Here is a 55,926-nt window from a genome sequence, read left to right as displayed (position 1 = left end):
GGAACGCCCCGGCGGGCAGCCCCGACCCGTCGGGTGCGCCCGCGCCGGTCTCCAGCGACGTCACGTCGGCCGGCAGGTCGCCCACGGTCCAGTGGTGGTAGCCCATCGGCGTCGGCGCGTCCGGGTCGAAGCAGGTCACGACGAACGACCGGGTGCCCTCGGGGAAGCCGCTCCACTCGAGCGCGGGCGAGATGTTCCGGGCGTGCGCGGCGTGCGCGTCCGGCATGCGCTCTCCGTCGATCAGGTCGGTGCTCTTCAGCGCGAAGACGGCGGGCGCGGGCAGCAGCGTGTACGGGTCCGGCGGGTAGGGACGAGTGAAATCCATGGGGCTCACTCTGTCAGGTGACCCGCAGCAGGTGGCGGAACGCCGTGCGGGCCCGCGCCGGGCTGGGCTCGTCGCCGGTGATGAGGTCCGCGTAGGTGAGCGACTCCGAGACCCGCACCAGCAGGTAGGCCAGCTCCTCGGGCGTGATGGTGCCGCCGAAGGGTTCCTCGCCCAGGTCGCGGACCACGAGCCACTCGACGGTCGCGACGAAGCGGCGCTGGATCGGGCTGTCCGCCGTGGTGAGCAGGCGCAGGGAGCGGGCCGGCTCGCGGCGCAGGAACGCGCGGAAGTAGTCGGCCACGATGAGGTCGTGCGCGAACGTGGTCAACAGCGTCGCGAGCCGCTCGGCGCCCGTGAGGTGCTCGGCGGCGTGCTCCGCCTGCACCAGCGTGGGCACGGCGAGCGACCACAGCACCTCGGACAGCAGGGCGTCCCGGTTGCCGACCCAGCGGAACACCGACGTGCGGTCCACGCCGAGCTGCGTGGCCAGGGGGCCCATGTCGATGCGGTACCCCTCGATGAACGTGTCCCGCGCCAGGTCGAGCACGCGCTGCGCCTCGGGGTGCGTGGCCAGCCGGGCGGAGAGCCGGCTCGGCGCCGCCTGCAGCCCGACCGTCGCGATGCTCGACGTCGTGGTCGTCATCAGGTCATCCAACCGCTGGACCGGTGTCCCGTGCAACACCATGAAGAATGATGCATAAGGGACATCTTTCTCCGAGCACCACCCTATCCCCGGGCGTGGGGGCGTGCTACGGTCCCCATACAAACCGACCAGACGGTACGGAGGTATGCGTGGCTGACGACGACGTCGCCGAGGGGCTCGGGAGCGTGCCCGGGCGCAGGTTCGAGGGGCGTGTCGCGCTCGTCACCGGGGCGAGCCGGGGGATCGGGCTCGCGATCGCGCGCCGCATCGTGGCCGAGGGCGGCCGGGTGACCATCACCGGCCGCGACCCCGGGACGCTGGCGGAGGCGGTGGCCGGGCTCGGCGCGGACCGCGCCCTGGGCGTGGCGGGCAAGGCGGACGACGCCGGGCACCGCGCCGCGACGATCGCGCGAACGGTCGAGCACTTCGGGCGGTTGGACCACCTGGTCAACAACGCCGGGATCAACCCCGCCTACGGGCCGCTCGCGGGACTGGACGTGGGCGCGGCCCGCAAGATCCTGGACGTGAACGTCATCGCGGCGCTGGAGTGGACGCGCGAGGCGGTGAACAGTTCTCCCGCCCTGCGCTCCGTCGTCAACATGGCGTCCCTGGCGGGCACGACGTCGGCCGCGAACATCGGCTTCTACGGCGTCTCCAAGGCAGCCCTGATCAACCTGACGGTGCAGCTCGCCGACGAGCTCGCCCCGGCCACGCGGGTCAACGCGCTCGCGCCCGCCGTCGTGAAGACGCGGCTGGCGCGCGCGCTGTACGAGGGGCGCGAGGAGGAGGCGGCGCGCGCCTATCCGCTGCGGCGGCTCGGCGTGCCGGACGACGTCGCCGGGCCCGCCGCCTTCCTCCTGTCGGACGACGCCGCCTGGGTGACCGGCCAGACCCTCCTGGTCGACGGCGGGGCGAGCGTGCGGGCGGCCTGGTGAGCCGTGGCACGAGCGCGCCCGCGACGGTGAAGGATGTGGCCATGCGCACCACGAACGTCCACGACCAGGTATTGCGGGCCGCCCTCGACCTGTTCGCCTCGCAGGGTTACGCGACCACGAGCGTCCAGCAGATCGTCGCCGCCGCGGGCGTCACCAAGGGGGCGATGTACCACTACTTCGCCTCCAAGGACGACCTCCTGTTCGCGATCTACGAGCGGATGCTGTCGCTGCAGAAGGCGCGGCTCGACCAGCTCGTCGCGGCGGGCGACGCGCGGGGCGACGACGTGGAGCAGGTGCTGCGCGCCGTGTGCGAGGACGTGGTGACGACGTCGATCGAGCTGCTGGCCGAGGGCACCGTGTTCACCCGCAGCCAGCACATGCTCGCGCCGGAGCGGCAGGCGGAGGTCAAGCGGCGCCGTCGGGCGTACAACGACGACTTCCAGGCGCTGCTGGAGCGCGGGATCAAGGAGGGGGTGTTCCGCGACGACGTGCCCACCGCGGTGCTCATCGCCAACTTCTTCTCCGACGTGCACTACCTGCCCCAGTGGTACTCGCCCGCGGGTCCCGAGACCACCGCCGAGGTGGCGGAGCAGCTCACCGAGCTGTTCCTGCGCGGCATCAGAAGCACCGGACACGGCAGCAGGAAGGACTGAGACGTGAACCCACCCACGGCGATGAAGGCGTGGCGCGTGGTCTCCCACGGGGAGCCCGAGCAGGTGATGGAGCTGCACGACGTACCGGTGCCCGAGCCCGGACCGGGCGAGGTGCTGGTGCGGGTGCGGGCCGTCGCGGTGAACTTTCCCGACGTCCTGCTGGCGCGCGGCGAGTACCAGGAGCGGCCCGAGCTGCCGTTCGTGCCGGGCATCGAGCTGTGCGGCGACGTCGTGGCGCTCGGGCCCGGCGTGACCGAGGGGGAGCGGGTGCGGGTGGGCGACCGCGTCGTCGGCTCGAAGATCGGGGTGCTGGCGCAGTACGCGACGCTCCCGGCCCAGGCGGTGCACGCGGCGCCGTCGGCCCTGGACGACGCCCAGGCCGCCGCGCTGACGATCGCCTACCAGACGGCGTGGTTCGGGCTGCACCGGCGGGCCGGGCTGCGGGCCGGGGAGACGCTGCTGGTGCACGCCGCCGCCGGCGGCGTGGGCACGGCCGCGTGCCAGCTCGGCAGGGCGGCCGGCGCGCGTGTGGTCGGGGTGGTGGGCAGCGCCGGGAAGGTGGCCGCGGCCCGCGCCGCGGGCGCGGACGAGGTGTTCCTGCGCGACGACGACTGGGTCGGCGCGCTGCGTCGGCCGGGCGTGGACGTCGTGTTCGACCCGGTCGGCGGCGACTCCTTCGAGGCATCCACGCGCTGCCTGGCGTTCGAGGGGCGGATCGTGGTGGTCGGCTTCGCGAGCGGGCAGATGCCGAAGGTCCGGGCCGACATCGCCCTGGTGAAGAACTACGGCGTCCTCGGCCTGCACTGGGCGCTCTACCAGAAGCGGCGGCCCGACCTCGTGGACGCCGCGCACGCCGAGCTGACCCGGCTCGCCGCCGACGGCGTGCTGCGCCCCGCGCTGGGCGACGTGGTCGGGTTCGACCAGGCTCCCGCCGCGGTGGCGCGGCTCGCGGGCGGCGCGACGACGGGGCGGCTCGTGGTGCGCGTGGCCGACGACGCGGTGGTCGGCGACGAGGTGGCGGCATGACCGCCCCGGGCGCAGGCCCCACAGCCGCCGGGCTGCACGACCTGACCGGCCGGGTCGCCCTCGTGACGGGCGCGGCCCGCGGCATCGGCGAGGCGTACGTCCGGATCCTGCACGACGCCGGGGCCCACGTCGTGATCACCGACGTGCTGGACGCCGAGGGCCGGGCGCTGGCCGAGGAGCTGGGGGAGCGGGCCCGGTTCGCGCACCTGGACGTGACCGACGAGGACGCGTGGGAGCGGGTCGTCGGCGAGGTGACAGGCGCGCTCGGCGGCGTGGACGTGCTGGTCAACAACGCGGGCATCGCCAACGCGGCTCCGATCGAGCACTTCACGCTCGCCAAGTGGAACGCCGTGATGGCGGTCAACGCCACGGGCGTCTTCCTGGGCTGCCGCGCGGTGGTGCCCACCATGAAGGCGGCGGGGCGCGGCTCGATCATCAACATCTCCTCGGTGGAGGGGCTGCGCGGGAGCTGGAGCCTGCACGGCTACACCGCCTCCAAGTTCGCGGTGCGGGGCCTGACCAAGTCGCTCGCCGTGGAGCTGGGCAAGGACGGGATCCGGGTCAACTCGGTGCACCCCGGCCTGGTCCTGACCGAGATGAGCACGCGGATCGACCCGGACGCGCTCGTCATCCCGCTCGGCCGCCCGGGCGTTCCCGACGACCTGGCCGGGACCATCCTGTTCCTCGCGAGCGAGGCGTCGGCGTGGATCACCGGCCAGGAGATCGTGGTCGACGGCGGCATGACCAGCGGGATACCGCACCGGTAGACGGCCGGCCGGCTGGCGACGGGGCGCCCTGGGCCCACAACAAACCGGCCGGTCGGTTTCTCTTTCATCCATCCATCCGACACGACGAGGTGCCGATGACGACGACGAGCAAGGCAGCAGACAGCCCGCCCCGGCTGGAGGTCTCGGGGCTGACCGTGACGTTCGGCGGCCTGACCGCCGTGGACGACGTGTCCTTCACCGTGGCCGACGGCGAGACCGTCGCGCTCATCGGCCCCAACGGCGCCGGCAAGACCACGGTGTTCAACGCCGTGTGCGGCCTGGTGCGCGCCCGGCGGGGCCGGGTCCGGGTGGACGGCGCGCCCGCGCCGTCGTCCGCGACCGGGCTGCTGGGGGCCGGGGTCTCCCGGACCCTGCAGGGGCTGGGGCTGTTCGACCGCCTGACGGTGCTGGAGAACGTGCTCGTGCCGCTGACCGGCACCGGCCGGCGCGCCCGGGCCCTCGGGCGCGACACCGCCCGCGAGACCCTCGCCGCCCTCGGCCTGGACGACCTGGCCGCGGTGCCCGCCGGGACGCTGCCCTACCCGGAGCGCAAGCGCGTGGCGCTCGCCCGCGCCCTGGTGACCCGGCCGCGGCTGCTGCTCCTGGACGAGCCCGCCGGCGGGCTCGGCCCCGCGGACATCGACCGGCTCGCGGGGACCGTGCGCGACGTGTCCGGCGGCGGCTGCTCCGTGCTACTGGTCGAGCACCACGTCGACTTCGTGACGGACGTGGCCGACCGGGTGGTGGTGCTCGACTTCGGGCACGTCATCGCCGCCGGCGCGCCCGACGAGGTGCGCCGCGACCCCGCCGTCGAGGAGGCCTACCTCGGCGTCCCCGCCGGGACCGGCGCCCCGGAGGGATCCGCATGAGCACCCTGACGATCGAGCGCCTCGTCGTCGGCTACGGCGACGGCGCCCCCGTGCTGGACGGCCTCGACCTCGAGGTGCCCGACGGCGGCGTCGTCGCGCTGCTCGGGGCCAACGGCGCCGGCAAGACGACGCTGCTGCGCGCCCTGCTGGGCCTGGTCCCCGTCCGCGGCGGCCGGGTGCTGCTCGACGGCGCGGACCTGACCGGGCTGCCCACCGAGGACCGCGCGCGCCGCGGGCTCGCGCTCGTCCCCGAGGGACGCTCCGTGGTGGCCGAGCTGACCGTCGCGGAGAACCTGCGGCTCGGTGCCCTGTGTCGGGACGCGGGGCGGAGGCGTGCCGGTGCCGCGCGCGATGCCGCCGTCGGGCAGATGTACGAGCTGTTCGAACCCCTGGCACGACGTCGCGACGCCGCCGGCCACACCCTGTCCGGCGGCGAGCGGCAGATGCTCGCCCTCGCCCGGGCGCTCGTGGCCCGGCCCGCGGTGCTCCTGCTCGACGAGCCCTCCCTCGGGCTGGCGCCGCTGGTGGTCGCCCAGCTCCTCGGCGTGCTCCGCGACCAGGCCGCGGCCACGGGACTCACCGTGCTCCTGGCCGAGCAGAACGTCACCGGCGCGCTGTCGGTGGCCGACCGCGGCGTCGTCCTGTCCCTGGGGGAGGTGGTCGCCGACCGCCCGGCCGCCGCGCTGGCCGCCGACCCCGCCCTCCGCCACGCCTACCTGGGCTTCTAGCCGGCCAAGAGAGGAGACCTGCCGTGGAAAGACTCGTGTTCCTGCTGTCGACCGGACTGGCGCGCGGCGCCGTCCTCGCCCTGTTCGCCCTTTCGCTCGTGATCGTCTACCGGGCCGCCCGCGTCGTGAACTTCGCCCAGGCCGCCCTGGCGGTCGTGCCCGTGTACGTCGCCGTCGCGATCACGTCCGCCACCGGCTCGTACTGGCTGGGGCTCGCCGCCGCGCTCACCGTCGGCGCGCTGCTCGGCGCCGTCGTCGAGCGGTGGCTCATGCGCCTGGTGCCGCAGGACAACCCGCTGGCCGGCATCATCGTGGCGATCGGCCTGGTCATGGTGCTCCAGGCGGGGCTCGCTATCGCCGTCGGACCCGACCACCGGCCCGTGCACGCGCCGTTCTCCCAGCGGCCCCTCGCGATCGGCGGCGTGAACCTGCTCAGTCCCTACGACCTGTTCGTGCTCGTGGTCGCCGCCGTCGTCATGGGCGGCCTGGCCCTGCTGTTCAACCGCACCTCGCTGGGCCTCCAGCTGCGCGCCGCCGCCTTCGCCCCCGAGACCTCGCGCCTGCTCGGCGTCCGCGTGCCCCGCATGGTCACGCTCGGCTGGACGCTCTCGATCGCCACCGCGGCGCTCGCGGCCCTGCTGCTGGTGCCCACGGGGCTCGGCCTGGACCCGCACGCCGCCGACGTGCTGTTCGTGAACGCGTTCGCCGCCGCCGTCGTCGGCGGGCTCGACTCGCCCGTGGGGGCGCTGGTGGCCGGGCTGTCGGTCGGCGTGCTGGCGAGCCTGGTGACCGGGTACGCCTCGGCCGCCGCCGCGCCCCTGGCGGTGCTCGCGCTGCTCACGGTCGTGCTGCTCGTGCGGCCGCAGGGGCTCTTCGCCGTGCGGGAGGCCCGGGCCGCATGAGAACTTCCGGAACGAGACTCCTGCTGCGCGCCGGCCTGCTCACGCTCCTGGCCCTGGGCGCCACCTTCCTGCTCGACCCGTACCGCAACTACCAGCTAGCGACCGCGACCGGGGTCTTCGTCGCCGTCGCCGGCCTCACCCTGCTGGTCGGGCTCACCGGCCAGCTCTCCCTGGGGCACGGCGTGCTCATGGCCGCCGGCGGGTACGGGTACGCCCTGACCGCGACCGGGGTCGCCACCGCGATCGAGGGCACCGCCGTGTCCGACGGCGTCGGCGGCTGGCTCCTGCCCCTGCTCGCCGGCGTGGCCGGCGCCCTGATCACCTCGGGGCTGCTCGGCCTGCTGCTCGGGCTGGCCGCGGCCCGGCTGCGCGGCCCCTACCTCGCGGGCCTGACGCTCGCCCTGGTCATCGCGCTGCCCTCGGCCGCGAGCACCATCCCCGGCCTGGCGGGGGAGCAGGGCGTGCGCGCCCCGTTCGTCCCCGTGCCCGACGCGCTGGCGGCGCTCATCGCGACCGAGCAGTGGCACGCCTGGCTCGCGATCCTCGTCGCGGCCTGCGCCGTCACCCCGCTCGTCGCCCTGCGCGCCGGGCGCGCGGGCCTGCGCATGCGCGCGGTGCACGACGACGAGACGGCCGCTCGCCTGGCCGGCGTCGACCCCGGCCGGGTCAAGGCCGGGGCGTTCACGGTCAGCTCGCTCGCCGCAGGCCTGGGTGGCGTCGTCCTCGCGATCGTGACGCAGCAGGTCAGCCCCGGGGCGTACGGCCTCGGGTTCTCGCTGCTGCTCGTGGTCGCCGCCGTGATCGGCGGGCTCGGCTCGCTCGGCGGCGCCGCGATCGGGGCGGTGCTCGTGACGCTGCTGCCCTGGGTCGTCGACCAGGCCACGACCGCCCTGCCCGCCGACCTGGGCCACCGCCTGCAGGGCAACGTCGAGATCGCGCTGTTCGGCGTGGTCGTGATCGTCGTGACCGTGCTCTGGCCGGGCGGGCTCGCCCGGCTGCTGGGCCGGGCCCGCCCCGCTCGTACCTGACCGCAAAGTCCATTCCCAGCACGTCCTTCCCAACACAGTGAGGTGAACGGAAATGCGCACTGCTTCCTTGTCCAGCCCCACCAGCCCCCGCTCCGTGGGCGCGGCGGCCGTCCTCGGGCTCACCGCCGCGACGGCGCTGTCGGCCTGCTCCACCCCCGCGGCCGCCGACGTACCCGGCGTCACCGACGACACGGTGGTCATCGGCACCCACCAGCCGCTGACGGGTCCGGCCGCGGCCGGCTTCGCGTCGATCTCGGCGGCCACCGCCGCGTACTTCGACTACGTCAACGCGAACGGCGGCATCCACGGCCGCGAGATCGAGTACATCGTCAAGGACGACGGCTACAACCCCGCGAACACCCAGACCGTGGTGCGCGAGCTGGTCCAGGAGGACCAGGTCTTCGCCGTCGTCAACGGCCTGGGCACGCCCACGCACTCCAGCGTGCTCGACTACCTGGACCAGAACGACGTGCCCGACCTGTTCGTCGCCTCCGGCTCCCTGACGTGGGACCAGCCCGACGAGTACCCGAACACGTTCGGCTTCAACGCCGACTACGTGACCGAGGGCGCGGCGCTCGCCCAGTACGCGCTGGACACCGAGCCGGACGCTGTCGTCTGCGTGCTGGGCCAGGACGACGACTTCGGCGAGGGCATCCTGGCGGGCGTCGAGCTGGCCGTCGGCGAGGGGAAGGTGGCGAGCAGCCAGACCTACTCCACCGCCGACCAGGACGTGACCGCGCAGATCGGCGCCATGAAGGAGGCCGGCTGCACGCACAACGTGCTCGGCACCATCAACGGGTTCACCGCCCTGGCCGTGGGCACCGCCGCGCAGATGGACTGGTTCCCGAAGTGGCACGTCTCCTCCTCGGGCGCCGACCACCCGACGCTCGTGGAGTACCTCGGCGCGGACGTCGCGCCCGTGCTGGAGGGCCTCATCTCGGTGAACTACCTGCCCAACAGCCCGTCGTCCGAGTGGTACGAGCTGTTCTCGACCATCAACGACGAGTACAACGACGGCGCGCCCTACACGGGCAACACCACCTACGGCATGAGCGTGGGCTACCAGTTCGCCGAGGCGCTCGCGGCGGCGGGACCCGAGCCGACCCGGGAGTCGGTCGTGGCGGCGATCGAGTCCGGCGACCTGAAGGGGAACGGCATAGCGCCGCTGACGTACTCCGCGGAGGATCATCTTGCGCACCGCACCGTCCGCATCGCGGTGGTGACGGACGGCGTGCAGGACTTCACCGACGAGGCCTACACGGTGTCCGAGGCCGGGGCCACCCCGGTCGAGCCCACGCAGGTGCCGTTGGAGAACGAGGGCATACCGGTCACGGAGTGACCCGGAACCACCAGAACCACCGCACGAGAGGGGAACCATGACGCACGAACTTCCCGGCCTGGACGTCGCGGGCCTGGCCGCCTGGCTGGCCCGGGAGCACCCGGAGCTGACGGCGCCGGACGCCGGCCAGGGCCAGGGCTCGGGCCAGGGCCCGGGCCCCGGGCTCACGGCGACCCTCATCACGGGCGGCCGCAGCAACCTCACCTACCGGGTGGACGGCGCCGCCCGTCCGCTGGTGCTGCGCCGCCCGCCGCTGGGGCACGTGCTGTCCAGCGCGCACGACATGCGCCGCGAGCACCGCGTCATCACCGCGCTCGCGGGGACGATCCCGGTGCCGCCCACGGTGGCCGTGGTGGACGACACCGCCGCCGCCGAGGTCACGGGCACCGTGTTCTTCGTCATGGAGCACGTGGCCGGCGCCGTCCTGTCCCGGCCCGAGGACAACGCGGCCTTCACCCGCGCGGGCCTGGGCCGGCTCGCGACGGAGCTGGCCGAGGTGCTGGCGGACCTGCACGGCACCGACCCCGCGGCGGTGGGGCTGGCCGACTTCGGCCGGCCCGCCGGGTACCTCGGCCGGCAGCTGAAGACCTGGCGGCGGCAGTACGACGCCTCCCGGTCGCGGCCCCAGCCGCTCCTGGACACCCTCCAGGAGCGGCTGGCGGACGCGGTGCCCGACGACGGGGCGCGTTCCGGCATCGTGCACGGCGACTACCGGCTCGACAACGTGCTGGTGGCCGGGCCGCCCGACGCGCCGCACGTCGCGGCGGTGCTGGACTGGGAGATGGCCACGCTCGGCGACCCGCTCGTGGACCTCGGCATGCTCGGCATGTACTGGGACATCCACGACCTGACGCAGGAGGCGGGCGTCGTCGGCGTCGCCGGGGCGATCGTGCCCGGCGCGGGCTACCCGGACTTCGCCGAGGTCATCGACGCCTACGCCGCCCGCGCCGGGACCGCCGTGCCGGACCTGGCCTGGTACCGGGCGTTCGCCTGCTACAAGCTCGCGGTCATCCTCGAGGGCATCCACTACCGGTACACCGGCGGCCAGACCGTCGGCGCCGGGTTCGACACGATCGGCGCCCTCGTGGCGCCGCTGGCCGCCGAGGGGCTGGCCCGGCTCGGCGTCGCGACCGGCGTCGTCGCCCCGCCCCGGGGCGCCACCACGGAAGGAGGAGCCTGATGGACCTCGCACCCGACGCGACCACGCGGGAGATCACCGGCCGGGTCCGGGACTTCCTGACCGGCGACGTGCTGCCCGCCGAGCCCGTGCTCGCCGCGCAGCTCGCGGCCACCCCCGACGACTGGTCGTTCCGGCCCGTCGTGCGCGACCTCCAGGCCGCCGCGCGCGAGCGGGGCCTGTGGAACCTGTTCCTGCCGCCGGGCAGCCCGGCCGGCCCGGGCTCCGGCGGCCTGACCAACCTGCAGTACGCGCCCGTGGCGGAGCTGACCGGATACAGCCCCAAGCTCGCGCCCGTCGTCATGAACTGCGCCGCGCCCGACACCGGCAACATGGAGCTGCTCGCGCACTTCGCCACGCCCGCGCAGCGCGAACGCTGGCTCGACCCGCTGCTGGACGGCGCGCAGCGCTCGGCGTTCTGCATGACCGAGCCCGCCGTCGCGTCGTCGGACGCCACGAACATCGCCACGCGCATCGTGCGCGACGGCGACGAGTACGTGATCACGGGCCGCAAGTGGTTCGCCACCGGCGCGATGAACCCGGACTGCGGGCTGCTGGTGGTCATGGGCAAGACGGACCCGGACGCGCCCCGGCACCAGCAGCAGTCCATGGTCCTCGTGCCCCGCGACACCCCCGGCGTCACCGTGCTGCGCGGCCTGACCGTGCTGGGCTACGACGACCGCGACCACGGCGGCCACGCCGAGATCGTGTTCGACGACGTCCGCGTGCCCGCGTCCGCCCTGCTGGGCGGCGAGGGCGACGGGTTCGCCATGGCCCAGGCCCGCCTCGGCCCCGGCCGCATCCACCACTGCATGCGCGCCCTCGGCATGGCCGAGCGGGCCCTGGACCTGGTGCGCGAGCGCACGGCCGAGCGGGTCGCGTTCGGCGGGCCGCTCGCCGACCAGGGCGTCGTGCGCGAGTGGGCCGCCACCTCGCGCATCGAGATCGAGTCGCTGCGGCTGCTCGTGCTCAAGACCGCCTGGCTCATGGACACCGCCGGCAACAAGGCCGCCATGACCGAGATCCAGGCCATCAAGATCGCGGTACCCCGCGCCGTCGGGCAGATCCTGGACCGCGCCGTCCAGGTGTTCGGCGCCGCCGGGGTCTCCGGCGACCACCCCCTGGCCGAGCTGCTCGCCGGCGTGCGCACCCTGCGCCTGGCCGACGGGCCGGACGAGGTGCACCTCGCCGGGCTCGGCCGGGCCGAGCTCCGCCGGCGCGCGCCCTACCTGGCGCGCGTCGCCCCGCCCACCCGGTCCACCCCGTCGAACGTCGAAGGAGACCCGACATGACCCACGCGCCCACCCCAGCCGCGCCCACCCCGGCCGCCCCCGACCCCGCCGTCGACGGGCCCGGCTACGGCACCCTGTCCATCGCGAGCATGCTGGCCGAGACCGCCCGCCGGTTCCCCGACCGTCCCGCCCTGTACTTCCTGGGGCAGGCCACCACCTACGGCGACCTCTGGGACCAGACCCGCGCGTACGCCGGGGCGCTCGCGGCCCGGGGGATCGGGCCGGGCTCGCGCGTGGCGATGATCGTGCCGAACGTGCCCGACTTCGCGCGCGTCTACTACGCGACGCTCGCGCTCGGCGCCGTGGTGGTGCCGGTGCACCTGCTGTTCCGCACCGACGAGATCGAGTTCGTCCTGCGGGACGCCGGGGCCGACGTCGTGGTGGTCGCCGCCCCCATGCTGGCGGAGGCCGCGCCGGCGGCCGCCCGGGCCGGGGTGCCGCTGCTGACCGTGCTGCTGCCGCAGGACGCCGCCCGCGGGCTCGCCGAGCGGGGCACCCCGGTGGCGCGCCTGGAGGACGAGGCCGCCGCGGCCACCCCGATCGAGCGGCACGCGGGCGTCAACCCCCTGGCGGCGGCCACGATCCTGTACACGAGCGGCACCACGGGCACCCCGAAGGGCGCCGTCGGCTCGCACCTGGCCATGGTCGAGCAGGTGCACTGCTCGCTGATCGACTCGTTCGACCTGCGGCCCGACGACGTCGTGTACGGCGGCCTGCCGTTCTTCCACTCGTTCGGCCAGATGGCGGTGCTGAACATGGCGTTCCGGCGCGGCGCGTCCATCGTGCTGCTGCCGAGGTTCGACCCGGACGAGGCCCTGGAGCTGCTGGTGGCGCACGGCGCGACCGTGTTCACGGCGGTGCCGACCAACTTCGCGGGTTTGGTCGAGGCGGCCCGGCGGACGGCGGCGCGGCCCCCGCTGCGGTTCGCCGTCTCGGGCGGCGCGGCCCTGCCGGTGGCTCTGCTGGAGGCGTTCGAGGAGGCGTTCGGCGCGCAGGTGCACGAGGGCTACGGGCTGACCGAGACGTCGCCGTCGTGCACCTTCAACGTGACGTCGGAACCCATCCGGCCCGGCACCGTGGGGCGGCCCATGTGGGGCGTCGACGTGGCGGTGGCCGTGGCCGAGGTGGAGGACCGGGTCGAGCTGCTGCCCGTGCCGGCGGCGGGCTCGGCGGTGGGCTCGGCGTCGGGCTCGGCGTCGGGCTCGGCGACCGGGGAGCAGAGCGAGCTCGGCGAGATCGTGGTGCGCGGGCACAACCTGATGAAGGGGTACCTGGGCCGCCCGGACGCCTCGGCGGCCGCCGTCGTGGACGGCTGGTTCCGCACCGGCGACCTCGGCACCGTGGACGCGGACGGCATCGTGACGATCGTGGACCGCAAGAAGGACATGATCATCCGCAGCGGCTACAACGTGTATCCCACCGAGGTCGAGGCGGTGCTGGCCCGCTACCCGGGCGTCGCGCTGGCCGCGGTGTTCGGCGTGCCCGACGCCGCGCGCGGGCAGGAGGTGCACGCCGCCGTCGTGCCCGCCGACGGGGCCGACGTGGACCCGGACGCCGTCGTCGCGTACATGCGGGAGCACGTCGCGGCGTACAAGTACCCGCGCGTCGTGCACGTCTCGGCCGACCTGCCGCTCGGCCCGAGCGGCAAGGTGCTCAAGCGCGAGCTGACGGCCCGCCACACGCCGCCGGCTGCGGGGTCGGCGTCGGCCCCGACGTCGGCCCCGCTCCCGACGCGGGAGCCAGCTCCGACGCAAGAGCCGACGCGGGAGCCGACGCCGACGCGGGAGCCGTGACGCGATGCGTCGAGGGTGCGCTTCTACCCCGTCATTCGGCCCGGAATCAGCACGTTTTCGGGCCCAATGGCGGGGTAGAAGCGCACCATCGGCGGCGGCCGGCGCGGCGGCGGCGCTACGCCGGCGGCGCGGGCGGCGGGGTGACGCCCAGGTGTCGCTTGACCGCCGCGCGGATGACGTCCGGGACCGGGACCGGGCGGCGGCCCGCCTGGTCCACGAAGACGTGCGTGAAGCTGCCCGTCGCGTACGCCTCGCTCCGGTCGGGCGCGCCCGCGCGCAGGATCGCCAGGTCCCAGGTGAGCGAGGTGCGCCCGAGGCGCCCGACGGCGACGTCGACCTCCAGCTCCTCGGGGAACGACGCCGGGGCGAGGAACTCGCAGGACGACGCACGGGCCAGCCCGATCACGTCGCCCGCGGGGTCCAGGTCGGTGTGCCGGATGAGCCAGGTGTTCACCGCCGTGTCCATGGCCTCGTAGTACACGGTGTTGTTCATGTGCCCGTACTGGTCGTTGTCGTTCCAGCGCAGCGGGAAGGGGTGCCGATAGCCCATCGAGCCAGCGTAGACCGACCCCAGGGGGTCGGTGCAACATATCCAAGAATGATGCATACTGGACATACAGATCGACGACGATCGGAGGACCGATGACGCTCGCACCCGAGCCACCCGCCACTGAGCCGGGCACCGACCTGCTGGAGGCGGACTTCTACGCCTTCCAGGACCTGCTCACCCCGGCCGAGCAGAAGAAGGCCCTGGCCGTCCGCGAGTTCATGGAGCGCGAGGTGCGCCCCATCGCGGACGACTACTGGGAACGCGCCGAGTGCCCCGTGCACCTGTTCAAGCCGTACGCGCAGCTCGGCACCATCGGGTCCGGCTGGGCCGAGACGCAGGGGGAGGAGACCTCGGCCGTGTTCCGCGGCTGGGTCGGCATGGAGACGGCGCGCGTCGACTCCTCGTTCTGCACCTTCATCGGGGTCTCCGGCGGCCTGGCCATGACCTCGATCGGCATCGGGGGCAGCGCCGACCAGCGCGCGCGGTGGCTGCCGCCCATGGCGGCCGGCGACCTGATCGGCGCGTTCGGGCTCACCGAGCCCCTCGCCGGCTCCGACACCGCCAAGGGCCTGCGCACCACCGCCACCCGCACGGGCGACACCTGGGTGCTGAACGGCGCCAAGCGCTGGATCGGCAACGCCACGTTCGCCGACGTCGTGGTGATCTGGGCCAAGGACACCGCCGACGACCAGGTCAAGGGCTTCCTGGTGCGCAAGGGCACGCCCGGCTTCACCGCCACCAAGATCGAGCGCAAGCAGTCCCTGCGCATCGTGCAGAACGCCGACATCGTGCTCGACGGCGTGCGGGTGGACGAGGCCGACCGGCTGCAGCACATCGACAACTTCCGCGACGTCGCCAAGGTGCTGCGCATCACGCGCGACGGTGTGTCCTGGCAGGCGCTGGGCACCATGATCGGCGCCTACGAGGCCGCCGTGGCCTACACCAGGCAGCGCGAGCAGTTCGGCAACCCCATCGCCAGCTACCAGCTCATCCAGGACAAGCTCGCCACGGCCTACGCGAACGTCACGGCGAGCTTCGCGATGTGCGTGCGCGTGGCCCAGCTCCAGGACCTCGGCACGCAGAAGGACGCCCACGCCGCGATGGCCAAGGCGTTCGTCACCACCCGCATGCGCGAGACCGTCGCGCTGTGCCGGGAGGCGTGCGGCGGCAACGGGATCACACTGGATCACGGCGTCGCGCGGTTCTTCGCCGACGCCGAGGCGGTCTACACGTTCGAGGGGACCAAGGACATGAACCAGCTCATCGTGGGCCGTGCCATCACCGGCCACGCGGCGTTCGTCTGAGGATGCCGCCCACCTGGTTCACCACTGGCTCAAGGAGGAGCAAATGACCGAGGCCTACATCGTCGCCACCGCGCGCTCGCCCATCGGACGCGCGCACAAGGGGTCGCTGAAGGACGTGCGCCCCGACGACCTCGCCGCCGAGATGGTGCGCGCCGCCGTCGGGCAGGTGCCGGGCCTGGACCCGGCGCGCATCGACGACCTGCTGCTGGGCTGCGGCCTGCCCGGCGGCAAGCAGGGCATGAACCTGGCGCGGATCGTCGCAGTGCTGTGCGGCTGGGACATGGTGCCCGGCGCGACCGTCACGCGCTACTGCAGCTCCAGCCTGCAGACCACGCGCATGGCGTTCCACGCGATCAAGGCGGGCGAGGGCGACGTGTTCGTCTCCGCGGGCGTGGAGTCCGTCAGCTCGTTCGCCACCGGGTCGAGCGACTACATCCCGGGCGTGGACCTGCACAACCCCGTCTTCGCCGACGCCCTGGCCCGCACCGAGAAGCGCGCCGGGGCCGGCGCCGGCCTGTGGACCGACCCGCGGCTGGAGGGCGTGCTGCCCGACGCCTACATCTCCATGGGCCAGACGGCGGAGAACGTCGCCGCCCTGCGCGGCGTCACGCGCGCCGAGCAGGACGAGTTCGCCGCCCGCAGCCAGCAGCGGGCGGAGGCCGCCGTCGCGGCCGGGTTCTGGGCCCGGGACATCACGCCTGTCACCCTCCCCGACGGCACGGTCGTCTCCGCCGACGACGGCCCGCGGCCGGGCACCACCGTGGAGAAGCTCGCCACGCTGGAGCCGGTGTTCCGCCCCGACGGCAGCGTCACCGCGGGCAACGCCTGCCCTCTGAACGACGGCGCGGCCGCGGTCGTCGTCGTGTCCGGCCGCGTGGTCGACGAGCTCGGCCTGACGCCGCTGGCCCGCATCGTGTCCACCGGGGTCAGCGGGCTGTCGCCGGAGATCATGGGGCTCGGCCCCGTCGACGCCAGCCGGCAGGCGCTGCGCCGCGCCGGGCTCACGGTCGACGACATGGACCTCGTGGAGATCAACGAGGCGTTCGCCGCGCAGGTGATCCCGTCGGCGCGCGAGCTCGGCGTCGAGCCGGAGCGGCTGAACGTCAACGGCGGCGCCATCGCCGTCGGGCACCCGTTCGGGATGACCGGGGCGCGCATCACCTCCACCCTGATCAACGCGCTCGCGGACACCGGCGGCCAGTACGGTCTGGAGACGATGTGCGTGGGCGGCGGCCAGGGCATGGCGATGGTGCTGGAGAAGCTCTGATGCTGATCACCGGTGCCGTGCTGGAGCGCTGCGGCGCGCCGGCGCCCTATGCGGAGTCGCGGCCGGTCACCGTCGGGCCACTGGAGCTCGACCCGCCCGGCGAGCGCGAGGTGCTGGTGCGCATCGAGGCCGCGGGGCTGTGCCACTCCGACCTGTCGGTCGTGGACGGCAACCGCGCCCGGCCGGTGCCGATGCTGCTCGGCCACGAGGCCGCCGGGATCGTGGAGGCGACCGGCCCGGGTGCGCGCCTCGCCGTCGGGCAGCGGGTGGTCATGACGTTCCTGCCGCGCTGCGGGCAGTGCGCGCAGTGCGCCACCGACGGGCGCCTGCCGTGCGCGGTCGGGTCGGCGGCCAACGCGGCCGGCACGCTCGTGGGCGGCGGACGGCGGCTGTCGCGGACTGTTCCCGGGGCCGACGGCGGGGCCGGCGGCGTCCAGGAGGTGCACCACCACCTCGGGGTGAGCGCGTTCGCCAGCCACGCCGTGGTGTCCGAGACCTCCGTGGTGCCCGTCGACGACGACGTCCCGCCCGACGTCGCCGCCCTGCTCGGCTGCGCGGTGCTGACCGGCGGCGGCGCCGTCGTCAACGCCGGCCGGCCCGCGCCGGGCGACCGGGTGGCCGTCGTGGGGCTCGGCGGCGTGGGCATGGCGGCGCTCCTGGTGGCCGTCGCGCTCGGGCACGAGGTCGTGGGCGTCGACGCCGTGCCCGCCAAGCTCGACCTGGCGCGCGAGCTCGGCGCGACCGTCGCGATCGGGCCGCAGGAGGCCGCCGACCAGTCGCTGCGCGCCCCCGTGGTGATCGAGGCGGCGGGCTCGGCCCGCGCGTTCGAGACCGCTTACGCCCTCACCGCCCCGGGCGGCACCACCGTCACGGTCGGCCTGCCGCACCCCGACGCGCGGGCGAGCATCTCGCCCCTGAGCCTGACCGCCGAGGCGCGCACCGTCGTCGGCTCCTACCTCGGCTCGGCCGTGCCGAGCCGCGACATCCCGCGGTACGTCGAGCTGTGGCGGGCCGGGCGGCTGCCCCTGGAGCGGCTGGTGTCCGACCGCATCACCCTGGACGACCTGCCCGCCGCGCTCGACCGCCTCGCGTCCGGCGCGGCGCTGCGGCAGCTCGTGATGTCCTGACCCCGAGAAGTTCACGCAACGAGAGGAAACCCCTGATGACTCGTACAGCCATCGTCACCGGAGCGGCCCGCGGCATCGGCGCCGCCACGGCCCGCCGGCTCGCGCAGGACGGCTTCGCCGTCGCCGTCCTGGACCTCCTGGAGGACCAGGCGAAGACCACCGCGGAGGCCATCGTGGCCGACGGCGGGCGCGCGCTCGCCGTCGGCGTCGACGTCGCCGACGAGGACTCGGTCGCCGCCGCCGTCGCCCGCGTCACCGCCGAGCTGGGCGCGCCCACCGTGCTGGTGAACAACGCCGGGATCCTGCGCGACAACCTGCTGTTCAAGATGTCGGTGGGCGACTGGGACGCCGTGCTGGGCGTGCACCTGCGGGGCGCGTTCCTGATGACGCGGGCCGTGCAGGCGCACATGGTGGAGGCGAAGTACGGCCGCGTCGTGAACCTGTCGTCGACGTCGGCGCTCGGCAACCGCGGCCAGGCCAACTACTCGGCGGCCAAGGCGGGCATGCAGGGCTTCACCAAGACCCTGGCGATCGAGCTCGGCAAGTTCGGCGTCACCGCGAACGCCGTGGCGCCCGGCGTGATCGAGACCGACATGATCCGGGAGACCGCCGAGCGCATCGGGGTGTCCCTGTCCGACTACCTGAGCGTGGCCGCCAAGGACGTGCCCGTGGGGCGCGTGGGTCAGCCCGAGGACATCGCGAACGCCGTGTCGTTCTTCTGCGCGGAGCAGTCCGGGTTCGTCTCGGGCCAGGTGCTGTACGTGGCGGGCGGCCCCAAGGCATGAGTGCCGGCGTGGACAGCGTGATCGCCGTCGACTCGCCGGCTGACCTCGCCGACGCCGTGGGCCGGACCGCCACGGGCGAGTGGTTCGAGGTCACGCAGGAGCGGATCGCCGCCTTCGCCGACGCGACCGAGGACCACCAGTGGATCCACCTCGACGCCGAGCGGGCGGCCGCCGGGCCGTTCGGCTCCACGATCGCGCACGGCTACCTCACGCTGTCGCTGCTGCCGCGCCTGGCGTCGTCGCTCGTGCAGGTGGGCGGCGTCGCCATGGTGATGAACTACGGCATGGACCGGCTGCGGTTCCTCAGCCCGGTGCCCTCGGGCGCGCGTGTGCGGGCCGTCACCGAGATCCTCTCGGCCGAGCCGACGACGGCCGGCGTGCGGCTGGCCTCGAAGGTCACCGTCGAGATCGAGGGGGCCGAGAAGCCGGCCCTCGTGGCGCACACGCTGTCGCTCTACGTCCTGGAGACCTGAGGGCGCCGCGGATCTGAGGGCGCGCCGCGCGCTCCGAGAACGACGTGAGGTACCGATCCTGACCGGGGTCGGTACCTCACGTCGTTCGACGACCTGGCCTCGAAGTGGATCCTGAAGCGAGGTCCCGGAGGAAGGTGTGCTGGGGGAGATGTGGCCGGGTGGGCCGCATTCCGTTCACCCTGGCCCCGCAGAATTCGGCCCAGCCGGACTGTCCGGCAGGGCCGGCATACCCGGGGCGCGGCCGAACGGAGTTCAGCCCGACCGGCACCCACCGAATCAGTGGTGTCCGACCCAGAGGGCGCCCGTGACTGCCGTCAGCGGCACCGCAGTGTTGCGGAACAGATGGTTTGACAGCGCGCGCCAGGAGCGATGTACTGGTGTTCTATCGAACACGTGTTCGTAAGTGCTCCACCACCGGTCTCCGCCGGCAGGCACCATCGCTGGAGGGACATGACCGTCGTAACCATCTCCTCGAAGGCCGACACCGCCGCCGACGCAGTCCCTGCCGGCGACGGCAGCAAGCACGCGCAGGCGCTCGCGGCGCTGCGGTCGGCCGAGGCGCGCACCGGCGTCCGCCGGCAGGCCACGGCCGCGCGGGCGGCGCAGCCCGTCCAGACCGTCCGCGCCGAGCAGCCCGTCGAGGCGCACCGGGTGCAGGTCCGGGCGCTGCGGGGCGGGCTCCTGACCGATCCGTTGCCGGCGTCCGCGTCCGTGGAGAACCACCGGTCTGCGGCGGGCGCCGCGCCGTCGTCGGGCGGCCGGGTGGGGCACCCGGGCGAGGACACGCGCGTGCTGCCCGTGCACCCGCACCTGGCCGCCCTCCTGCCGGACGGCGGCCTGCGGGCCGGGACCACCGTGGTGGTCCGGGGCTCGACGTCGCTGCTGCTCACCCTGCTCGCCGAGGCGTCCCGGGACGGGGCCTGGACGGTGCTGGTCGGGTACCCGGCCGCCGGGCTGGCCGCCGCGGCCGACGCCGGGTGCGACCTGGCGCGCACCCTGGTGGTCCCGCTGCCGGCCGGGTCGGGGGTGGACGCGCCCGCCGTGCTCGCCGCGCTGATCGACGGCATGGACGTGGTGGTGGTCGGGCCGGAGGTGGCCCTGCTGGACCAGGACCGCCGCCGCCTGACGGCGCGCGCCCGCGACCGAGGCACCGTCCTGCTCCCCACGGCCCCGTTGAGTGCTGGGTATTCGTCGCTCGAACGGCCCTCGACGGGGCGAATGTCCAGCACTCAACGGGACGTGGGCGGCTGGGCCGGGGCACACGTGGTGCTCGAGGCCACCGGCGGGGCCTGGTCGGGGGTCGACGGCGGGGTGGGCTGGCTGCGGCGCCGGACCCTGCGGGTACGCCGCACCGGGCGGGGGAGCGCGGCGCGGCCGGTGCACCTGGACGTCGAGGTGCCGGTGTGCCGGGCGGCCGTGACAGAACCCCTCGGCGCCTGGGGCCCGGGCACCGTGCGGGACGAGGTCGTGCGGGACGAGGTCGTGCGGGACACGGACGCCGAGGGCCGGCCGTCGCTGGAGCTGGTGGGATGAGCGAGCGCACCGCCACCGCGACGGCCGTGACCCGCACCGCGTGCCTCTGGGTGCCCGACTGGCCGGTCGTCGCCGCCCTGGTCGTGGCCGGCCTCGGCCCCGAGGTGCCCGCCGCCGTCACGGGCGGTCCCGGCGGGCGGATCGTCGCGGTGTCCGCCCCCGCGCGCAGCGCCGGGGTGCGCCGCGGCATGCGGCGTCGCGAGGCCCAGGGGCGCTGCCCCGACCTGCAGCTCTGGACCGCCGACGACGCCCGCGACGCCCGCGAGTTCGAGCCTGTCGCCGTGGCCGCCGAGACCGTGGTCTCCGGGCTGGAGATCGCCCGCCCGGGACTGCTCCTGCTGCCGTCCGGCGGCGCGGCCCGCTACCACGGCTCCGAGCACGACCTGGCGCGCGAGCTGACCGAGCAGGTCGCCGTCCGCACCGGCCACGAGTGCCAGGTCGGGGTCGCGGACGGCTACCTGGCCGCCGTCCTCGCGGCCCGGGACGACGCCGTCGTGCCGCCGGGGGACTCCCGCGACTACCTCGCGCCCCGCCCCGCCGCCGTCCTCGTGCACGCCCGGCCCGCCGACCGGGCGCTGACCGAGCTGGTCGACCTGTGGCGCCGCCTCGGCGTTCGGACGCTCGCGGACCTGGCCGCCCTGCCCGACGCCGCCGTCGCCGCCCGGTTCGGCGACCTCGGCGTGTGGGCGCAGCGCCTCGCCCGCGGGCAGGACGTGCGCCCGCCCGCCCGGCGCCGGCTGGTGGAGGACCTGACCGTCACCGAGGAGCTGGACCCGCCGGCGCACCGGGTCGACGTCGCGACCTTCGCCGCCCGCCGCCTCGCCGAGCGTCTGCACGACGACCTGCACCGGCGCGGCCTGGCGTGCGGCCGGCTGCGGATCACGGCCCGCGCCGTCGACCCGGTCACGGGCGAGGCCCGCACCCTGGAACGGCTGTGGCGCACCGACGACACCCTCGGCGGGCTGTCGGCCGCCCGCATCACCGACCGCGTGCGCTGGCAGCTCGAGGGCTGGCTCACGGCGTCGTCCCTCGGGCAGGGCGAGCAGCCCGCCCCGATCGCGGGCCTGAGCCTGGCCGCCGAGGAGGTCACCCCCGCCGGGGCCCTGCAGCCGCGCCTGTGGGGGCCCGGCGCGGGCGAGGACCTGCGCGCCCGCCGCGCCGTCGAGCGCGTGCAGGCTCTGCTCGGCGGCGACGCCGTGCTCACCGTGCGGCTCCAGGGCGGGCGCGACCCCCGCGACCGCGTGCAGCTCGTCCCCTACGGCGAGCAGGTCCCGCCCGAGCGCGACCCCGACCGGCCCTGGCCCGGCGCCCTGCCGCCGCCGGCGCCGTCGGTCGTGCTGCCCGAGCCCGTCCCCGCGCGGGTGCTCGACGCCGCCGGCCGGCCCGTCGTCGTCGACGTGCGGCTGGCGGTCAGCGGCGAGCCGGCCCGCGTGGTGGTGCCGGAGGAGACGGCGGGCGGCGGCTCGGGCGGTGCCGCCGGCGGTGCGTCCGGTGCGTCCGGGGGGTCCGGCAGCGTGCCGGGCAGTCGGGCGTCGGGCGACGTCGCCTCCGGCAGGGCGGACGACGGCGGCGCGTGGGCCGGTCTCGACGCCGCCGTCGTCGACTGGGCGGGGCCCTGGCCGGTCGCCGAACGGTGGTGGACGTCGCGGGGCAAGCGCCGGGTGTTCCTCCAGGTGGTGGTCGACGGCCCCGGCCGGTCCGGGGAGCTCACGCTCGGCCTGCTGCTGTCGTCGGCGGCGGGGACGTGGTCCCTGGAGGCTCTGTATGACTAGGACCGGGACGGTGGACGTGCCGTACGCCGAGCTGCACGCGCACTCCGCGTTCAGCTTTCTCGACGGCGCCTCGCACCCCGAGGAGCTCGCCGCCGAGGGCGCGCGCCTCGGGCTGAAGACGCTCGCGATCACCGACCACGACGGGCTGTACGGCGTGGTGCGGTTCTCGCAGGCGGCGAAGAAGGTCGGGCTCAAGACGGCGTTCGGGGCGGAGCTGCACCTGCCGGCCCTCGTCGGCGTGGGGGCCGCGCCCGTGCTCGACCCGCCGACCGGGGTCCCCGACCCGCGCGCGACGCACCTGCTCGTGCTGGCGCGCGGGCCGCAGGGGTACCGCAATCTGTCGAGCGCGATCGGCACCGCGCACCTCGACGCGGGCGTCAAGGGCGCCGCGAACTACACGCTGGAAGGCCTGGGCGAGGCGGCGAGAGGCGAGTGGCTGGTCCTGACGGGCTGCCGCAAGGGCCCGCTCCGCCAGGCCCTCACGCCCTCGTTGAGTGCTGGCTATCTGCGCCCTCAAAACGATTCGACGCCGCAGATGGCCAGCACTCAACGAGGGGGGAATCGGGTTGATCGGTTGGAGCGGGGGCGGCGGGAGCTGGCGCGGTTGGTGGATGCGTTCGGGCGGGACAACGTGGCCGTCGAGATCAGCGCCACCGGGGACCCGCGCGACGCCGACCTGCACGACGCGCTCGCCCTCCTGGCGCAGGAGGCGCGGCTGCCGCTGGTCGCCACCACCGCCGCGCACTACGCCCGCCCCCGGGACGCCGACCTCGCCGGGGCGCTCGCGGCGGTCCGGGCCCGGTCGAGCCTGGACGACCTGGACGGCTGGCTGCCCGGCGCGCCCACCGCGCACCTGCGCAGCGGCGCGGAGATGGCGCGCCTGCACCGCAGGCACCCCCAGGCCGTGCCGACGGCGGCCGCGCTGGGCGCCGAGTGCGAGTTCGACCTGAAGCTCATCGCGCCGAGGCTGCCGCCCTACCCCGTCCCGGAGGGGCACGACGAGAAGTCCTGGCTGCGCGAGCTCGCCTACCAGGGCGCGACCCGGCGCTACGGCCCCCGGGAGGGCAACCGGAAGGCCTGGAAGCAGATCGACCACGAGCTGAGGGTCATCACCGACCTGGAGTTTCCCGGGTACTTCCTCGTGGTCTACGACCTGGTGGAGTTCTGCCGGCGCAACGGCATCCTCGCGCAGGGGCGGGGCAGCGCCGCGAACTCGGCGGTCTGCTTCGCCCTGGGGATCACCGCCGTGGACGCGGTGAAGCACGGGCTGCTGTTCGAGCGGTTCCTCGCGCCGGAGCGGGACGGCCCGCCGGACATCGACGTCGACATCGAGTCGGTACGGCGCGAGGAGGTGATCCAGTACGTCTACGAGAAGTTCGGGCGCACGCACGCGGCGCAGGTCGCCAACGTCATCTCCTACCGGCCGCGCTCCGCGGTGCGCGACGCCGCCCGCGCGCTCGGCTACGACCTCGGCCAGCAGGACGCCTGGTCCAAGAGCATCGAGCGCTGGGGCTCGCTCAAACCGAGGGTGCCCACCCCGCCGTCGGCCGGCGTACCAGGCGGCGTACCAGGCGGCGTGCCGGGCGGCGTGCCCGACGGCGCCCCCGGCGCCGGACCCGCCCCGCAGAACCGGACCGCCGCCAAGGACGCCCGCATGACAGCGCTGTGGGGGCCGGGGGAGAACGGCACCTTTGTCGACGTGCTCGCCCAGGAGGCGCGCGCCGCGGGCGAGCCCCGGGAGCGCGCCGACGACACCCACGACGTCGTGCCGTTCCGCACGCCGCCGTCGGCCGCGCAGGAGGGGGAGATCCCCGACGACGTCCTCGACCTCGCCGACCGCATGCTCCGCCTGCCCCGCCACCTGGGCATCCACTCCGGCGGCATGGTCATGTGCGACCGCCCGGTGATCGAGGTGGTCCCCGTCGAGTGGGCGCGCATGGAGGGGCGCACCGTGCTGCAGTGGGACAAGGAGGACTGCGCCGACGCCGAGCTGGTCAAGTTCGACCTGCTGGGCCTGGGCATGCTGACCGCCATCCGGTACGCCTTCGAGTCCGTCGAGGAGCACACCGGGAAACGTCTTGAGCTGCACGACCCGCCGCAGGACGACCCGCTCGTGTACGACCTCCTGTGCGCCGCCGACACCGTGGGCGTGTTCCAGGTGGAGTCGCGCGCCCAGATGGCGACCCTCCCGCGGCTGCGGCCGCGCGACTTCTACAGCATCGTCGTGGAGGTCGCGCTCATCCGGCCCGGCCCCATCCAGGGCGGCTCCGTGCACCCGTACATCGAGCGGGCCCGCGGGCGCGAGAAGGTCGAGTACCTGCACCCGCTGCTCAAGAACTCCCTGGGCCGCACCCTGGGCGTGCCGCTGTTCCAGGAACAGCTCATGCAGATGGCGATCGACGTCGCCGGGTTCACGCCCAAGGAGTCCGACGAGCTGCGTCGCGCCATGGGGTCCAAGCGGTCCCAGGAACGCATGGAGGCACTGCGCGAACGGCTCTACGCCGGGATGACCGCGAGCAAGATCCCGCCCGGGGTGCAGGAGCAGATCTTCGAGAAGCTCAGGGCCTTCGCCGACTTCGGCTTCCCCGAGTCGCACGCCTACTCCTTCGCGCACCTCGTGTACGTGAGCTCGTGGCTCAAGGTGCACCACCCGGCCGCGTTCTACGCGGGGCTGCTCGCGGCCCAGCCCATGGGGTTCTACTCCCCGCAGTCCCTGGTCGCCGACGCGCGTCGGCACGGGGTGCGCGTGCTGCGGCCCTCCGTCGCGGCGTCCCGGGTGCTCTCCTCGGTCGAGCGGGTGCCTCCGCCCGGCGAAGCGACGCCTTCGCCCGACGAGCCCGCCGAGACCCCGGCCGCGTCCGTCGCCCACCTCGTCCGGGCCGACCCGGCGCTCGCGGTCCGCATGGGGCTGGAGTCCGTGCGGGGCATCGGGAAGGACAAGGCGGAGGAGATCGTGGCGGCCCGCGACGCCGCGGGCCCGGCGGGGTTCGTGTCGCTGCGGGACCTCGTGCGGCGGGTCGAGCTGTCGACGGCGCAGCTCGAGGCGCTCGCGACGGGCGGGGCGCTGGAGCCGCTCGGCGTCGACCGGCGGGAGGGCCTGTGGGCCGCGGGCGCGCTGGGCCAGGAGGGGCCGACGACGCTGCCCGGCGTCAGCGTCGGCGTCGACGCCCCGGTGCTGCCGGGGATGAGCGAGGTCGAGCTGGCGCAGGCCGACGCGTGGACGACCGGCGTCACGCCCGACTCGTACCCGACGCAGCACGTCCGGCCGGGGCTGGAGGCGGCGGGCGTGCTCACGGTCGCCCAGGCGATGGTGACCGAGCCGGGACGCCGGGTCGCCGTTGGCGGGGTGGTGACGCACCGGCAGCGGCCGGGTACCGCCGGGGGCGTGACGTTCCTGTCCCTGGAGGACGAGACGGGGCTGCTGAACGTGATCTGCACCGTCGGGCTGTGGCAACGGTTCCGCCGGGTCGCGCGGTCGGCGCAGGCGATGGTGATCCGCGGACGGATCGAGGCCGCCGACGGCGCTGTCAACCTCCTGGCCGAACACCTCGCCCCGCTGACGCTGGCGGTCCCGGGGCGGTCGCGGGACTTCCGGTAGGGCGGCGTCAGCCCAGGTAGAGCAGGCCGGTGCTCGTCGCCCACAGCGCCGCCGAACCCGCGCCGACGAGCACCGCGGAGATCACGTAGAACCAGATCTTCATGCGGTGCCCGGCGATGCGCAGCAGCACGGCCAGGCCGAACGCGGCGACCGCGAGGGCGGGGGCGGCGAGGAACGGGTCGCCCCCCTGGGCGTCCTGGGTGACCAGCACGTACACGGCGCTGACCAGCAGCAGCCGCGGGACCCAGCGCAGCAGGGCGCCGAGCAGCCGGACCGGCCACGGCCTCCGGCGCGGCGCGGCGGCGGCGGGCGCCGGCGTGCGCGGCTGCTTGCCCGGCCGCGCACCCTGCTGCCTGCCCGGCTGCGCGGCCTGCGGTCCGCCTGGTTGCACGGCCTGTTGTCCGCCCGGCTGCATGCTCTGCGGGCGCACGGCGGTCCGCTGTGCGGCGGCGGGGCGGACGGGCTGCCTGGCCGGCTGGGCGACGGGCTGCGCGCCCTGCTGCCTCGTCGGCTGCGCGACGGGCGCCCGGCCCGGCTGCACGGCCGGCATCGGCCGGGTGGTGCGCAGGGACGGGCTGGGCGCGGCCTGCCGCGGGGCGGGGCCGAGGTGCTTCACCGGGCTCTTGCGCGGCTGGTACGACTGCGGCGGCGGAACCTGGCTGCGCACCACCTGGGTCGCCGTGGCCGACGGCGGCGCCGTGGCGGCGGACCCCGCCGCGGCCGACCCGACCGGGGTCACGGACCGCGGCCGGCTGGTGACGGGTGCCCGCTTGCTCGCCGGCGCGGGCTCGGGGCTGCGGAACGCGCGCCAGCCGCGGAGCGTGTCCGCGTGCCCCTCCGGGGGAGTGGCGGCCCGCCAGCGCATCGCCAGCCAGATCCAGTCCTTGATCTCGGCCGGGGTGCGGCCGCCCGCGACCTCCGCGCCGATCTCCGCGATGTGGTCGGCCACGACCTGCTCCGCGGCACCGTCGAAACCGTCCGCGTGCACCTCGGTCAGCACGCTCATCAGCGCCCGGTCGTAGACCAGGGCGTGCCAGGGCTCCGGGACCCGGGTGGGCGTGACCTCGTCCGCCCGGTCGAGGTCACGCTGGAACATCTTGGTGTGACCCCGGCCGGGCAGGATGTCCGTCGAGGGCAGCGCGGCGACCTCGGCGGCGGTCACGCCGTCGCTGACGAGCTGCGAGGTGAGCAGGAGCGTCGGGTCGGGCGTCGCGCTCGCGATCCGGGCGCGCACCACGCTCGCGATGTTCTCCAGCGGCGGCCGGTGGTTCGGCTGGTACCGCGTCATGGCCAGCACCAGGGACTGCAGGTGCCGGTCGATGGCCGGGCGCTCGGGCAGGGGGTCGTCGTCCGGCACGACGCCGGCCGGCTCCTCCTCCACGAGGTCGGCGGGCGTCAGGTCCCGGCCCAGGAAGTTCAGGTCCAGCGGCAGCGCGCCCGTGCTCGCGTACACGAGGAGCAGCCCGAGGCTGTACACGTCGGACCGCGGGTGCACCCGGCGTCCGAACAGCTCGGGCGCCATGTAGGCCATGGTCCCGGCCGGCTGCGTGGAGGTCGCGGCGTCGAACACCTTGGCGATGCCCAGGTCGATGAGCACGGCGCGGTCGCCGTCGACCATGATGTTCGCCGGCTTGAGGTCGCGGTGCAGGCAGCGCTCCTCCTGCAGCACGCGCAGCGCGTCGACGATCTGCCGGGCCAGGTGCAGCGCCTCCGGGCCGGACAGCGGCCCCTCCTCGCGCACCCGGTCGCGCAGCGTGGTGCCGGGCACGAGCTCCATCGCGAACCAGGGCTGCGTCGCGTCCAGTCCGGCCTCGACGAACCGCGGGAAGCCCCGGCCGTCCAGCCGTTCCAGCAGGTGCGCCTCCTGCGCGAAGCGCTCGCGGGCGTCGTCGTGCAGGCCGGTCAGGACCTTGAGGGCCACCTCGGTGCCGTCGTCGGCCTGCGCCTGGTACACGTGCGCGAAACCGCCGTGGCCCAGCGCCTCGGCGAGCGTGAACCGGCCCAGGCGCTCCCCGCTGGCGGGGATGCGCCGCACCGGCCGCATGGGCAGGGCGGCGGCGCGGGGGGCGGGGGCGGGTGCTGGGGGTTGGACGGCCTCCGCGGGTGGGGCGGGCGGGAGCTCCGGGGTGGGTTCCGGGTCCGGGGCGGACGCCGCGGCGGACTCCGGTTCCGGCAGGGGCGCCGGCTCGGCGTCGGCCGTGGTCGGCGGTGCCGGGACGGGCCCGGGCTCCGCGGCGGATCCGGCCTTGGCGGGGTCTGCCTCAGCCTCGGCTTCAACGGACTCAGGGGCGTCGTCCGGCTCGGCGACAGTGTTGGTCTCGGCGGGCTCAGGAACATCGGTCGGCTCCGCGACCGGCTGCTCCGCGTCCGCCGGCTGCTCCGCGAGCGGCGGCTCAGGGACCGGACCGGGCTCCGCGGGCTCAGGGTCGCGTCCCGAGGACAGCCCAGGTTCCGCGGTCGGCTCAGGATCGTCCGCGGGCTCGTCGACGTCGTCCGCGGGCTCACCCGCGCCGTCGTCCGCGGGCTCGGCGCCGTCGTCCGCGCTCGGCGGCGCGGGTACGGGCGCGAGCTCCCTGGTCGGATCCTCGTCCGGCGGGGCGGGGACCGGCGCGAGCTCCGGGGTCGGCGGGGGGCCTGCTGCGGGCTCGGGCTCCGTTGACGGGACCGGACCGGGGCCGACGGCCGCTGGCGCGACCTCGCCGACGCCGGGTGCTGGTGACGTCATGCCGGAAAACCTACCAGCGGACCCCCGCTGATCGGAGGAAAGTCCACGCCGGGTCTTTAACCCGTTGACCACAGCAGTTGCTGCCGGAGCAGGCCTGATCCGGCAGCAACTGCTGTGCTCGACCTAGACACCCTGGGTGCGGTACCAGCTGATCTTTTCCCGCAGGCGGTCCTGCTGGGTGCGCAGGGCGTCGATCGACTCCTGCACCCGCCGGTCGTGCTCCTCCAGCAGCGCGACGCGCGCGGCCAGGGTCGCCTCGTCGAGCGACAGCTCGGCGTAGCGCTTGACGTCGGCGATCGGCATGCCGGTGTCGCGGAGGCAGTGCACCAGGTCGAGCCAGCCCAGGTCGTCCTGGGTGTAGGTGCGGTGCCCGCCCGACGTCCGCGCGATGGGCCGCAGGATGCCCTCGCGCTCGTAGTAGCGCAGCGTGTCGATGCTGAAACCGGAGACCTCGGCGGCCTGCGCGGGCGAATACGTGATCATGTGCTCATCCTGCCCTTGACCTGGAGTGCGCTCCAGGGTTTTCGCTGCTCTCATGACCACGACCCGGAGCACCACCCAGCACGCCACCATCCACGACACCCCGCCCGCCGCACGTCTGGTGCTCGGCGCGATGATGTTCGGCACCGCCGTCGACGAGGCCACGTCGTTCGCCCTGCTCGACCAGTTCGTCGACGCCGGCGGCCGCTGGATCGACACCGCCGACTGCTACGCCTTCTGGGCGAGCGAGTCCGGCTACGGCGGGCAGAGCGAGGAGGTGCTCGGCCGCTGGCTCGCCGCGCGCCCCGGCGTGCGCGACCGCGTGCTGCTCTCCACCAAGTTCGGGGCCGAGCCGCGCGACGCCGCCGACTGGCCCGCCTCCCGCACCGGCCTCTCCGCCGCCGCGGTCCGCGAGCAGCTCACCCGCAGCCTGCGCCGGCTCGGCACCGACCACGTCGACCTGGCCTGGGCCCACATGGAGGACCGTTCCGTCCCGGTCGAGGAGACGGCCGAGGCCTGCGCGGCCCTCGTGTCCGACGGCGTCGTGGCGCGGATCGGCACCTCGAACCACCCCGCGTGGCGGATCGAGCGGGCCCGGCGCCACGCCGTCGGGCGGGGCGAGGAACCGTTCAGCCTGGTGCAGCACGCCTACAGCTACCTCCAGCCGCGCCCGGGCACGCTCACCGGGAACCACCGGTTCGGCTGGCTCGACGACGAGCTGGTCGACCTGGCCGCCGTCGAGCACCTGGACGTCTGGGCCTACACGCCGTTGCTGTCGGGCGCGTACGACAACCCGGCCAAGCCGATCCCGGAGGTCTTCGACCACCCGGGCACCACGCGGCGCCTCGCCGTGCTCGACGAGGTCGCGGCCGAGCTCGACGCGTCCCGCGGCCAGGTGGTGCTCGCCTGGCTGGCGGCCCGCGGCATCCACCCGATGCTGGGCGGCAGCAAGCCCACCCAGCTGACCACGGCGGTAGCGGCCCTCACGCTGCCGCTCACCGAGACCCAGGTGACCCGCCTGAGCGAGGTGGACGTCACCCCGCCCACCTCCTGACCCTGCACCGCACCGCTGAGTGCTGGCTATCTGCGCTCTCGGAACGTTCCGAGAGCGCAAATGGCCAGCACTCAACGAAAGGGGTCAGGTCAGGTCGATCGTGAGTGGCTCGAACTTGGTCGCCGGCGGGTAGCTGCCGCCCCAGAGCTTCGCGCCGTCCTCCGTGAGCTCGACCTGCTGCCAGGTGAGGCGCGCGCCGTCGTCCGACCGCTCGGGGGCGCCCGCCAGGCGGAACGCGACCGTGCGCACGTCCGCGTCGCGGTCCCGGATGGACATGGTCCAGTCGGGACCGCCGTCGCCCGGGGCGACGACCTCGATGTCCGCGACCTCGCCGACGAACGAGCCGAAGTGCCCGATGAACACCACGGAACCCGTGAATCCGAACGACGTGCCCTCGGCGGACGGGTCGGGCGTGCGTCCCGGGTCGAGCGGAAAGTGGAACGAGGCGCCGCTGCCGCCCACGGCGTCGTCCTGCACGATGCGGCCGCCAGGCGCCCCCATCACGTACATCAGCAGGCTTGCCTTGATCTCCCAGTCCAGATGAGCCACCCGAGAACGGTACTCCCACCTGGGGATTCGCCGTGCTTCGTTCGGCGCGTCGCGCAGGTCCGGTCTCCGGGTCGCCGTGCGTTCACGGGAGCGTCGCCCGGCCGACGACGGCGGGCCTTGCCCCGGCAACCGGACCCGTCCAGGCTCGGGCACATGAAGACCCTCCTGCGCCGCAGCACCGCGGCTCTCGCCGTGACCCTCGTGGGCGTGCTGGCCCTGGGCGCCGCACCGGCGTCGGCCCTGTCCGCCGACGCGGACGACGCCGCCGCACGCGCGGCCGCGCACCACGACCGCACCTTCGACCTGCAGGCCCACCGCGGCGGCATCGCGCTGACCGTCGAGAACACGCTCCCGGCGTTCGACAACGCCCTCGCGCTCGGCGTGAGCACGCTCGAGCTGGACGTGCAGATCACGCAGGACGGGTACGCCGTCGTGACCCACGACCGCGACCCCAGCCCGGCCAAGTGCGTCGACACCGAGCCGGCGTTCCCGGGCGACCCCGAGTTCCCCTACGTGCCGAACAAGACGTACATCAAGGACCTCACGCTCGCGCAGGTCCGCACCCTGGACTGCGGGTCCCTGCGCCAGCCGCAGTTCCCCGGTCAGGAGCTGCACCCGGGCGAGCGGATGCCGCTGCTGTCGGAGGTCCTGGCGCTGGTCAACCGGCACCGGGCGCACCAGGTCAAGCTCAACATCGAGACCAAGGTCGAGGCGGGCGCCCCCGAGCAGACGGCGCCGCGCGAGCAGTTCGTGCAGGTCGTCGCCCGCGAGGTGCGCAAGGCGCGGCTCGTCGACCAGGTGACGATCCAGAGCTTCGACTGGGGTTCGCTCATGCGGATGAGCCAGGTCGAGCCGCGCTTCGGCCTCGTGGCGCTGACCAACGGCCAGCAGTTCCTCCAGGTCGGCGTCGAGGGCGCGTCGCCGTGGCTCGGCGGCCTGGACATCGACGACTTCCCGGGCTCGATCCAGCAGAAGTTCGTCGCGGCCGCCGCCTCCTTCGGCGCCGACGCCGTCTCGCCCGTGCACGGCGACCCGCAGGGCGGCAGCGTGTCCGACCCGGGGTACGTCGCGTTCACCACGCCCGAGCTCGTCCGCGCCGCGCACCGCGCCGGCATGGACGTGATCCCGTGGACCGTCGACGACCGCGCCACGATCGAGTCCCTGATGGACATCGGCGTCGACGGCCTCATCACCGACCGGCCGGACCTGCTGCGCACGATCATGGCGGAGCGCCACCTCAAGCTCCCGAAGCGCTACTGACCGGCGCAACCCAGTGATCGGGCCCAGAACTCTGGTGAGTTCTGGGCCCGATCACTGGGTGGACCAACACCAACGGGTGAGGCCGGGTCAGCCCGCGGCTGTGTCGGCCTCGCCGGTTCCGGCGCGAGGCGCGGCCCGACGGCGTTCGCGGCGTCCGCGGGCCAGCTCCGTCGCCAGGGCGTCGAGCGGCTGGGCGAACGTGTCCTCGAAGCGGGCGAGCCAGGCCCGGGCGGCGGCGGTCCCGGCGTCGTCCACGGAGTAGAGGCGGCGCGTGCCCTCGGCGCGCACCCGCACGAGGCCGGCCTCGCGGAGCACCTTCAGGTGCTGCGAGACCGCCGGCTGCGTGATGCGCACCCGCACCTGGAGCGCGCTGACCAGGGCGCCCGCGGGCTGCTCGCCCGCGACGAGCAGCTCCAGCAGCCGACGTCGGACGGGGTCGCCGAGCGCCTCGAACACCCCGGCCCGGGCCGCGTCGAGCCCGCCGTCCTGCCCGCGCCCGCCCGCGGCGTCGTCCTCGTGCGGTTCGCGCCCGCCTGCGGCGCCGTCCTCCGCCTCGCCGCCGGGGAGCCGGGCGGCGGCGGGCACTCAGGCCTCCGGCTGCGTGGTGTAGAAGGCGATGGTGCGCGCGCCGGCGGCCCGCGCGGAGTCGGTGTCGTCCCCGCCCGCGATCGCGGCGTCGGCCCAGCCCGTGCTCGCCAGCCGCACGAACTCGACACCCACGGGGGAGAGGGTCCATGCCTCGAACTCGCTGGCGTCGTTGGTGGAGCCCGTGGCCAGGTGCAGGCCGAGCCCCAGGAGGGCGAGGTCCCAGCCGACGCCGACGGCGCCGGGGCCGTACCGCTTCCAGAAGTCGGGGTCGACCACGGCCTCGTGCACCAGCTCGAGCGTGGTGCCGCCGTCGGCGGGGCGCAGCGAGACGGTGACCCACGAGACCTGGCCGCCGAACTCCCAGGTGATGTCGAAGCTCTCGGGGGCGTCGCAGCGCTCGACCTGCCCGCCCGCCTGGCCCTCGAACTGATAGCGGCCGCCCACCGAGAGCTCGCCGCTGACCGGCAGGAACCAGCGGGGGAGGCGCTCGGCGGACGTGAGGGCGTTCCAGAGGTCGTCGCGGTCGGCGTCGTAGGTGCGGCGGGCGACCGCGATCTTGGTCGGGGTGCCGTCCCGGCTGCCGTCGCGGACCTCGCGTGTCATGAGCCCGGCAGTGGCGACCGGGTCGATGGTGCTGGTGCTGGTCATGATCTCTCCTTGTATAAGCGGTCACTTATTTATCCCATACGCGGGACAGGTGCGCAAGGTGGCCGGTTGCGCGCGGTGGTCGGAACCCGCAGAAAAAGTGTGCCAAGCGCGTGGCGCCGCGGGTGTCGGTGAGGCGGGGTAGGTTCCGAACATGGCCCAGAGCCCGACGGTCCGCATCGTGGTGGTGCCCGCCACGGCCGACCGGTTCGACGACGTCGCACGCGTCCTCAACCCGAGTGGGCGCGAGCAGGCGTGCTGGTGCATGCACTGGCGCGCGCCGGCCAAGGAGGACGTCACCACGCGCGGCGCCCGGCTGCGCGCCCTGACCGAGGAGGAGCCCGCGCCGGGGATGCTCGCCTACCTCGCGGGCGTGGGTGAAGGCGCCGGCGTGGGTGAAGGTGACGGCGAGGTCGCCGGCTGGCTCGGCTTCTCGGTGCGGTCGGCGGCCCGGTCGCTGCAGCGGTCGCGCGTGCTGCCGGTGGGGGAGCCGGGGACCTGGGCCACCACCTGGGTGTTCATGTGCGTGACGGTGCGCGCGGCCTTTCGCCGGCAGGGGGTCGCGCAGGCGCTGCTCGACGCCGGTGTCGACTACGCCGCGGCGCACGGCGCGACGGCGCTGGACGCCTTCCCCGTGGAGCCCGAGGACGGGCGGCGGGTCCCGGTGAGTGCGGCGTTCGTCGGCACCGTCGCGATGTTCGAGCGAGCGGGTTTCGACCGGCTGGGGCCGACGGCCGCCACGAGCGGGCGGCTGACGCGCTGGCACATGCGGCGGGAGATCGCGGCCTGAGGCCGCGCGCCGTCCGGCACCCCGCCGTCCTGCACCGCGCCGTCCTGCACCGCGCCGTGCCGCACCCTGCCGCCGCGGGACCTACTCCTCGACCGGCACGACCACGCACAGCTCGAACGTGTCCCGGCCCCGCCGCACGAGGTAGCGCGCCCGGTCCGACGCGGCCTCCGAGGCGTTCTCGTCCTTGAAGCTCCAGCGCACGTCGACCCACAGCAGCGCGTCGCCCACCTGCTCGACCGCCTTGATCTCCGGCACAGCGGCGACGAGCCCCTGTTCCCGGCGCGAGGCGAGCATGCCGCCGAGGCTGGTGCGCGCCCCCTCGGCGTCGGGCACCACGACGGACCGGTCCGCCTCGACGATCACCGACGGGTAGGCGAGGCTGTCGGCCAGGGTGTCCAGGTCGCCCGCCCCGAGCGCGACGCCGTAACCGACGAGGAACGCGAGCAGGTCGTCGCGGTCGTACGGGGTGCTGGTCATGCCCACACGCTAGACGGACGCCGCCCGCCCCACCACCTCGTTGAGTGCGGGCTATTTGTTGCTCCGAACCGGTTGGGGCAACAAATAGCCAGCACTCAACGAGGGGTTAGCGGGTGGCGTGGGACAGGGCCTGGGACAGGTCCGCCCAGAGGTCCTCGACGTCCTCCAGGCCCACCGACAGGCGGACCAGGTCCGGCGAGATGCCCGCCTCCTTGCGGGACACCTCGTCCATGATCCGGTGGGTCAGTGACGCCGGGTGCTGGATCAGGCTGTCCACGCTGCCGAGGCTCACGGCCGGGGTGATCAGCCGCACGGCGGAGACCAACGCCACCGGGTCGGCGGAGGTCTCGAACGACACCATCGCCCCGCCGATGCTCGGGTAGTGCACCCGGGTCACCCGCGGGTGCTCCCCGAGCCGGCTGGCCAGCTCGGCGGCCGTGGCCGAGGCCCCGCGCACGCGCACCGGCAGCGTCGCCAGGCCGCGGAGCAGCTCGTACCCCGCCATGGGGTGCAGCATGGCCCCGGTGACGAACCGGACCTGGCGCAGCGACCGGGCCATGTCCTCGCCGCAGGCCACCACACCGCCCATGACGTCGCCGTGCCCGCCCAGGTACTTCGTGGCGCTGTGCAGCACCATCGTGGCGCCCTGCTCCAGCGGCCGCTGGAGCACCGGCGTCGCGAACGTGCTGTCCACGAGCACGGGCACCGGCGCGCACGCGTCGGTCAGGGCACGCAGGTCCACCTCGTCGAGCGTGGGGTTGGCCGGGCTCTCCACGACGACAAGCCCGGTCCGGGCCGTGATGGCCGACGCCGCGTCCTCGGGCGTCGCCCACGTCACCGAGGTGCCGAGCAGCCCGGAGTCGAGCAGGTGGTCGGTGGTTCCGTACAGCGGCCGGACGCCGACGACGTGCGGCCGCCCCGCCGCGACCTGGGTCAGCAGGCACGCCGACAGCGCGGCCATGCCGCTTGCGAACGCGACGGCGGCCTCCGCCCCCTCGAGCTCGGCCAGGGCGTTCTCGAAGCGGCGCACCGTCGGGTTGGCGACGCGACCGTAGACGGGCGGGCCGCCGTCGTCGTGCCCCTCGGCGAACTCGTCCAGGCGCGCGGCCTCGCCGACGACGTCGTACGACGGGTAGGTGGTGGACAGGTCGATCGGCGGGGCATGGAGCCCGAGCGCGGCGAGGTCGTCCTTGCCGGCGTGGACGGCGCGCGTGGTCCAGGAATGCATGCTCATGGGTGACTATCGGCATTCGGGCTGTCCGACGGCGCCGCGGCGTGCTAGATATTCGGCCCATGACCCAGAACGTGCTCCTGGATTCGGTGGACCGGGCGCTGCTGATCGAGCTGCAGAACGACGGGCGTCTCTCCAACAAGACGCTCGCGCAGCGGGTCGGCGTCGCGCCGTCGACCTGTCTGGCGCGCATCCAGCGGCTGCAGAACGCGGGAGTTATCCGCGGGTACCACGCCGCGATCGACCCGGCCGCCGTCGGACGCGGGCTGCAGGCCATGCTGATGGTGCGGCTGACCACGCACTCGCGGCCCCTGCTGGGGCCGTTCGTGGAGTGGGTGCGGCGGCTGCCGCAGACCCGGGCCGTGCACCACGTGTCGGGGCCCGACGACTTCCTGATCAACGTGGCCTGCGCCGACACCGACGAGCTGCAGCGCCTGGTGCTGGACTTCACGGCCCGCGGCGAGGTGGGCCGGGTGCAGACCGACCTGGTGTTCTCCTCCTGGACCTGCGGCCCGGTCACCCCGGCGGAGTGACCGGGCGGGCCGGTCAGAAGGCTTGCGCCAGGAGGTCGGCGAACAGGGCGTCCGGGTCGACGTCGAGCCCGCGGGCGATGAACCAGTCGGACACGGTGCGGCAGTCGCGCAGCAGCACGTCGCTCGAGAACGGGTTGGCCGCCAGGTCCACGACCTGCGGCAGGTCGATGATGACCAGCCGCTCGCCGTGGGCCAGGATGTTGTACGGCGACAGGTCGCCGTGCGCGAACCCGAGCCGGGCCAGCACGGACATGCCGTGCGTGAGCTGGTCCCAGTACGACTCGAGCAGGTCGTCCGACGGGCGCACCCGGGTCAGGCGTGGTGCGGCGACGGCCTGGGTGCGGCCCAGGTCGTCCGTCTCCTCGGTGCCGATGAACTCCATCAGTACCTCGGTCCCGTCGATCTGCACGGGGTAGGGCACGGGTGCGCCCGCCGACCAGGCGTCCCGCAGGGCGACGAACTCGGCGTCGGCCCACTGGGTGGCGGACACCGCGCGGCCCCACGCGGACTTGCGGTCCTCCATGGCGCGCTGGTCGCGCGTGCGCCGCACGGTGCGGCCCTCGGTGTACTCGGACCCGCGGTGGAACTGCCCGTGCTCCAGGCTGCGGTACCGCTTGGCGACCAGCAGGCAGCGCGTGGCCGCCTGGTCGAGCGCCAGGTCCGGGGCGTCGGCCGGCTCCGCGCCCTCCGGGACCGCGCGCTCCACGAGGAACGCGTCGGCCTCCTTCCCGGTCTTGAGGATGCCGAGCTCGGTGTCGAGCGCGGCGTCGCGGGTCACGACCCACTCCGGCAGCGGTTCGGGCCCGCGCGCCCCCTTGGCGACCGAACGCCAGGTGGACCAGCGCTGCCCGGGGCCGGGTTGGGTGGGATCGGTCTGGTCGTGGTCGTGGTCGTGCGGGACGACGCCGGACGGGTGCCGGTCGGTGCCGTCCTGAACCGCGCCGTCGTGCTCGAACGCGTCGTGCTCGAACGGATCGGAACCGAGCTCGTCGGAGCCGTACTCGTCGGCGTCGAACGCGCCCGGGTAGGGGCCTTCCAGGTCCTCGCGGCCGATTCGCACGCCGCGGGCGGGCTGGCGTTCGTCGGCCGACCGGTTGGTGTACTTCTTGCCGCCCTTACCGGCTGCTGCCTGGATGAGGACGGACTTCGGTGCTTCGGGAAAACGGGGCAAGTCGGTGCTCCTTGATGCTGGAGCATCGCGGGTCAGTCCCGGGTGCTCCTGGTGACAGTGGCGTCTGCTGCCGCGAAGGCAGCCGCGCGAACGACGTCGTCCATCACTGCCTCCTTCCTGTCCGCACCGTGCTCGAACGCACGTGCCGGAGCCGTTTCCTGCTGGATGAGCTGGCCGGTCAGCGAGCGCCTCAGGGGTTGACCCGATGACCGTGCGAGGAGCATGTCACGCCCGCCGGACGGGGCGCACCTGATTATTTGCGAGGTCGGCAGGTTCCTGTGACGTCGGCATCTTGCATCGAGGTCGGCACAGGCCTGTGCCGACCTCGATGCAGACTGCCGACTCTGCGCGGCAAACTGCCGACCACGGCGGCTGGCTGGCTGGCCGGCCGACGGACCTCAGGCAGGTGGCAGGTGTGCGTTGATCCGGGACCGTCTGACGACGTCGGGCGGCAGGTGCGCCGTGATCCTGGCGAGCATCGTGCGGGTGTCGGCGCGGTCGGCCGCACTCGTCCGCTCCAGGGTGATGCCGGCCCGGCGGATGGCCTCGGCCCGGTTCTTCTCGCTCATGTACTCGGCGGCCGGGTCGTGACCAGGGCGGACGCCGTCGGGCCGGTACTTGACCAGCCCGTCGAACTCGATCCCCAGGGCCCACTGCTCGTATCCGAGGTCGGTGTGGAACAACCCGCGGTCGGTCCGGACCGGCATCTGTGTGCTGGGCCGGGGGAGGCCTGCGCGCAGGATCTCGTAGCGCACCCAGGTCTCCCAGGCGGATCCCGAGCCGCCGTCCGCGAGCTCGACGACCAGCCGGGCCTGCTGGATCCCGCGCCGGCCGACCCGGGCGTCGATCATCGACAGGAGGACCTGGCGGTCGGCGCCGAGGGCCAGGGCGGAGTCGGCGATCACGAGCGCCTCCAGCGGGTGCAGCGCCAGGGCGCAGTCGATGACGGTGCGGTCGAGCGAGGTGACCGGAAGATCGTCGACCGCCGTGACGTCCGTGGGCGGCACCCTTCCTCGGTGACGTATGACGTCTCTCGCGGATCGGCCCGAGGCCCGGGAGCGCTGGTAGACGTGCGTCGTGTCGGGCACCGTCCAGACCCGGCAGCCCAGCAGCAGGGCCGCGGTCGTGTGGCTGAAGACATGGTCCGAGCGCAGCTGGGAGTGCAGGGCGCGAGCCCGGGCCAGCTCCCTCATGCGCTTCTCGCGAGGCGCCGACGAGGGGCCGCCGACGAGGACGGCGTCCGCCTCGCAATAGGCGCCGCGCCGCACCTTGACGAGCGTGCCCCGGCGCTGCGCATGCGCCAGCTTGTTCCGGTCACGCTCGCTCGCGAGCAGGACCGAGGGGATCTCGACGACGGGGACGGGCGATGTAGTGGTCATGGGACGAGACTGCGTCAGCCCCGGGCGGCGCGTGCTCTTCGGTGACAGCAGATGTGCACAGGTACGACGTCGCAGCGCATGTGGTCGCGCTCGAACGCCTGCGACATCGTGCGGAGGGTCTGGCGTCGGCTGACATCTCCTTGACGCCGGCACGTCTATGCGTCGTCGGGGCGTCCGTCGTCGGCTCGGCCCCGCGACGTCAGCGCAGTCGTGCGACGTCAGCACAATCCTGTGAGGTCGGCACTCTCCTGCGACGTCGGCAGTCTGCATCGAGGTCGGCACAGGCCTGTGCCGACCTCGATGCAGACTGCCGACTCTGCGCGGCAAACTGCCGACCTCCGGGCACGGCATCAGGGGACTGCCGACCCCACAGCTCTCTGAGCCGCAGACCTCTGGGCCTCAACTCTCTGAGTTCCTGCCCCGGATGCCGCAGCCCCTCCAGGGGCGCTTCCCCTGACGCCAGGGGAGTCAGCCCTCCTCCTAGTTCCAGGGGAGGGCGTCCTCGAAGGACTGCCAGATCGAGTCGCGCACGTCCTCGGTCGTGTCCTGGACGCCCTGTTCGAGGTCGTCCTGGATCTGCTCGCGCTGTTCCTGCAGCGAGTCGCGCGCGTCCTGCGTGACCTGCTGTGCGTAGCCGACGACGCCCTGCACCGCGATCACGATGACCCACACCACGACGACCAGCCAGAACGGCCACGTGCGGCCGCCGCGGCGCGAGCGCACGGCGCGCACGAGGTTGACGAGGGCGGCCGCGATGATGCCGAGCAGCGGGATCGACAGCTCCGCCATGCGCGGCGCCCACTCCGGGTCGAGGCCCAGGGTCGCCACCGTGATGTCACCGAGTGCCGCGAACAGCGGCAGCTCGGCCGCGCTGGGCATGGCGTCGAAGCCCGGGATCAGCCGCACGAGCTGGTAGAGCGCGATGAGGAGCAGCACGCGCGGGATCCAGCCGAGGATCGTCGCCACGGCGCCGAGGCCGCCGCCGGAGCTCCGGTCGGCGCGCGCGTCCCGCTCGTCACGGGAGTCGCGGGCGTCCCGCCGCGAGAGCCCCGCCGCGTCCGGCTGCACCGGCCCCGTCGGCTGCTGCGGTGCGGGAGGCTGCTGCTGCACCGGCGGCCGGGGATGCACCGGCGGCTGCACCGGCGGTTGCACCGGCCCGGTCGGCCGCTGCACCGGCTGCGTCCCGGTCGTCCCGGGCTGCTGCGCCGGCGCGGGCGCCGTCCGGGCGGCCGTCGCCGCCGATCCCGGGCGGAACGACGGCGCGACCTGCGTCGCCTGCTGCGGGGCCTGCGCCACCCGCGGCCCGCTGCTGGTGTGCCGGCGGGGCGGGGTCGCGCCGGGGGTACCGGGCAGCGGGAGGCCGTGGCGCTGCCGGTAGGCGGCCCAGCCGTCGAACGTGTCCGAGTACCCCTCGGGGGTGAACGCCGGGGCCCACCGCATCGCGGCCCACAGGTAGTCCTTGATCTCGGCGGGCGCACGTCCGCCGGCCCGCTGCGGCCCGACGGCGGCCAGGTAGGTCGAGATGACCTCCTCGGCCGCGCCGTCGAACCCGTCTCCGTGCACCTGGTGCAGACGGCCCATGAGCTGCTGGTCGTAGACCAGGTTGGTCATGGGCTCGCCCGGCTGCACGGGGTTGCTCGCGAGCACGCTGGTGGGCGCCACGGTGGCCGCCGCCGCGCTGCCCGTGAGCACCTCGGTGACCAGGCCGCGCTCGATCGTGGTGGCCCCCGCCGCAGCGAGCAGCGCCGGGTCCAGCCGGGCACTGTCCGTGGCGAGCTGGGCCACGGTGCGCGACAGGTTGTGCAGCGGCGGACGGTCCTCGGGCCGGTGCCGCGTCATGGCCAGGATCAGGGGCAGCAGCCGCTGGTCCACGGGCCCGACGTCGGCCGCCGTCAGGTCGCGCCCCGCGAAGTTGAGGTCGTTGGGGAGCTGGCCCGTGGCGAGGAAGATCAGCAGGAGGCCCAGGCTGTAGACGTCGGAGCGGGCGTGCGGCTTGCGCACGAACAGCTCGGGCGCCATGTACGAGATGGTGCCCGCCGCGTGCGTCGACGTGGTGGTGCCGTGCCCCTTGGCGATGCCGAGGTCGATGAGCACGTACCGGTCGGGCGCGGCGATGATGTTGGCCGGCTTCACGTCCCGGTGCAGGAAGTGCTCCTCCTGGAGCACGGCGAGGGCGTCGAGCACGTCGTCGGCCACCCGCAGCACCTCGTGCACCGGCAGGGGGCCTTCCGCGGCCAGGCGCTGGGACAGCGTGGGACCCGGCACGAGCTCCATCGCGAACCACGGCGTGGGGGAGTCCAGGCCGGCCGCGACGAGCTGCGGGAACCCGCGTCCGGCGAGCCGCTCCAGCAGGGCGGCCTCGCCGACGAACCGGTCCAGCGAGCCCGACTCGGTGTTGGTCAGCACCTTGAGCGCCACCTCGCCGCCCGGGCCGGTGGCCCGGTACACGTGCGCGAACCCGCCGTGGCCGAGGGAGTCGCCGAGCTGGAACGGCCCGAGCACCTCGCCCGTCGCGGGGATGCGCGGCACGCCCCCGGGCACCCCGGAGCCGGTGTACCCGCCACCGGTGTACCCGGCCCCGGTGTACCCGGCCCCGGTGTACCCGGCCCCGGTGTACCCGGCGCCGGCACCGTGCCCGACCGCGCCCGCGGACGGCCCGGTCGGCAGCACCACCCGCGTGGCCGCGGTGGGCGGCGGGACGGTCCGTGTGGGCGCGGGCGGCGGCGGTACCGCCCGCGTGGACGGCGTCGGCACGACGGCGGTCTGGTCGCCACCCCCGACCGGCTGTCCGGCAGGGCGTGCGGCCGTCATGCGGGTGGTCTCGTCGGACAAGCAAGGACTCCTCAGCAGCGCACCGGAACTACCGGTTGGACGTGAGAAACGCTATCAGCGTCCTGCCGCCCACCGGGGTCGGCGTGCCCGACCCGTGACTTGGCCCGCTCAGCCGTTCCCGCCGGGCAGGGCGTTCTCGAGCTGGTCGCCGATGCTCTCCTCGACGCTGTCCGTCGCGTTCTGCTGGGCGTCCTCGACGCTCTTGTCGATCTCCTGCTGCACCGAGTCCTTCGCGTCCTGCTTGGCGTCCTCGATCTCCTGGTCCACCGTGTCCTGGACGTCCTGCTTCACGTTCTCCGTGGCGTCCTGGGCGTAGCCGACGATGCCGCCGACGGCGAACACCACGATCCAGGCGACGATCGCCAGCCCGTACGGCCAGATGGCCAGCGACGTGTTCAGCGACCGGATCGTGTTGAACAGGCCCGCGAGCGCGATGCCGAGCACCGGGATGGTCATGTTCGCGGCCTGGTCCGACCACTCGGGGTTGAGGTTGAGCATGCCGAGCACGCCGTCGCCGATCCCGCGGAACAGCGGGAACTGCGAGACGTCGGGCATGACGTCGAACCCGGGGATCAGCCGGATCAGCTGGTACACGCTCAGCGCGAGCAGGATCCGCGGGATCCACGCCAGGACGGCGCCCGCCGTCGAGCCGCCTCCGCCGGAGTCGCTCTCGCGGCTGCGGCGCTGCGGCGTCGACTGGCCGGACTGCGGGCCGAAACCCTGCTCGAACGGGTTGGGCGGGCCTGCCTGCTGCCCCTGCTGCTGACCGGGGTAGCCGGCCTGCTGCCCGTAACCCTGTTGACCCGGCTGCCCGTATCCCTGCTGGCCGTACGCCTGCTGCCCGGCCTGGCCCGGCTGGCCGTACGCCGCGGTCTGGCCGTAACCCTGCTGACCCTGCTGTCCGTAGCCAGGCTGCTGGCCGTAGCCGGGCTGCTGGCCGTATCCCTGCTGGCCCTGCCCGTAGCCGGGCTCGCCGGGAAAGGCGCCGGGGGTCTGGACCTGCGTGGGCTGCTCGGTCTCGTAGGGCCGATACGGCCGCGCGGGCGGCGGCGTCGCCGACCGGTAGTCGCGCTGCGCGCCCGCCGGGGGCAGGAGCTGCGTGGACTCGTCGACGGCGGAGGCGCCGCGCGGCGGCGGCATCACCTGGGTCGACTCGTCGATGGGCGAGGCGCCACGGGGCGGCGGCATGAGCTGGGTGGACTCGTCGATGGGCGAGGCGCCGCGGGGCGGCGGCATCAGCTGCATCGACTCGTCGACCGGGGAGCCGCCCTGGTTCCCCGGGACCCGCTGACCGGGGCCACCATCGGGTGCGAAGGCACTCATCCGCTGGGTCGCGTCATACGATGACGGGGCGCCGGGTTGCCCCGGACGAGCCGGTGGTCGCTGGATCTGCGTCGGGTCGGCCGCCGGAGGAATTCGGCGGGTGGGCTCGTCGGACACGCAAGGGCTCCTCGGTTGTGGTCCCGGTTTCGACACCTGTTTGCGCGAGAACCTACCAGGTGGGGTGAATGCCCCGTTGGGGTGGCCAGCGGGCCGATCATGGCCGACGCTTGCTCTCGGGGGCGAACCCACGCTATGCCGCCTGCCCAGGAACTTCGGAGGAAACGCATGAGCTCTGACACCGTGCCACGCTGGCCTCGGATCGACGCGATCGTCCGCGAGGACGGCTCAGGCGAGGTGACGATCGACGGGACGTTCCACCCGATCGCCACCGGCAGCCTGGAGGAGGCACGGGTGGAGGTGTTGCGCCGGGTCACGGAGAACGCCGTACAGATCGGCCGGCCCGTGCGGGCCTCCGCGACCGGCCCGGAGGGGCTCTGGAACCTGATCGTGCACCCGGACGGGACGGTGGTGCCGGAGGAGGACGAGCTCGCGCCGGCGACGCCGCCGGCGCAGGCGCCGTCCGCCTCCCCGCTGCCCGAGCCGCTCCCGGAGCTCCGGCCCGAGCCCTTGCCCGAGCAGCTCCCCGAGCCGACGGCGGGTCCGGGGACGATCCCGGCCCCCGCGTTCGAGGGCGTGCCGGTCGCGGACCTGGCCCCGGGCGGCGACACCGCCAGCCCCGAGGCGTTCGAGCCGATCGACACGGACACCGTGCGCCGCGCCCCGCGAGGGCCGGAGGGGTCGAACGGCGCCGGCGCGCCGTCCGCCCCGGAAGCCGGCCCTGGGTTCGCTCCGGAGGTCCCGGCGTTCGCGCCGGACCCCGTGGAGAACCTGCCCGCCCCGGGCGTCGCGCCCACCATTCCGCTCCCGTCCGACGGCGGGCACGTCCCGTCCGACGTCGCGCACGCGGCCGGCGACAACGGCGTCGCGGACTGGGTCCGCGAGAACGCGGCCCAGGACCTCCCGGGCGTCATCCCGGGCGGCATTCCCGACGACGTCCCCGGCGACCTCGCGACCGCGCTCCCGGCGCACGCGAACGGCGCCCCCACGGCCGACCACGCCGGTCCGGACGACGGGCTCTCCACGCCGCCGTCCGGCCCCGTGCGAGCGGTCGAGGGCGACGCGCCGCGCTCACGCCGCGAGGCGCGGCAGTCGTTCCTCACGCACCAGCAGGACGAGGACCCGGCCACCCAGGGCTTCCGCGGGATGCTGACCCGCATGGGCATCCGCGTGGGGCCGAGCGAGTCGGAGCGTGCCGAGCGCGCCGACGAGCGCGCGGTGAGCCAGCACTGGCCCGGCCCGCGCACCATCTCGATGGTCAACGGCAAGGGCGGCGCGGGCAAGACGCCGTCGACGGTGCTGCTCGCGGCGGTGTTCGCGCAGTTCGGCGGCGCGGGCGTCGTCACGTGGGACAACAACCAGACCCGCGGCACGCTGGGCTGGCGCACCGAGCAGGGCCCGCACGAGTCCACCCTGCTGGACCTGCTGCCGCAGACCGACCGGCTCCTGGGCCCGTCGGCGCAGGCCGCCGACCTCGCGCGGTACGTGCACCACCAGACGCGCGACCGGTTCGACGTGCTGCGGTCCAAGCCGATAGCGATGGCCAACGAGCAGCGCATCGAGCCGCAGGACGTGGACGCGATCCACTCCGTGCTCTCGAAGTACTACCGGATGATCCTCATCGACTCCGGCAACGACGAGTCCGACCCGATGTGGCAGCGGATGATCGACCTGACGGACCAGCTCGTGGTCGCCACCACGACGCGCGACGACCACGCCGAGGCCGGGGCCCTGCTGCTCGAGGCGCTCGGGACCCGCGACGGCCGGTCGGCGTACCTGGCCCAGCAGTCGGTCGTCGTGGTGAGCCAGGCCGACCCCAAGGAGTCGTCGGGCGAGCTGGAGAAGGTCGCCGACGGGTACCGGGCGCTGGCCCGCGAGGTCGTCACCATCCCGTTCGACCCGGCGATGGTCGACGGGCACCTGCGGTACGGCGCGCTGCGCCCGGAGACCCGGCGCGCCTGGCTCGCCGCCGGCGCCGCCGTGGCCGGCGGCCTCTGAGCGACGGGTTGGCAGCGACCCCGGAACGACGTCCGGCCCCCACCCGTCAGCGGGCGGGGGCCGGACGTCGTCGTGCCAGGCGGCGGTTCGGCGGGGGAGGGCTCAGCCCGGGAAGAGCCCCAGGAACTGGTTCCAGACCGCCATCGTGTCGTAGCCCATCTCGTTCAGCAGCGCCCACACGACGCCGACGACGGCGTACAGCGACACGGGGATGAGGAAGATCCACTCCCGGACCGACCCGGCGTCGCCCAGGATCGGCAGCGACAGGTTGCCGCCGGAGCGCCAGATCATGTCGAGCTCCAGGCCGCGCCCGTCGCGCATCCAGCGGGGGCTGCGGAACTTCAGCGGCCAGAGCAGCGGCACGCCGTTGGTCGTGATCATGTCGCCCAGGATGTGCACGATGCAGCCGAGCGCCACGCTGAACGGCATCCAGAACCATTCCTCGGGAGCGAAGATCGCGATGAGCACGGCCAGCGTGATCGACGTCGTCCACGGCAGGATCTTCGTGTCCCGCGTGATCTTCAGCGCCTTGAGCGCGAACGCGACCAGCAGCACGCACATGATGCCCGGGCCGATCAGGATGGCGCCGACCTGCTCGTTGCCCGTGTCGATGCTCAGGAAGCTGAGCCCCCAGGCGATGGCCGTGAACACGGCGACGCCGAGGATCGAGTGCGTGCCCTTGCGGTGCCCGCCCGAGACCGTCTCGATGACCTTGACCACGGCGTTCGAGACGGGTTTGAGCGAGTTCGCGATCGTGCCGGAGTGATGGTCGGCATCCGGCAGGAGCGCGGCTCCTGCGCAGACGAGGGCGCCGGCGACGACGCCGGCGTCCGTCACGGGGTACCAGCCGAACGCGATCGGCGTCGACGCGGTGACCGCTACCCAGGCCGCGGCTCCCGTCGCGGCGTGGTTGCCTCCCATCATGGTGGTGTGCGCTCCAGTTCCCGGGGTCTCCCCGAATCGGCAGTTTGGCCTTCTGACCAGGTATGTTCCTGGCCGGGGCACACCCTAGCGCGGGCAACCGACACAGAGCTGGAGGAGCACGCCGCGCGTGCCGCACCACGGTGGGGTCAGGCGCCGGTCACGTACGCGTAGTGGTGGAAGTTCTGGTCGCGCACGAAACCCTCGGACTCGTACAGCCCCTGCGCGGCGAGGTTGTCCCACGCGGTCGCCAGCGAGACCCGGATGGCGCCGGCCTCCTTGGCCAGGCGGCAGGTCTCCTGCACCAGGGCGCGCGCGGCGCCCGTCCCGCGCGACCCCGGCGCGACGAACAGGTCGTTCAGCACCCACGACCGGCTCAGGCTCACCGACGACCACGTGGGGTAGCTCTGGGCGAACCCGACCACCCGGGCGGGCTCCGCCGGGTCGCCGCCCTCCGCGGCCACCTCCGCCACGAGCAGCACGCTGTCGCCCGCGTCGCGGCGGGCGGTCAGGTAGGCCCGCGCCTCGGCGTCGGGCACCTCCTGGTCGTAGAACCTCAGGTACTGGCGGAAGAGGTCGACCACGGAGTCGACGTCCTCGTCGGTCGCAGCGCGCACATCAACAGACACGCACGTGATCATGTCAGGCCGACCGGGGTGGGCGCCATGACCTCCCGCGATACCGAAACCGGTACAGAACTGGTAAAGGGCGGCGGCCGAGGAACACGCCGGACCCCGCGACGGTTGACCAAGGCGATGAACACCCAGCCACGCTTGTCCGTCCTTGACCTCGTGCCCGTCCGCTCGGGCCAGACCAGCGCCCAGGCCCTGTTGGCCTCGCTCGACCTGGCGGCGCTCGCCGACCGGCTCGGCTACGAGCGCTACTGGTTCGCGGAGCACCACAACATGGCGGCCGTCGCCGCGTCGTCGCCGCCCGTGATGATCGCCGCGGCGGCCGCGCGCACCTCCCGCATCCGGGTGGGGTCGGGCGGCGTGATGCTGCCGAACCACGCCCCGCTCGTGGTCGCGGAGCAGTTCGCCGCGCTGGAGGCCGTGGCCCCCGGACGCATCGACCTCGGCATCGGTCGCGCCCCGGGCAGCGACCCCGTGGTCACCTCGCTGCTGCGCGCCACGGGTCCGACGGCGGACGTGGACCGGTTCCCGCAGCACGTCACCGACATCATGGCCCTGATGGAGCCCGACGGCGCCCGGCTTCGCCTGGTCTCGGGCGACATCTACGACGTGCGGGCCACACCCGCCGCGGGCAGCGTGCCGACGGTGTGGCTGCTGGGCTCCAGCGACTACTCCGCGCGCCTGGCCGCCGAGCTCGGGCTGCCATACGTGTTCGCGAACCACTTCTCCGGCCAGGGCATGGACCAGATCCTCGCCCTGTACCGGGACGGCTACCGGCCCTCGGAGGAGCACCCGGAGCCGCGCACGTTCGTGACGGTCAACGCCGTGGCCGCGCCGACGGCGGACGAGGCCCACGACCGCGCCCTGCCCCAGCTGCGGCAGATGGCCCGGCTGCGCTCCGGCCAGAAGCTCGGGCCGCTGGAGACCGTCGAGGAGGCGCTGCGCGCCACGGCCGACGAGCCCGCCGACGGCATGATCGCCCAGTCCATCGAGGCGATGCGGACGCGCTGGCTGATCGGCGACGCCGAGCACGTGGCCGCCGAGGTGCGTGGTCTCGCGGAACGCCACGGCGTCGAGGAGGTCATGCTCGTGCCGGTGGCCGGGTCGCGCGACGACGAGGCGCTGGACGCGACGTTCGGCCGCTCGCAGACGCTGGAGCTGGTGGCGGGCGCGCTCGGCGCCTGACGATTGCCGCGCGCCTGACGGCACGGCTGAGCAGGGCACGGGGTGCCGGATCCGAGGATCCGGCACCCCTTCTCGTGCCCAGGGGTTGTCGCGGCGGGGGAGCGGGTGCATAGTGGGAACAGTCAACCAACTGGTTGGTTGGCCCCACCGCCGGCACCGGCGCCGCTACCGCCACCCGAGGAGTCCCATGTACACCGTGCCCGACCAGACCGGCCGCACCGTCGTCGTCACCGGTGCCAACAGCGGCACCGGCCGCGAGGCCGCGAAGCGCCTGGCGGCCGCCGGCGCCCACGTGATCCTCGCCGTCCGCAACCCGGACAAGGGCGCCGACGCCCTCGCCGAGGTCCTCGCCACCCGGCCCGACGCGCGGGCGGAGGTGCGGCTGCTGGACCTCGCCGACCTGGCGTCGGTCCGGGCCTTCGCCGACGGGCTCACGGGCGACCTCGACCACCTCGACACCCTGGTGAACAACGCGGGCGTGATGGTCCCGCCGCAGCGATACGCGACGGCCGACGGCCACGAGCTGCAGTGGGGTACCAACTTCCTGGGCCCGTTCGCCCTGACCAACCTGCTGCTGCCGCTGCTCCTGGCAGCGCCCGCGCCGCGCGTCGCCACCATGACCTCCGGCGTGGCCAACCGGGGGAGCATTGACTTCGACGACCTCGACTGGGAGCGCCGCCCCTACCGGGCCTGGGCCGCGTACGGGCAGTCCAAGCTCGCCGACCTGCACCTGGCCCGGCACCTCGCGCACCTGGCCGCGGGCCGCGGCTGGGCGCTGGTGAGCACCGCGGCGCACCCCGGCTTCACCCGGACCAACCTCCAGGTCACGGGGCCGAGCATGGGCAAGGAACGGCAGGTGCGCTGGTCGCCGGGCTCGCTCCTGCCGTCGATGGAGGCCCCGGAGGGGGCCGGCTCGATCCTGCTGGCCGCCGCCGACCCGGGCGCCCCGTCCGGTGCCTACTACGGCCCGCGGTTCGGCCTCGTCGGCGAACCCCGCCCGGCGCGGCTCAACCGGCGCATGCGGGACGACGCGACGGCGGGCCGCCTCTGGTCCGTCGCCGAGGAGATCACGTCGACCGCGGTCCCGGCCCGGTGACCGGCGTGCCGAGGAACGTGCGGGTGCCCGTCCCGGACCAGACCGGGCGCACCGTCGTCGTCACGGGTGCCAACAGCGGCACGGGCCGGGAGGCCGCCCGGCGGTTCGCGGCCGCCGGCGCCCGCGTGGTGCTGGCGGTGCGCAACCCGGCGAAGGGGGCCGACGCGCTGGCGGAGATCCAGGCGGCGTGGCCGGGCGCGCGGGCCGAGGTGCGGGTGCTCGACCTCGCGGACCTCGCGTCGGTCCGGGCCTTCGCGGACGGGCTCGCGCGCGACATCGGCCACCTCGACACGCTCGTCAACAACGCGGGCATCTCGATCCCGCCGGAGCGGTACGCGACGGCCGACGGCCACGAGCTGCAGTGGGGCACCAACTTCCTGGGCCCGTTCGCGCTGACCAACCTGCTGCTGCCGCTGCTCCTGGCGGCACCCGCGCCGCGCGTCGCCACGATGTGCTCGTACGCCGCGAACCAGGGCCGGATCGACTTCGACGACCTCGACTGGGAGCGCCGCCCCTACCGGGCGCTGCCCGCCTACGCGCAGTCCAAGCTGGCCGACCTGCACCTCGCGCGGCACCTCGCCCAGGAGGCCGGACGGCGCGGCTGGTCGCTGGTCAGCGCGGCCGCCCACCCCGGCCTGACCCGCACCAACCTCCAGGTCACCGGCCCGAGCATGGGGCGCGACCGGCAGGTGCGCTGGGGGAGCGGGCTGCTGCCGATGGCGGCCCCGGAGGACGGCGTCGGCTCGCTGCTGGTGGCCGCCACCGGGCACGACGTCGAGCAGGGCGCCTACTACGGGCCCCGGTACGGGCTGGCCGGGCCGCCGCGGCGCGCCCTGCTCAACCGGCGCATGCGCGACGAGGCGACGGCGGCCCGGCTGTGGGCCGTCGCGCAGGAGGTCACGTCCACGGCCCTGCCGGCGGCCCGGAGCTAGGCTGAGCGGCATGCCCACCCCCCGTGCCGACGTCGGACGCGCCGCGACCCCGACGCGCATCCTGGAGGCCGCCGCCGAGGAGTTCGCGCGGTACGGGCTCGCCGGTGCGCGAGTGGACCGGATCGCGGAGGGGGCGGCGGCCAACAAGCAGCGTATCTACGCGTACTTCGGCGGCAAGGAGGCGCTGTTCGACCAGGTGGTGAGCGCGCGGATCCTCGACCTGCTGGACGCCGTGCCCTTCACCGCCGACGACCTGCCCGGCTATGCCGTGCGCCTGTTCGACTTCACGGTGGGCCACCCCGAGCTGGTGCGGCTCCTGCTCTGGCACACGCTGGAGCGGCCGGGCGTGCTCGGCGCCCTGGAGCGGTCGGCGACGTCGAGCGCGGCCAAGGTCGAGGCGCTGCGCGAGGTCCAGGCGCGCCACCCGGAGCGGATCGACGCCACGGTGCCGGCCGACCGGCTGCTCGGCCAGGTCCTCGCCATGGTGCACGGCTCGGTGCTCACCGTGGGCGGGATCCTCGCCGTCCCCGAGGGCACGGAGGCGGCCGATGACGTGCGTGCCGACGTCCGCCGCGCCGTCACCCGGATCGTCGCGCCGGCCGCCTCCGCGTGACCTACCGCTCTCCCCGGGGACGGCGCCGGCGTCAGAAGCCCCGGGCGAGCGCCGCGCCCGCGGCGAGCCAGGCCCGGCGCGTCTGCGGGCGCAGGGCGCGGTAGACGAGCTGGCCGTCGACCATGGCCGGGTCGAACGGGACGGTGACCACCTCGCGCGCCAGCGAGCGGTACCCCTGGGCGACGCGGCGCAGGTCGGCGGGCGTCGCCTTGGGGTCCGACTGGCTCACCACGACGACGGCCTTGCGGGCCAGGTCCGCCATGTGCTCCCCGCGGTTCGCCAGCGCCTCCAGCAGCAGCGCGCCCGCCTCGGCGTGGTCGTCGCGCGTGCTGGTGGCGACCACGAGCTGGTCGGTGTGGTCGATCATGCGCAGCCACATCGGGTCGGACTCGTCGTTGCCGGAGTCGATGAAGATCATCCGGTAGTACTTGGCGAGCACCGCGTGGATCGCGTCCACGTCCTCGGACGAGATGCGCTGCTCGTGCGCGAGCGCCATCGGCTTGGACCGCAGCACGTCGAACCGGTCACGCGACTGGTGGTGCACGAACCAGGCGAGGTCGGCGAGCTGCGCCGTCGGGCCCAGGAAGTGCTCGGTCTGCGGGATCAGGTCGAGCAGGGTCGCCTCGTGCGGGCCCTGCTCGGTGCGCCAGCCCAGCGTGCCGCGGGTCTGGTTGTTGTCCCACGCGACGACGCCGGAGCCGCCGTGCGAGGAGAAGACGGCGGACAGGAGCACCGTGGCCGGCGTCTTGCCGGCGCCGCCCTTGCCGTTCACGATCGAGATGGTGCGGGGGCCGGGCCAGTGCTGGCTCACCACCTGCTCGTCGGCGCGCTCGGCCCGTTCGGCCTCGCCCGGGCGCACCCGGAGCCCGACCCGCGCCAGCACGCCGCGCACACCCTGCGTGGCCGGCTCGTCGAGGCGGTCCTGCACGAGGAAGGACGACCGGCGGCTGTCGCGGCGTCCGCCGTCGTGCCCGGGGCCCGGGCCGAAGGGCTGGTCGGACTCGGGGGCCGAGGGGCCGAACAAGCCGGCCGCGCTCTGCGGGCCCGGGGCTCGGGGCGCGGGATCCTGCTGCGGCAGCCCGTGCTGCGGCATGCCCTGGGACGCGGGGCCCTGCGGGCCGCGCGGATCCTGCGGGGGAGCCTCTGGCGGGAAGCCGTGCTGCCCGACGCCGTGCAGTCCGACGCCGTGCTGTCCGACGCCGTTCTGCGCGGCGGCGTGCTGGCCGGCGCCCGGCTGGTCGGTATGGCCCATGACGCTCGTCCGCTGCGGCACGGCGGCCCCGGCGCCCGGACCGGCCGCCGGCGGTCCGGCGTGCGCGGGTCCGGCGTGCGCGGGTCCCGCGTGCGCGGGTCCCGCGGGCGCCGCCGGCGCGGGGGCGGCGGGCTGGGCGAGGCTCTGGGGCAGCACGGCCTGGGCCGCCTGCGCGGCCCCCGCGCCGCCGTCCTGCACGACCCTGCCGTCGGGGTGGACGGTCAGGCCGGTGGGTCCCTCGGGGCCCAGGGCCTGGACCTCGACGGCCATTCCGGTGCTCGCCGAGAACTCCATGACGAGGCGCATGACCTCGCTGCGGGCCTCGACGAGGCTGTTCCGGTAGACGGGTACCGTCTGGCCGTTGATCGTCACCTGCCCTGAGCCGTCGTCACGCACGATCACATCGGCGCGCGGCCACCCCGCGGTTTCGACGCTCACTCGGGTGCTCCCCTTCTCCGGTCGCCGGACTTCGTCGTGGCGAGGTTCATGAACGCGCACAGAGTACCGGTGGCTTTCACCCGTCATGTTTCGGCGCCGAACCACCGGCGCACCTGGTCGAGCAGGTCCTGCTGGTCCGCGCCGACCCAGGCCACGTGGCCGTCCGGGCGCAGCAGGACGGCGGGCACGTCCAGCGCGGCGTCGGCGTCGGCCACGTGGTCGACCCGGTCGGTCCAGCCGTCCACCGTGAGCCGGCCGGTGCGGTCCAGCAGCAGGCCGCGGCCGGTGCGCAGGAGCTCGTAGAGCCGGCCCTGCCGCAGGCCGACGTCGGGCAGCCGCCGTCCGACCAGCTCGTGCTCCCCGCCGAGGTCGTAGCGGATGCCGGTCGCGGTGACCTTCTCCACCAGGAGCCGGCGCACGTCCTCGAGGTCCATCAGCTCGGTCAGCAGGCGGCGCACCGCCTGCGGGCCCGGCTCGGGGGAGAGCAGCACGTGCTGGGCACGCGTGTTGTCCAGCACGTCGGCGGCCACCGGGCGGCGTTCGGCCGCGTAGCTGTCCAGCAGCCCGTCCGGGGCGCGGCCCGCGACCTCGGCGGCCAGCTTCCAGCCCAGGTTGAACGCGTCCTGGACGCCGAGGTTGAGGCCCTGCCCGCCGTACGGCGGGTGGACGTGCGCGGCGTCCCCGGCGAGCAGCACGCGGCCGGCGCGGTAGCGGTCGGCCAGCCGGGTGGCGTCACCGAAGCGGGACAGCCATCGCGGCGAGTGCGCGCCGAGGTCGGTGCCGGCGAGCTTGCGCACCTGCCGGCGCAGCTCGTCCAGGGTGGGCGGGACGGCACGGTCCTCGGCCACGCCGTCGGCGGGCGCGCCGAGCCGGTACAGGCCGTCGCCGAGCGGCATGGCGCCGAAGTCGTTGTAGGTCTTGCGCACCTCCGCGACGACCGCGTCGATCGTCTCGGCCGGTGCGGTGAGCTCCACCTCGCCCAGCAGGGTCTCGTGGGTGCTGGGCTCGCCGGGAAAGCCGATGCCGAGCAGCTTGCGCACGGTGCTGCGGCCGCCGTCGCACCCCACGAGGTAGCGCGAGCGCAGCCGCGTCCCGTCGGCCAGCTCGGCGGTCACGCCGTCGTCGTCCTGGCTCAGCCCGGTGACCTCGTGGCCGTACCGGACCTCGACGCCGAGCTCGGCGGCGCGCTCGCGCAGCAGCCCTTCGGTGACGGGCTGCGGGATGCCGAGGACGAACGGGTACGGGGTGTCCAGCCCGGCGGGCGCCGGCTTGCGGATGCCCGCGAAGCCGCCGACGGGGTACTGCTTGCCCAGCGGCAGGAACCGGTCCAGCAGGCCGCGCTGGTCCAGGATCTCCAGGGTGCGCGCGTGCAGGCCGAGCCCGCGGACCACCTTGGTCGGCTCGGCGTCCTTCTCCAGCACGAGCACCCGTGCTCCGCGCAGCCGCAGCTCGCAGGCCAGCAGCACGCCGGTGGGGCCGGCCCCGGCCACGAGCACGTCGGTCACGCTCGTGTCGGACGCGTCGGTCATGTTCACGTCGGTCACCAGAACCTCGTTTCGTCAGGCGCCAAAAACCGGCGACGGCCGACGATTCTGCGCCCCCACAGGCCTCTTGCCGCAAGCCCCCCACTGCGTTATACGTTGAAACTGGCAGGAAAGCGCGGCGCCCGGCTCCACCCTCACCGCGGATCCCAGGCTCTGGCCCCGGGCGGTCGCCGGCAGGTGAACGGTAAAAGGTCAGGTGATCGGCAACTCCAGTTGCCGATCACCTGACCTTTTACCGATCGCCCGTTCGCCTCAGCTCACGCCGCGCGGGCCGCTCTGTGCCGGATGGCGCGGGCGTAGTCCGCGCGTGGGACGTGCGGCGTCACGTGGAGCACCATGCCGGCCTCGGCCGGGGTGCGGTCCGCCTTGTGCGAGTTGCACTCGTAGCAGGCGGCCACGAGGTTCATCCACGTCGAGGGCCCGCCGCGGGACCGCGGCAGGATGTGGTCCACCGTCTCGGCGGGGCCGCCGCAGTAGGCGCACAGGCCGTCGCGCCGCTTGACGCCGAGCTTGGTGCACGCGGGCGCCCCGCCCGACTTGTAGAGCCACCGCATCGTCACGTACCGGACCAGCCGCAGCACGCGCGGTAAGGGGAACGGCCCGAAGGAGCGGCCGTCGACCGCCTCCTCCACGACCGCGACCTCGCGCACGAGCATGTGGATGGCGTGCCGGACCGATACCCGGTGCAGCGGCTCGTAGCCGGCATTGAGGACTAGGACGTCGGCCACGGGCCTGCTCCTTCCGGTGAGCTTGTCGTCTCGGTTCTTGGCTTTCGAGTAGTTCTGGCTGTGCTGCCCTTCAGCCCCGGGACGACAAGAGCCGCCCGGGAACAAGATGTCCCGAGGCGGCTCACGTTCACTGGTCCGGCCATCGCCGGATCAGGAGCGTATGGCGCCCCGGATGGCCTCGCGGCCGTCCCAGAGGTGCTGCGCGGTGGTCGGGTAGGACGACTCGGTGGCGGCACTGGCCTTGGCCAGGCGTGCGGCCTGGTCAGCGATGCTGGTGCGAACCATCGTGTGTCTTGTCCCTTCCGGTAGTCATGGATGCTGCTGTTCGTGGTGCTGCGTTCGTGTGCTGTTCGCCGTGCTGACGTCGTGGGGCGGGGAGTCACGGACACACAACCTGCCGCCACGGCACCAGTCCGTGTGTGAAGAAAGGTACAACGAGGACTTGGTAGCGTCTATGGCTTTTCCGGAACTGCAACCCAAGGATGCATCAAGTGCCGGGCGTGGCGTGGTCGTACGGCGTGTCGCGCCGGGCCGCCGCGAGCTCGGCCTGCAGCACGGAGAGCTGCGCGCGGATGGCACGCAGCTCGTCCATGACCTCCGCGTCGGACCGCTCCTCGTGCTCGGCGAGCTCGTCGATGCTCTCCATGCCGCTCACGACCACCGCGATGAACAGGTTCAGCACCGCGAACGAGACCACGAGGATGAAGACGACGAAGAAGATCCACGCCGTCGGCTCGTCCTCCATCACGTCCTGTGCGATGTCCGGCCAGGCCTCGCCCGTCATGACCTGGAACAGGGTGAACGCGGTGGTGCCCAGGTCACCGAAGTGCTCCGGCGCGATCGCGCCGTACAGGTTGGTCGCGATCACCACGGAGACGTACATGACCAGCACCAGGAGAGCGCCCACCGAGCCCATCCCGGGCACCGCCGCGACCAGGCCGTTCACCACGCGCTTCATCGAGGGCACGGAGTCGGCCAGGCGCAGCACCCGCAGGATCCGCAGGGCGCGCAGCAGCGACAGCGGGCCGGTCGCCGGGATCAGGGCGATCCCCACCACCAGCAGGTCGAACACGCTCCACGGGTCCCGGAAGAAGCGCGGGCCGTGGGCGACCAGGCGCAGGGAGATCTCGGCGACGAAGAACCACAGCATCACGTCGTCGACGACCTGCAGCACCTGGTCGAGGGGCCCGTCGACGATCGAGGTCTCCAGCCCGAGGACCACCGCGTTGGCGATGATCACACCGAGCACCACCCGCTGGAACGACTGGTGCTCCACCAGCCTGCGCAGGCGCTCGCGTACGGGCACGCCACCGACCGACATCCGGACTCCTTTCAGGGGTTTTGTCCGGAATGCAGGGTAACTGCCGTGCGGTCGGCGGCGCGGGGCGGGCCGCCCCTCACAGGCCAAACCCCACCCCCCCCACCCCCCAGCCCCCCGCCCATCAGGAAAGGTACCTCGCTCCCCCCCCCCCCCCCCCCGACCAGCCGCATCCGCGCTGGCACCGCCCGTCGATTCGGCTGGAACCCCAACGGGGTAGGGGTGGTCG

Annotated in this window: 50 protein-coding genes (1 of these 50 running past the window's edge); 29 read left to right on the top strand and 21 right to left on the bottom strand. The window is 74.2% G+C overall.

What is annotated here, in order from left to right; genetic code table 11:
* Positions 1-325 carry the 5' portion of a YbhB/YbcL family Raf kinase inhibitor-like protein gene (locus ACFV9Q_RS24680; protein ID WP_377230810.1) on the bottom strand. 212 nt of this gene lie to the left of the window's left edge, so the window shows 325 of its 537 coding nt (coding positions 1-325); it begins with the start codon at positions 323-325; its stop codon lies off the left edge, out of view.
* 13 nt (positions 326-338) lie between these two features.
* Positions 339-968 carry a QsdR family transcriptional regulator gene (locus ACFV9Q_RS24675; RefSeq protein WP_377236603.1) on the bottom strand — a complete coding sequence of 210 codons (630 nt, stop codon included), beginning with the start codon at positions 966-968 and terminating at the stop codon, positions 339-341.
* Between the two features lie 149 nt (positions 969-1,117).
* Between ACFV9Q_RS24675 and ACFV9Q_RS24670 the strand changes: the two genes are divergently transcribed.
* From ACFV9Q_RS24670 to ACFV9Q_RS24615, 12 genes are all read left to right on the top strand, one after another.
* The gene (locus tag ACFV9Q_RS24670; RefSeq protein ID WP_377236602.1) at positions 1,118-1,903 is read left to right on the top strand and encodes an SDR family oxidoreductase; all 786 of its coding nucleotides are present in this window, start codon (positions 1,118-1,120) and stop codon (positions 1,901-1,903) included.
* Positions 1,904-1,944: 41 nt separating this feature from the next.
* Positions 1,945-2,556: a TetR/AcrR family transcriptional regulator gene (locus tag ACFV9Q_RS24665; RefSeq protein ID WP_377236601.1), complete on the top strand. Its 612-nt coding sequence runs from the start codon at positions 1,945-1,947 to the stop codon at positions 2,554-2,556.
* 3 nt (positions 2,557-2,559) lie between these two features.
* Entirely contained in the window at positions 2,560-3,582 is a 1,023-nt protein-coding gene (locus ACFV9Q_RS24660; RefSeq protein WP_377236600.1) for an NADPH:quinone oxidoreductase family protein, read from the top strand.
* Positions 3,579-4,349 (top strand): SDR family NAD(P)-dependent oxidoreductase, encoded by a 771-nt coding sequence (locus tag ACFV9Q_RS24655; protein WP_377236599.1) that lies wholly within the window; start codon positions 3,579-3,581, stop codon positions 4,347-4,349. Before ACFV9Q_RS24660 ends, ACFV9Q_RS24655 begins: the two co-directional genes overlap by 4 nt.
* 95 nt (positions 4,350-4,444) lie before the next feature.
* Positions 4,445-5,218, top strand: coding sequence for an ABC transporter ATP-binding protein (locus ACFV9Q_RS24650; RefSeq protein WP_377236598.1), 774 nt, complete (start codon positions 4,445-4,447; stop codon positions 5,216-5,218).
* The gene (locus ACFV9Q_RS24645) at positions 5,215-5,946 is read left to right on the top strand and encodes an ABC transporter ATP-binding protein (protein WP_377236597.1); all 732 of its coding nucleotides are present in this window, start codon (positions 5,215-5,217) and stop codon (positions 5,944-5,946) included. The genes ACFV9Q_RS24650 and ACFV9Q_RS24645 overlap by 4 nt, the downstream gene beginning before the upstream one ends.
* Before the next feature lie 23 nt (positions 5,947-5,969).
* Complete coding sequence (locus ACFV9Q_RS24640) at positions 5,970-6,848, top strand: branched-chain amino acid ABC transporter permease (RefSeq protein ID WP_377236596.1); 879 nt, start codon at positions 5,970-5,972, stop codon at positions 6,846-6,848.
* Positions 6,845-7,876, top strand: coding sequence for a branched-chain amino acid ABC transporter permease (locus ACFV9Q_RS24635; protein WP_377236595.1), 1,032 nt, complete (start codon positions 6,845-6,847; stop codon positions 7,874-7,876). Before ACFV9Q_RS24640 ends, ACFV9Q_RS24635 begins: the two co-directional genes overlap by 4 nt.
* Positions 7,877-7,928: 52 nt before the next feature.
* Positions 7,929-9,215: an ABC transporter substrate-binding protein gene (locus tag ACFV9Q_RS24630; RefSeq protein ID WP_377236594.1), complete on the top strand. Its 1,287-nt coding sequence runs from the start codon at positions 7,929-7,931 to the stop codon at positions 9,213-9,215.
* A 37-nt stretch (positions 9,216-9,252) separates the two neighbouring features.
* Positions 9,253-10,395 (top strand): phosphotransferase family protein, encoded by a 1,143-nt coding sequence (locus ACFV9Q_RS24625; protein WP_377236593.1) that lies wholly within the window; start codon positions 9,253-9,255, stop codon positions 10,393-10,395.
* A complete protein-coding gene (locus ACFV9Q_RS24620) occupies positions 10,395-11,684 on the top strand; it encodes an acyl-CoA dehydrogenase family protein (RefSeq protein WP_377236592.1) in 1,290 nt (429 codons plus the stop codon). The genes ACFV9Q_RS24625 and ACFV9Q_RS24620 overlap by 1 nt, the downstream gene beginning before the upstream one ends.
* Complete coding sequence (locus tag ACFV9Q_RS24615; protein ID WP_377236591.1) at positions 11,681-13,477, top strand: AMP-binding protein; 1,797 nt, start codon at positions 11,681-11,683, stop codon at positions 13,475-13,477. Before ACFV9Q_RS24620 ends, ACFV9Q_RS24615 begins: the two co-directional genes overlap by 4 nt.
* A 115-nt stretch (positions 13,478-13,592) precedes the next feature.
* Here ACFV9Q_RS24615 and ACFV9Q_RS24610 read toward each other — a convergent pair whose 3' ends face one another.
* Positions 13,593-14,027 (bottom strand): acyl-CoA thioesterase, encoded by a 435-nt coding sequence (locus tag ACFV9Q_RS24610; protein ID WP_377236590.1) that lies wholly within the window; start codon positions 14,025-14,027, stop codon positions 13,593-13,595.
* Between the two features lie 92 nt (positions 14,028-14,119).
* Between ACFV9Q_RS24610 and ACFV9Q_RS24605 the strand changes: the two genes are divergently transcribed.
* The 8 genes from ACFV9Q_RS24605 (at position 14,120) to ACFV9Q_RS24570 (ending at position 25,886) form a co-directional block, all read left to right on the top strand.
* Entirely contained in the window at positions 14,120-15,331 is a 1,212-nt protein-coding gene (locus ACFV9Q_RS24605; RefSeq protein WP_377236589.1) for an acyl-CoA dehydrogenase family protein, read from the top strand.
* 43 nt (positions 15,332-15,374) lie between these two features.
* Positions 15,375-16,598, top strand: a complete 1,224-nt coding sequence (locus ACFV9Q_RS24600) for an acetyl-CoA C-acetyltransferase (protein ID WP_377236588.1) — start codon at positions 15,375-15,377, stop codon at positions 16,596-16,598.
* Positions 16,598-17,725 (top strand): zinc-binding dehydrogenase, encoded by a 1,128-nt coding sequence (locus tag ACFV9Q_RS24595; protein ID WP_377236587.1) that lies wholly within the window; start codon positions 16,598-16,600, stop codon positions 17,723-17,725. Before ACFV9Q_RS24600 ends, ACFV9Q_RS24595 begins: the two co-directional genes overlap by 1 nt.
* 35 nt (positions 17,726-17,760) lie before the next feature.
* Entirely contained in the window at positions 17,761-18,510 is a 750-nt protein-coding gene (gene fabG, locus ACFV9Q_RS24590; protein ID WP_377232234.1) for a 3-oxoacyl-ACP reductase FabG, read from the top strand.
* Entirely contained in the window at positions 18,507-18,983 is a 477-nt protein-coding gene (locus tag ACFV9Q_RS24585; protein WP_377236586.1) for a MaoC family dehydratase, read from the top strand. Before fabG ends, ACFV9Q_RS24585 begins: the two co-directional genes overlap by 4 nt.
* A 450-nt stretch (positions 18,984-19,433) precedes the next feature.
* Positions 19,434-20,516 (top strand): hypothetical protein, encoded by a 1,083-nt coding sequence (locus ACFV9Q_RS24580; RefSeq protein ID WP_377236585.1) that lies wholly within the window; start codon positions 19,434-19,436, stop codon positions 20,514-20,516.
* Positions 20,513-22,288, top strand: a complete 1,776-nt coding sequence (locus ACFV9Q_RS24575; RefSeq protein ID WP_377236584.1) for a DNA polymerase Y family protein — start codon at positions 20,513-20,515, stop codon at positions 22,286-22,288. The genes ACFV9Q_RS24580 and ACFV9Q_RS24575 overlap by 4 nt, the downstream gene beginning before the upstream one ends.
* A complete protein-coding gene (locus tag ACFV9Q_RS24570) occupies positions 22,281-25,886 on the top strand; it encodes an error-prone DNA polymerase (RefSeq protein ID WP_377236583.1) in 3,606 nt (1,201 codons plus the stop codon). Before ACFV9Q_RS24575 ends, ACFV9Q_RS24570 begins: the two co-directional genes overlap by 8 nt.
* Before the next feature lie 7 nt (positions 25,887-25,893).
* On the opposite strand, the gene ACFV9Q_RS24565 is transcribed toward ACFV9Q_RS24570, so the two are convergent.
* Positions 25,894-28,611 carry a protein kinase gene (locus ACFV9Q_RS24565; protein ID WP_377236582.1) on the bottom strand — a complete coding sequence of 906 codons (2,718 nt, stop codon included), beginning with the start codon at positions 28,609-28,611 and terminating at the stop codon, positions 25,894-25,896.
* Positions 28,612-28,734: 123 nt separating this feature from the next.
* Positions 28,735-29,094: a MerR family transcriptional regulator gene (locus ACFV9Q_RS24560; RefSeq protein ID WP_377236581.1), complete on the bottom strand. Its 360-nt coding sequence runs from the start codon at positions 29,092-29,094 to the stop codon at positions 28,735-28,737.
* 52 nt (positions 29,095-29,146) lie between these two features.
* Between ACFV9Q_RS24560 and ACFV9Q_RS24555 the strand changes: the two genes are divergently transcribed.
* Positions 29,147-30,145: an aldo/keto reductase gene (locus ACFV9Q_RS24555; protein ID WP_377236580.1), complete on the top strand. Its 999-nt coding sequence runs from the start codon at positions 29,147-29,149 to the stop codon at positions 30,143-30,145.
* A gap of 84 nt (positions 30,146-30,229) precedes the next feature.
* On the opposite strand, the gene ACFV9Q_RS24550 is transcribed toward ACFV9Q_RS24555, so the two are convergent.
* Positions 30,230-30,694 carry an HtaA domain-containing protein gene (locus ACFV9Q_RS24550; RefSeq protein WP_377236579.1) on the bottom strand — a complete coding sequence of 155 codons (465 nt, stop codon included), beginning with the start codon at positions 30,692-30,694 and terminating at the stop codon, positions 30,230-30,232.
* Between the two features lie 153 nt (positions 30,695-30,847).
* Between ACFV9Q_RS24550 and ACFV9Q_RS24545 the strand changes: the two genes are divergently transcribed.
* Complete coding sequence (locus ACFV9Q_RS24545) at positions 30,848-31,954, top strand: glycerophosphodiester phosphodiesterase family protein (RefSeq protein WP_377236578.1); 1,107 nt, start codon at positions 30,848-30,850, stop codon at positions 31,952-31,954.
* A gap of 87 nt (positions 31,955-32,041) precedes the next feature.
* On the opposite strand, the gene ACFV9Q_RS24540 is transcribed toward ACFV9Q_RS24545, so the two are convergent.
* The gene (locus ACFV9Q_RS24540) at positions 32,042-32,539 is read right to left on the bottom strand and encodes an ArsR/SmtB family transcription factor (RefSeq protein ID WP_377236577.1); all 498 of its coding nucleotides are present in this window, start codon (positions 32,537-32,539) and stop codon (positions 32,042-32,044) included.
* Positions 32,540-33,190, bottom strand: a complete 651-nt coding sequence (locus ACFV9Q_RS24535; protein WP_377236576.1) for an SRPBCC family protein — start codon at positions 33,188-33,190, stop codon at positions 32,540-32,542.
* A gap of 151 nt (positions 33,191-33,341) precedes the next feature.
* Here ACFV9Q_RS24535 and ACFV9Q_RS24530 point away from each other — a divergent pair, with 151 nt between their 5' ends.
* Complete coding sequence (locus ACFV9Q_RS24530; RefSeq protein ID WP_377236575.1) at positions 33,342-33,977, top strand: GNAT family N-acetyltransferase; 636 nt, start codon at positions 33,342-33,344, stop codon at positions 33,975-33,977.
* 81 nt (positions 33,978-34,058) lie between these two features.
* Here the strand turns inward: ACFV9Q_RS24530 and ACFV9Q_RS24525 are convergent, their stop codons facing one another.
* Positions 34,059-34,454 carry a hypothetical protein gene (locus tag ACFV9Q_RS24525; protein WP_377236574.1) on the bottom strand — a complete coding sequence of 132 codons (396 nt, stop codon included), beginning with the start codon at positions 34,452-34,454 and terminating at the stop codon, positions 34,059-34,061.
* 106 nt (positions 34,455-34,560) lie between these two features.
* Positions 34,561-35,688, bottom strand: coding sequence for a trans-sulfuration enzyme family protein (locus tag ACFV9Q_RS24520; RefSeq protein WP_377236573.1), 1,128 nt, complete (start codon positions 35,686-35,688; stop codon positions 34,561-34,563).
* 59 nt (positions 35,689-35,747) lie between these two features.
* Between ACFV9Q_RS24520 and ACFV9Q_RS24515 the strand changes: the two genes are divergently transcribed.
* Positions 35,748-36,218: an Lrp/AsnC family transcriptional regulator gene (locus ACFV9Q_RS24515; protein WP_377236572.1), complete on the top strand. Its 471-nt coding sequence runs from the start codon at positions 35,748-35,750 to the stop codon at positions 36,216-36,218.
* Positions 36,219-36,231: 13 nt separating this feature from the next.
* Here the strand turns inward: ACFV9Q_RS24515 and ACFV9Q_RS24510 are convergent, their stop codons facing one another.
* From ACFV9Q_RS24510 to ACFV9Q_RS24495, 4 genes are all read right to left on the bottom strand, one after another.
* Positions 36,232-37,389, bottom strand: a complete 1,158-nt coding sequence (locus tag ACFV9Q_RS24510) for a serine protein kinase RIO (RefSeq protein ID WP_377236571.1) — start codon at positions 37,387-37,389, stop codon at positions 36,232-36,234.
* A 398-nt stretch (positions 37,390-37,787) separates the two neighbouring features.
* A complete protein-coding gene (locus tag ACFV9Q_RS24505; protein WP_377236570.1) occupies positions 37,788-38,768 on the bottom strand; it encodes a hypothetical protein in 981 nt (326 codons plus the stop codon).
* 480 nt (positions 38,769-39,248) lie between these two features.
* Positions 39,249-41,600, bottom strand: a complete 2,352-nt coding sequence (locus ACFV9Q_RS24500; protein WP_377236569.1) for a serine/threonine-protein kinase — start codon at positions 41,598-41,600, stop codon at positions 39,249-39,251.
* 108 nt (positions 41,601-41,708) lie between these two features.
* Positions 41,709-42,923 (bottom strand): hypothetical protein, encoded by a 1,215-nt coding sequence (locus tag ACFV9Q_RS24495; protein WP_377236568.1) that lies wholly within the window; start codon positions 42,921-42,923, stop codon positions 41,709-41,711.
* A gap of 285 nt (positions 42,924-43,208) precedes the next feature.
* Here ACFV9Q_RS24495 and ACFV9Q_RS24490 point away from each other — a divergent pair, with 285 nt between their 5' ends.
* On the top strand, positions 43,209-45,038 hold the full coding sequence (locus tag ACFV9Q_RS24490) for a hypothetical protein (RefSeq protein WP_377236567.1): 1,830 nt from the start codon (positions 43,209-43,211) through the stop codon (positions 45,036-45,038).
* A 102-nt stretch (positions 45,039-45,140) separates the two neighbouring features.
* On the opposite strand, the gene ACFV9Q_RS24485 is transcribed toward ACFV9Q_RS24490, so the two are convergent.
* Positions 45,141-45,959, bottom strand: coding sequence for a metal-dependent hydrolase (locus tag ACFV9Q_RS24485; protein WP_377236566.1), 819 nt, complete (start codon positions 45,957-45,959; stop codon positions 45,141-45,143).
* Between the two features lie 149 nt (positions 45,960-46,108).
* A complete protein-coding gene (locus ACFV9Q_RS24480; protein ID WP_377232362.1) occupies positions 46,109-46,588 on the bottom strand; it encodes a GNAT family N-acetyltransferase in 480 nt (159 codons plus the stop codon).
* A gap of 126 nt (positions 46,589-46,714) precedes the next feature.
* Between ACFV9Q_RS24480 and ACFV9Q_RS24475 the strand changes: the two genes are divergently transcribed.
* The 4 genes from ACFV9Q_RS24475 (at position 46,715) to ACFV9Q_RS24460 (ending at position 50,417) form a co-directional block, all read left to right on the top strand.
* Positions 46,715-47,776, top strand: coding sequence for an LLM class flavin-dependent oxidoreductase (locus ACFV9Q_RS24475; protein WP_377236565.1), 1,062 nt, complete (start codon positions 46,715-46,717; stop codon positions 47,774-47,776).
* Positions 47,777-47,963: 187 nt separating this feature from the next.
* Positions 47,964-48,872: an SDR family oxidoreductase gene (locus ACFV9Q_RS24470; RefSeq protein WP_377236564.1), complete on the top strand. Its 909-nt coding sequence runs from the start codon at positions 47,964-47,966 to the stop codon at positions 48,870-48,872.
* Positions 48,873-48,877: 5 nt separating this feature from the next.
* Positions 48,878-49,804 (top strand): SDR family oxidoreductase, encoded by a 927-nt coding sequence (locus ACFV9Q_RS24465; RefSeq protein WP_377236563.1) that lies wholly within the window; start codon positions 48,878-48,880, stop codon positions 49,802-49,804.
* 10 nt (positions 49,805-49,814) lie between these two features.
* Positions 49,815-50,417, top strand: coding sequence for a TetR family transcriptional regulator (locus ACFV9Q_RS24460; protein WP_377236562.1), 603 nt, complete (start codon positions 49,815-49,817; stop codon positions 50,415-50,417).
* 31 nt (positions 50,418-50,448) lie between these two features.
* Here the strand turns inward: ACFV9Q_RS24460 and ACFV9Q_RS24455 are convergent, their stop codons facing one another.
* From ACFV9Q_RS24455 to ACFV9Q_RS24435, 5 genes are all read right to left on the bottom strand, one after another.
* Entirely contained in the window at positions 50,449-52,107 is a 1,659-nt protein-coding gene (locus ACFV9Q_RS24455; protein WP_377236561.1) for an ATPase, read from the bottom strand.
* 83 nt (positions 52,108-52,190) lie between these two features.
* Positions 52,191-53,612 carry a rifampin monooxygenase gene (gene rox / locus ACFV9Q_RS24450; RefSeq protein ID WP_377236616.1) on the bottom strand — a complete coding sequence of 474 codons (1,422 nt, stop codon included), beginning with the start codon at positions 53,610-53,612 and terminating at the stop codon, positions 52,191-52,193.
* A gap of 296 nt (positions 53,613-53,908) precedes the next feature.
* Positions 53,909-54,379 carry an HNH endonuclease gene (locus ACFV9Q_RS24445; protein WP_020018328.1) on the bottom strand — a complete coding sequence of 157 codons (471 nt, stop codon included), beginning with the start codon at positions 54,377-54,379 and terminating at the stop codon, positions 53,909-53,911.
* 150 nt (positions 54,380-54,529) lie between these two features.
* Entirely contained in the window at positions 54,530-54,664 is a 135-nt protein-coding gene (locus tag ACFV9Q_RS24440; RefSeq protein ID WP_281383673.1) for a hypothetical protein, read from the bottom strand.
* Between the two features lie 202 nt (positions 54,665-54,866).
* On the bottom strand, positions 54,867-55,700 hold the full coding sequence (locus ACFV9Q_RS24435; protein WP_377236560.1) for an ion transporter: 834 nt from the start codon (positions 55,698-55,700) through the stop codon (positions 54,867-54,869).
* Positions 55,701-55,926 lie beyond the last annotated feature (226 nt).

The sequence above is a fragment of the Promicromonospora sp. NPDC059942 genome (assembly GCF_042731755.1).
Lineage (GTDB): Bacteria > Actinomycetota > Actinomycetes > Actinomycetales > Cellulomonadaceae > Promicromonospora.
Note: the sequence above shows the minus strand (reverse complement) of the source record. Positions and strands in the feature narration are given on the sequence as shown.

Bases quoted from the DNA above. Each gene is read 5' to 3' on its own strand.
- ACFV9Q_RS24675 (WP_377236603.1), bottom strand. From the start codon at position 968: ATGACGACCACGACGTCGAGCATCGCGACGGTCGGGCTGCAGGCGGCG.
- ACFV9Q_RS24665 (WP_377236601.1), top strand. From the start codon at position 1,945: ATGCGCACCACGAACGTCCACGACCAGGTATTGCGGGCCGCCCTCGAC.
- ACFV9Q_RS24655 (WP_377236599.1), top strand. From the start codon at position 3,579: ATGACCGCCCCGGGCGCAGGCCCCACAGCCGCCGGGCTGCACGACCTG.
- ACFV9Q_RS24650 (WP_377236598.1), top strand. From the start codon at position 4,445: ATGACGACGACGAGCAAGGCAGCAGACAGCCCGCCCCGGCTGGAGGTC.
- ACFV9Q_RS24645 (WP_377236597.1), top strand. From the start codon at position 5,215: ATGAGCACCCTGACGATCGAGCGCCTCGTCGTCGGCTACGGCGACGGC.
- ACFV9Q_RS24635 (WP_377236595.1), top strand. From the start codon at position 6,845: ATGAGAACTTCCGGAACGAGACTCCTGCTGCGCGCCGGCCTGCTCACG.
- ACFV9Q_RS24630 (WP_377236594.1), top strand. From the start codon at position 7,929: ATGCGCACTGCTTCCTTGTCCAGCCCCACCAGCCCCCGCTCCGTGGGC.
- ACFV9Q_RS24625 (WP_377236593.1), top strand. From the start codon at position 9,253: ATGACGCACGAACTTCCCGGCCTGGACGTCGCGGGCCTGGCCGCCTGG.
- ACFV9Q_RS24620 (WP_377236592.1), top strand. From the start codon at position 10,395: ATGGACCTCGCACCCGACGCGACCACGCGGGAGATCACCGGCCGGGTC.
- ACFV9Q_RS24615 (WP_377236591.1), top strand. From the start codon at position 11,681: ATGACCCACGCGCCCACCCCAGCCGCGCCCACCCCGGCCGCCCCCGAC.
- ACFV9Q_RS24610 (WP_377236590.1), bottom strand. From the start codon at position 14,027: ATGGGCTATCGGCACCCCTTCCCGCTGCGCTGGAACGACAACGACCAG.
- ACFV9Q_RS24605 (WP_377236589.1), top strand. From the start codon at position 14,120: ATGACGCTCGCACCCGAGCCACCCGCCACTGAGCCGGGCACCGACCTG.
- ACFV9Q_RS24600 (WP_377236588.1), top strand. From the start codon at position 15,375: ATGACCGAGGCCTACATCGTCGCCACCGCGCGCTCGCCCATCGGACGC.
- ACFV9Q_RS24595 (WP_377236587.1), top strand. From the start codon at position 16,598: ATGCTGATCACCGGTGCCGTGCTGGAGCGCTGCGGCGCGCCGGCGCCC.
- fabG (WP_377232234.1), top strand. From the start codon at position 17,761: ATGACTCGTACAGCCATCGTCACCGGAGCGGCCCGCGGCATCGGCGCC.
- ACFV9Q_RS24585 (WP_377236586.1), top strand. From the start codon at position 18,507: ATGAGTGCCGGCGTGGACAGCGTGATCGCCGTCGACTCGCCGGCTGAC.
- ACFV9Q_RS24580 (WP_377236585.1), top strand. From the start codon at position 19,434: ATGACCGTCGTAACCATCTCCTCGAAGGCCGACACCGCCGCCGACGCA.
- ACFV9Q_RS24575 (WP_377236584.1), top strand. From the start codon at position 20,513: ATGAGCGAGCGCACCGCCACCGCGACGGCCGTGACCCGCACCGCGTGC.
- ACFV9Q_RS24570 (WP_377236583.1), top strand. From the start codon at position 22,281: ATGACTAGGACCGGGACGGTGGACGTGCCGTACGCCGAGCTGCACGCG.
- ACFV9Q_RS24565 (WP_377236582.1), bottom strand. From the start codon at position 28,611: ATGACGTCACCAGCACCCGGCGTCGGCGAGGTCGCGCCAGCGGCCGTC.
- ACFV9Q_RS24560 (WP_377236581.1), bottom strand. From the start codon at position 29,094: ATGATCACGTATTCGCCCGCGCAGGCCGCCGAGGTCTCCGGTTTCAGC.
- ACFV9Q_RS24555 (WP_377236580.1), top strand. From the start codon at position 29,147: ATGACCACGACCCGGAGCACCACCCAGCACGCCACCATCCACGACACC.
- ACFV9Q_RS24545 (WP_377236578.1), top strand. From the start codon at position 30,848: ATGAAGACCCTCCTGCGCCGCAGCACCGCGGCTCTCGCCGTGACCCTC.
- ACFV9Q_RS24535 (WP_377236576.1), bottom strand. From the start codon at position 33,190: ATGACCAGCACCAGCACCATCGACCCGGTCGCCACTGCCGGGCTCATG.
- ACFV9Q_RS24530 (WP_377236575.1), top strand. From the start codon at position 33,342: ATGGCCCAGAGCCCGACGGTCCGCATCGTGGTGGTGCCCGCCACGGCC.
- ACFV9Q_RS24525 (WP_377236574.1), bottom strand. From the start codon at position 34,454: ATGACCAGCACCCCGTACGACCGCGACGACCTGCTCGCGTTCCTCGTC.
- ACFV9Q_RS24520 (WP_377236573.1), bottom strand. From the start codon at position 35,688: ATGAGCATGCATTCCTGGACCACGCGCGCCGTCCACGCCGGCAAGGAC.
- ACFV9Q_RS24515 (WP_377236572.1), top strand. From the start codon at position 35,748: ATGACCCAGAACGTGCTCCTGGATTCGGTGGACCGGGCGCTGCTGATC.
- ACFV9Q_RS24505 (WP_377236570.1), bottom strand. From the start codon at position 38,768: ATGACCACTACATCGCCCGTCCCCGTCGTCGAGATCCCCTCGGTCCTG.
- ACFV9Q_RS24495 (WP_377236568.1), bottom strand. From the start codon at position 42,923: ATGAGTGCCTTCGCACCCGATGGTGGCCCCGGTCAGCGGGTCCCGGGG.
- ACFV9Q_RS24490 (WP_377236567.1), top strand. From the start codon at position 43,209: ATGAGCTCTGACACCGTGCCACGCTGGCCTCGGATCGACGCGATCGTC.
- ACFV9Q_RS24485 (WP_377236566.1), bottom strand. From the start codon at position 45,959: ATGGGAGGCAACCACGCCGCGACGGGAGCCGCGGCCTGGGTAGCGGTC.
- ACFV9Q_RS24475 (WP_377236565.1), top strand. From the start codon at position 46,715: ATGAACACCCAGCCACGCTTGTCCGTCCTTGACCTCGTGCCCGTCCGC.
- ACFV9Q_RS24470 (WP_377236564.1), top strand. From the start codon at position 47,964: ATGTACACCGTGCCCGACCAGACCGGCCGCACCGTCGTCGTCACCGGT.
- ACFV9Q_RS24460 (WP_377236562.1), top strand. From the start codon at position 49,815: ATGCCCACCCCCCGTGCCGACGTCGGACGCGCCGCGACCCCGACGCGC.
- ACFV9Q_RS24440 (WP_281383673.1), bottom strand. From the start codon at position 54,664: ATGGTTCGCACCAGCATCGCTGACCAGGCCGCACGCCTGGCCAAGGCC.
- ACFV9Q_RS24435 (WP_377236560.1), bottom strand. From the start codon at position 55,700: ATGTCGGTCGGTGGCGTGCCCGTACGCGAGCGCCTGCGCAGGCTGGTG.